At 74.5% G+C, this 49,211-nt stretch carries 44 protein-coding genes; 19 read left to right on the top strand and 25 right to left on the bottom strand.

Annotated elements, in window-relative coordinates:
• On the bottom strand, positions 1 to 2,250 hold a 2,250-nt coding region (locus ACLQ2W_RS32515), incomplete at its 3' end, for an ALF repeat-containing protein (protein ID WP_425791559.1).
• A gap of 43 nt (positions 2,251 to 2,293) precedes the next feature.
• On the opposite strand from ACLQ2W_RS32515, the gene ACLQ2W_RS32510 reads away from it, so the two are divergent.
• Genes ACLQ2W_RS32510 through hutH form a run of 6 tightly spaced genes read left to right on the top strand, consistent with a single transcriptional unit; the run spans position 2,294 to position 10,077 of the window.
• A complete protein-coding gene (locus ACLQ2W_RS32510; RefSeq protein ID WP_425791557.1) occupies positions 2,294 to 3,142 on the top strand; it encodes a MurR/RpiR family transcriptional regulator in 849 nt (282 codons plus the stop codon).
• Between the two features lie 12 nt (positions 3,143 to 3,154).
• A complete protein-coding gene (hutU, locus tag ACLQ2W_RS32505) occupies positions 3,155 to 4,804 on the top strand; it encodes a urocanate hydratase (protein ID WP_425791555.1) in 1,650 nt (549 codons plus the stop codon).
• Between the two features lie 11 nt (positions 4,805 to 4,815).
• A complete protein-coding gene (locus ACLQ2W_RS32500; protein WP_425791553.1) occupies positions 4,816 to 6,036 on the top strand; it encodes an allantoate amidohydrolase in 1,221 nt (406 codons plus the stop codon).
• The gene (locus ACLQ2W_RS32495; protein ID WP_425791561.1) at positions 6,033 to 7,379 is read left to right on the top strand and encodes a formimidoylglutamate deiminase; all 1,347 of its coding nucleotides are present in this window, start codon (positions 6,033 to 6,035) and stop codon (positions 7,377 to 7,379) included. The genes ACLQ2W_RS32500 and ACLQ2W_RS32495 overlap by 4 nt, the downstream gene beginning before the upstream one ends.
• A complete protein-coding gene (gene hutI, locus ACLQ2W_RS32490) occupies positions 7,376 to 8,542 on the top strand; it encodes an imidazolonepropionase (RefSeq protein ID WP_425791551.1) in 1,167 nt (388 codons plus the stop codon). Before ACLQ2W_RS32495 ends, hutI begins: the two co-directional genes overlap by 4 nt.
• Positions 8,539 to 10,077, top strand: a complete 1,539-nt coding sequence (gene hutH / locus ACLQ2W_RS32485; RefSeq protein ID WP_425791549.1) for a histidine ammonia-lyase — start codon at positions 8,539 to 8,541, stop codon at positions 10,075 to 10,077. The genes hutI and hutH overlap by 4 nt, the downstream gene beginning before the upstream one ends.
• A gap of 73 nt (positions 10,078 to 10,150) precedes the next feature.
• On the opposite strand, the gene ACLQ2W_RS32480 is transcribed toward hutH, so the two are convergent.
• The 12 genes from ACLQ2W_RS32480 to ACLQ2W_RS32425 form a co-directional block, all read right to left on the bottom strand.
• Positions 10,151 to 11,374, bottom strand: a complete 1,224-nt coding sequence (locus tag ACLQ2W_RS32480) for a hypothetical protein (RefSeq protein ID WP_425791547.1) — start codon at positions 11,372 to 11,374, stop codon at positions 10,151 to 10,153.
• A gap of 10 nt (positions 11,375 to 11,384) precedes the next feature.
• On the bottom strand, positions 11,385 to 12,008 hold the full coding sequence (gene rdgB / locus ACLQ2W_RS32475; RefSeq protein WP_425791545.1) for an RdgB/HAM1 family non-canonical purine NTP pyrophosphatase: 624 nt from the start codon (positions 12,006 to 12,008) through the stop codon (positions 11,385 to 11,387).
• Positions 12,005 to 12,733, bottom strand: a complete 729-nt coding sequence (gene rph, locus ACLQ2W_RS32470) for a ribonuclease PH (RefSeq protein WP_107162398.1) — start codon at positions 12,731 to 12,733, stop codon at positions 12,005 to 12,007. The genes rdgB and rph overlap by 4 nt, the downstream gene beginning before the upstream one ends.
• Before the next feature lie 54 nt (positions 12,734 to 12,787).
• The gene (locus tag ACLQ2W_RS32465; protein WP_425791543.1) at positions 12,788 to 13,930 is read right to left on the bottom strand and encodes a glycosyltransferase; all 1,143 of its coding nucleotides are present in this window, start codon (positions 13,928 to 13,930) and stop codon (positions 12,788 to 12,790) included.
• Entirely contained in the window at positions 13,927 to 15,066 is a 1,140-nt protein-coding gene (locus ACLQ2W_RS32460) for a glycosyltransferase family 4 protein (RefSeq protein ID WP_425791541.1), read from the bottom strand. Before ACLQ2W_RS32460 ends, ACLQ2W_RS32465 begins: the two co-directional genes overlap by 4 nt.
• A 90-nt stretch (positions 15,067 to 15,156) precedes the next feature.
• Complete coding sequence (locus ACLQ2W_RS32455; RefSeq protein WP_405092684.1) at positions 15,157 to 15,903, bottom strand: MBL fold metallo-hydrolase; 747 nt, start codon at positions 15,901 to 15,903, stop codon at positions 15,157 to 15,159.
• A gap of 224 nt (positions 15,904 to 16,127) precedes the next feature.
• Entirely contained in the window at positions 16,128 to 17,093 is a 966-nt protein-coding gene (locus tag ACLQ2W_RS32450; protein WP_425791539.1) for a PLP-dependent cysteine synthase family protein, read from the bottom strand.
• 10 nt (positions 17,094 to 17,103) lie between these two features.
• Positions 17,104 to 17,505 carry a MoaD/ThiS family protein gene (locus ACLQ2W_RS32445; protein ID WP_425791537.1) on the bottom strand — a complete coding sequence of 134 codons (402 nt, stop codon included), beginning with the start codon at positions 17,503 to 17,505 and terminating at the stop codon, positions 17,104 to 17,106.
• A 69-nt stretch (positions 17,506 to 17,574) separates the two neighbouring features.
• Complete coding sequence (locus ACLQ2W_RS32440; protein ID WP_107162394.1) at positions 17,575 to 18,063, bottom strand: Mov34/MPN/PAD-1 family protein; 489 nt, start codon at positions 18,061 to 18,063, stop codon at positions 17,575 to 17,577.
• A gap of 55 nt (positions 18,064 to 18,118) precedes the next feature.
• Positions 18,119 to 18,616: a DUF2017 domain-containing protein gene (locus ACLQ2W_RS32435; RefSeq protein WP_199199973.1), complete on the bottom strand. Its 498-nt coding sequence runs from the start codon at positions 18,614 to 18,616 to the stop codon at positions 18,119 to 18,121.
• Positions 18,617 to 18,736: 120 nt separating this feature from the next.
• Positions 18,737 to 19,027: an ATP-dependent Clp protease adapter ClpS gene (clpS, locus tag ACLQ2W_RS32430; protein ID WP_107162392.1), complete on the bottom strand. Its 291-nt coding sequence runs from the start codon at positions 19,025 to 19,027 to the stop codon at positions 18,737 to 18,739.
• Positions 19,028 to 19,130: 103 nt separating this feature from the next.
• Complete coding sequence (locus ACLQ2W_RS32425; RefSeq protein WP_425791534.1) at positions 19,131 to 20,711, bottom strand: hypothetical protein; 1,581 nt, start codon at positions 20,709 to 20,711, stop codon at positions 19,131 to 19,133.
• A gap of 193 nt (positions 20,712 to 20,904) precedes the next feature.
• Here ACLQ2W_RS32425 and ACLQ2W_RS32420 point away from each other — a divergent pair, with 193 nt between their 5' ends.
• From ACLQ2W_RS32420 to ACLQ2W_RS32405, 4 genes are all read left to right on the top strand, one after another.
• Positions 20,905 to 23,577: a LuxR C-terminal-related transcriptional regulator gene (locus ACLQ2W_RS32420; protein ID WP_425791532.1), complete on the top strand. Its 2,673-nt coding sequence runs from the start codon at positions 20,905 to 20,907 to the stop codon at positions 23,575 to 23,577.
• Positions 23,578 to 23,593: 16 nt separating this feature from the next.
• Entirely contained in the window at positions 23,594 to 24,880 is a 1,287-nt protein-coding gene (locus ACLQ2W_RS32415; RefSeq protein ID WP_396776320.1) for a nicotinate phosphoribosyltransferase, read from the top strand.
• A gap of 15 nt (positions 24,881 to 24,895) precedes the next feature.
• Positions 24,896 to 25,477, top strand: a complete 582-nt coding sequence (locus ACLQ2W_RS32410) for an isochorismatase family protein (RefSeq protein ID WP_425791530.1) — start codon at positions 24,896 to 24,898, stop codon at positions 25,475 to 25,477.
• Between the two features lie 62 nt (positions 25,478 to 25,539).
• On the top strand, positions 25,540 to 26,766 hold the full coding sequence (locus ACLQ2W_RS32405; protein ID WP_425791528.1) for an MFS transporter: 1,227 nt from the start codon (positions 25,540 to 25,542) through the stop codon (positions 26,764 to 26,766).
• 417 nt (positions 26,767 to 27,183) lie between these two features.
• Here the strand turns inward: ACLQ2W_RS32405 and ctaD are convergent, their stop codons facing one another.
• Together ctaD and ACLQ2W_RS32395 are read right to left on the bottom strand one after the other, a co-directional pair.
• Entirely contained in the window at positions 27,184 to 28,941 is a 1,758-nt protein-coding gene (ctaD, locus tag ACLQ2W_RS32400) for a cytochrome c oxidase subunit I (protein WP_425791526.1), read from the bottom strand.
• A gap of 129 nt (positions 28,942 to 29,070) precedes the next feature.
• Positions 29,071 to 30,177, bottom strand: a complete 1,107-nt coding sequence (locus tag ACLQ2W_RS32395; RefSeq protein ID WP_405092677.1) for an FAD-dependent monooxygenase — start codon at positions 30,175 to 30,177, stop codon at positions 29,071 to 29,073.
• Positions 30,178 to 30,399: 222 nt separating this feature from the next.
• Here ACLQ2W_RS32395 and ACLQ2W_RS32390 point away from each other — a divergent pair, with 222 nt between their 5' ends.
• Positions 30,400 to 31,542: a GH12 family glycosyl hydrolase domain-containing protein gene (locus tag ACLQ2W_RS32390; RefSeq protein ID WP_425791524.1), complete on the top strand. Its 1,143-nt coding sequence runs from the start codon at positions 30,400 to 30,402 to the stop codon at positions 31,540 to 31,542.
• A gap of 59 nt (positions 31,543 to 31,601) precedes the next feature.
• Here the strand turns inward: ACLQ2W_RS32390 and ACLQ2W_RS32385 are convergent, their stop codons facing one another.
• Positions 31,602 to 32,384: an aldo/keto reductase gene (locus ACLQ2W_RS32385; RefSeq protein WP_425791522.1), complete on the bottom strand. Its 783-nt coding sequence runs from the start codon at positions 32,382 to 32,384 to the stop codon at positions 31,602 to 31,604.
• Positions 32,385 to 32,454: 70 nt separating this feature from the next.
• On the opposite strand from ACLQ2W_RS32385, the gene ACLQ2W_RS32380 reads away from it, so the two are divergent.
• Together ACLQ2W_RS32380 and ACLQ2W_RS32375 are read left to right on the top strand one after the other, a co-directional pair.
• Positions 32,455 to 33,489, top strand: coding sequence for a DNA polymerase ligase N-terminal domain-containing protein (locus ACLQ2W_RS32380; protein ID WP_425791520.1), 1,035 nt, complete (start codon positions 32,455 to 32,457; stop codon positions 33,487 to 33,489).
• A gap of 8 nt (positions 33,490 to 33,497) precedes the next feature.
• A complete protein-coding gene (locus ACLQ2W_RS32375) occupies positions 33,498 to 34,679 on the top strand; it encodes a threonine synthase (RefSeq protein WP_425791518.1) in 1,182 nt (393 codons plus the stop codon).
• 34 nt (positions 34,680 to 34,713) lie between these two features.
• Here the strand turns inward: ACLQ2W_RS32375 and ACLQ2W_RS32370 are convergent, their stop codons facing one another.
• The 3 genes from ACLQ2W_RS32370 to ACLQ2W_RS32360 all read right to left on the bottom strand — a co-directional run bounded on the left by ACLQ2W_RS32370 (position 34,714) and on the right by ACLQ2W_RS32360 (position 36,395).
• Positions 34,714 to 35,106, bottom strand: a complete 393-nt coding sequence (locus ACLQ2W_RS32370) for a cupin domain-containing protein (protein WP_281936127.1) — start codon at positions 35,104 to 35,106, stop codon at positions 34,714 to 34,716.
• A gap of 250 nt (positions 35,107 to 35,356) precedes the next feature.
• Positions 35,357 to 35,761: a hypothetical protein gene (locus ACLQ2W_RS32365; protein ID WP_425791516.1), complete on the bottom strand. Its 405-nt coding sequence runs from the start codon at positions 35,759 to 35,761 to the stop codon at positions 35,357 to 35,359.
• A 166-nt stretch (positions 35,762 to 35,927) separates the two neighbouring features.
• Complete coding sequence (locus ACLQ2W_RS32360; protein ID WP_425791514.1) at positions 35,928 to 36,395, bottom strand: septum formation initiator; 468 nt, start codon at positions 36,393 to 36,395, stop codon at positions 35,928 to 35,930.
• Positions 36,396 to 36,498: 103 nt separating this feature from the next.
• Here ACLQ2W_RS32360 and ACLQ2W_RS32355 point away from each other — a divergent pair, with 103 nt between their 5' ends.
• Together ACLQ2W_RS32355 and ACLQ2W_RS32350 are read left to right on the top strand one after the other, a co-directional pair.
• On the top strand, positions 36,499 to 37,191 hold the full coding sequence (locus tag ACLQ2W_RS32355) for a response regulator transcription factor (protein ID WP_405092669.1): 693 nt from the start codon (positions 36,499 to 36,501) through the stop codon (positions 37,189 to 37,191).
• Positions 37,188 to 38,468 (top strand): ATP-binding protein, encoded by a 1,281-nt coding sequence (locus ACLQ2W_RS32350; RefSeq protein WP_425791512.1) that lies wholly within the window; start codon positions 37,188 to 37,190, stop codon positions 38,466 to 38,468. Before ACLQ2W_RS32355 ends, ACLQ2W_RS32350 begins: the two co-directional genes overlap by 4 nt.
• 12 nt (positions 38,469 to 38,480) lie before the next feature.
• On the opposite strand, the gene ACLQ2W_RS32345 is transcribed toward ACLQ2W_RS32350, so the two are convergent.
• The gene (locus tag ACLQ2W_RS32345) at positions 38,481 to 39,251 is read right to left on the bottom strand and encodes a maleylpyruvate isomerase family mycothiol-dependent enzyme (protein WP_425791510.1); all 771 of its coding nucleotides are present in this window, start codon (positions 39,249 to 39,251) and stop codon (positions 38,481 to 38,483) included.
• A gap of 152 nt (positions 39,252 to 39,403) precedes the next feature.
• Between ACLQ2W_RS32345 and ACLQ2W_RS32340 the strand changes: the two genes are divergently transcribed.
• The gene (locus ACLQ2W_RS32340; RefSeq protein ID WP_425791508.1) at positions 39,404 to 40,054 is read left to right on the top strand and encodes a PepSY domain-containing protein; all 651 of its coding nucleotides are present in this window, start codon (positions 39,404 to 39,406) and stop codon (positions 40,052 to 40,054) included.
• Positions 40,055 to 40,105: 51 nt separating this feature from the next.
• Here ACLQ2W_RS32340 and ACLQ2W_RS32335 read toward each other — a convergent pair whose 3' ends face one another.
• Positions 40,106 to 41,458 carry a cellulose binding domain-containing protein gene (locus tag ACLQ2W_RS32335; protein WP_425791506.1) on the bottom strand — a complete coding sequence of 451 codons (1,353 nt, stop codon included), beginning with the start codon at positions 41,456 to 41,458 and terminating at the stop codon, positions 40,106 to 40,108.
• Between the two features lie 185 nt (positions 41,459 to 41,643).
• Between ACLQ2W_RS32335 and ACLQ2W_RS32330 the strand changes: the two genes are divergently transcribed.
• The gene (locus ACLQ2W_RS32330; RefSeq protein ID WP_425791504.1) at positions 41,644 to 42,747 is read left to right on the top strand and encodes a beta family protein; all 1,104 of its coding nucleotides are present in this window, start codon (positions 41,644 to 41,646) and stop codon (positions 42,745 to 42,747) included.
• Between the two features lies 1 nt (position 42,748).
• Here ACLQ2W_RS32330 and ACLQ2W_RS32325 read toward each other — a convergent pair whose 3' ends face one another.
• Positions 42,749 to 43,030, bottom strand: coding sequence for an iron-sulfur cluster biosynthesis family protein (locus ACLQ2W_RS32325; protein WP_281936147.1), 282 nt, complete (start codon positions 43,028 to 43,030; stop codon positions 42,749 to 42,751).
• Between the two features lie 233 nt (positions 43,031 to 43,263).
• Here ACLQ2W_RS32325 and ACLQ2W_RS32320 point away from each other — a divergent pair, with 233 nt between their 5' ends.
• Positions 43,264 to 43,980, top strand: coding sequence for an MIP/aquaporin family protein (locus tag ACLQ2W_RS32320; protein WP_425791501.1), 717 nt, complete (start codon positions 43,264 to 43,266; stop codon positions 43,978 to 43,980).
• A gap of 64 nt (positions 43,981 to 44,044) precedes the next feature.
• Complete coding sequence (dacB, locus tag ACLQ2W_RS32315; protein ID WP_425791499.1) at positions 44,045 to 45,628, top strand: D-alanyl-D-alanine carboxypeptidase/D-alanyl-D-alanine endopeptidase; 1,584 nt, start codon at positions 44,045 to 44,047, stop codon at positions 45,626 to 45,628.
• A 21-nt stretch (positions 45,629 to 45,649) separates the two neighbouring features.
• Here dacB and ACLQ2W_RS32310 read toward each other — a convergent pair whose 3' ends face one another.
• The 3 genes from ACLQ2W_RS32310 to ACLQ2W_RS32300 form a co-directional block, all read right to left on the bottom strand.
• A complete protein-coding gene (locus tag ACLQ2W_RS32310; protein WP_107162369.1) occupies positions 45,650 to 45,961 on the bottom strand; it encodes a hypothetical protein in 312 nt (103 codons plus the stop codon).
• A gap of 130 nt (positions 45,962 to 46,091) precedes the next feature.
• Positions 46,092 to 46,970, bottom strand: coding sequence for a hypothetical protein (locus ACLQ2W_RS32305; protein ID WP_425791497.1), 879 nt, complete (start codon positions 46,968 to 46,970; stop codon positions 46,092 to 46,094).
• Between the two features lie 167 nt (positions 46,971 to 47,137).
• A complete protein-coding gene (locus ACLQ2W_RS32300; RefSeq protein ID WP_425791495.1) occupies positions 47,138 to 47,974 on the bottom strand; it encodes a hypothetical protein in 837 nt (278 codons plus the stop codon).
• Positions 47,975 to 49,211: the final 1,237 nt, after the last annotated feature.

The raw sequence follows: 49,211 nt of genomic DNA, 5'->3' as shown, positions 1-49,211 counted from the left end.
CTGCACCGCCGCGTCATCACCCGCCAACGCCGCCTGCGCCGCCGACCTCTCATTCCCATCCGGCAACGTGTCCACCAGATGCCAAACCCGCGCCCGATCATCCTGACCCACCGCGACCCGACGACCATCGGTCAACCAGGACCGCAGCTCCACCTCACCACCGCCGAGAACCTCCTCAGCAGCAGCGCGAGTCCACTCGCCGCCGGTGGTCAACAGGTTGATCGCGGCGCGGCGGCCACGGTCGAGCACGACCTCGGTGGACACACCCGATGCGGTCGCCTCCGTCAGCAACTGCCGCGTCGCCGGATCAACCCGATCCTCCTCCGCCGTATCCCACAACAACTTGCGGTTCCACGCAGCGACCGCGCCAGCATTAGCCTTGGCGTTCTGCTCTACGGCAAGCGCCTCCTGCGCCCCCAGCACACCCTGCTCGGTGGACTCCGCCAACCGCGCGTCATCCTCCGCACGCGCCAACCGCTCCAACTCGACAGCCTTGTTCGCCGCCTCCACCGCCGTGTTCGACGCCAACACCGCAGCCGCCGCATGCTTCGCCGACTCCACCGCCGCCTTCGCCGCATCACCCGCCGCAGCCGCAGCCGCATCAGCCGCATCAGCCGCCGCCTCCGCATGCACCCCCGCCCGCCGCGCGAACTCAAACGCCTCATCCGACGCCTTCGCCGCCGCCTGCGCCAACGCATACGCCCGATCCGCCGCCCGCGACGCCGCCGCCGCCTGCGCCTGCGCACGCGCAGCCGCATCCCGCGCCCGCTTCGCCTGCTCCGCAGACACACCAGCCTGCGAACCAGCCCGCCGAGCCTCCGCCGCCGCGACATCCGCGTTCGCACTCGCACCCTTCGCCGCGGTACTCGCCGCCTTCGCCTGGGCGAGCGCGCGATCCCGCTCGGCCTTGACCGCATCCAGCTCCCGCGCCTTGCGCGCCGCATCCCGCGCCGCCTGCGCCGCCTGCCGCGCCGCCGCCGCCTTGCCCGCATCCGTCCGGGCGTCCGCCGCAGCACGCTGCGCACGCGCGGCGGCCTGCGCAGTCAGGGACGCAGCCGTGGTCGCCTTCCGAGCCGCGTCGGACGCCACCCGCGCCGCCCGCATCGCCGCGTTCGAGGCGCTCACCGCTTCCCCCGCCGCCTCAGCCGCGCTGTCTGCGGCATCCGCTGCACGCCCAGCCGCCGCGGAGGCCTTCTTGGCAGCACCACCGGCTGCGGCCGTCTCAGCAGCGGCGGTCTGTGCCGCCTTCTTCGCCTCCTCGGCCGCCGCTGCCGCCCGGTTCGATGCCTCGGTGGCGGCCAGCGCCTCCCGCGAGGTCGTCTCACTGGCGTTCTTGGCCTGCTCCGTCAGGCTCCGGATCGATGCCAACTCGGCGTCTCGGGCCCGAGCCACGAACTGCCCGGAGGCGATGAACTCCCGTAGCTCGTCCGCCGTACCCGCCAGTGCCTGCTGTGCGGCGCTGTCGAGTACGGGGCCGCTGTTGTTCGCCCCGCCGGTCAGCATCCGCGTCGCCGCCAACCGGTCGTCGGCCTGCGCCGCCGCGAATCGCCCCTCCGCCAAGAACTTCGTCAGCTCTTCTGGCGTGCCATTCAACGCTGCCTGCGCCGCAGCACGGACAGTCGGGCCGCCTGACTCCAACAGCCGGTAGGCCCGCACACGCTCGTCCGAGGCCCAAGAGGTCTCCCAGCCCCCGTTGACGAAGGCGCGGACCGCCTCCGGTGTGCTCGCGAGAACCTCGAGCGCAGCCGCACGCATCGCCGGCCCGTCCATCGACGCCAACGCCTGGGCCGCCGCCCGCTCGTCCTCCCGCTGGGCCTCCTCGCGCAAGGAGTCACGGAAAGCCCTCAGGTCCGCGTCTGTTCCCAGCAGAGCCGCTTCCGCAGCTCGCCGGACCGATGGACCGTTCGAGAAGAGGTAGGCGACGGTCCATTCCCTGCTCGGGGGATTAGTTTCCGCCTGAGCCGGGGTGAAGGGTTGCAGGAGAGTCGCAACAAGGATGAGAACGAGGAATGTCGAGACTCTCCTGGCCAAGACCCGGGCAGGACGGCTCGATCGAAAAAGGGCAGCAGGAAGCGGCTGCTTGGTCAAGTCAACCCCCGTGGCAGCAAGACAAGGCAGGTGAACCGTATAGATAGTTGATGTCCTCCACAAGGGGCCACCACCTACACGACCGAGAGTGACTGACCGCACGGCGTGAGAGGGCTCCTCGACGGTCGTCTCCCCGCCCCCTGGGCGGAAGGCGCCGGTCATGCCTTACTTGCGGCGTGAAAGTTTTCATGCATAGAGTCGGCGGGTGAATGAAACCGGTGCGTCCAGCGCCGACCGCCTGCTCGACCTCTTCCACGGCGTGCGGCTCACCCCGACCCAGCGCCGCATCGCGCACTGCCTGGTGCGCCACGCCGGCGCGGCGGCGTACCTGTCCGCGGCCGAGGTGGCCGAGCTGGCCGGGGTCAGCCAGCCGTCGGTGACCCGGTTCGCCATGACGCTCGGGCACGACGGCTACCCCGCGCTGCGCCGCCGGCTGCGGGAACTGGCCGCCACCGGGACGACCGAGCCGGCCGCGGCCGGGAACCCGCTGCAACGGGCGGTGCACGCCGAGCGGGACAACCTCGACCGGCTCGCCGGGCAGCTCGCCGACGCCGACCGGATCGCCGAGGTGGGCAAGCTGCTGGCGGCCACCCGACCACTGCCGGTCCTCGGGTTGCGCGCCGCCGCGCCGCTGGCCGCGTACTTCGCGTACTTCGCCGCGAAGGTGCACCCGGACGTGCGGGTCCTCGACGACGGCGGCAGCCTGCTCGCCGACCGTCTCGACCAGGCCGTCGCCGCCGGCGCCACCGCGCTGCTCGCGTTCGTGCTGCCCCGCTACCCCCGGGAGACGCTTGACGCGCTGCGCGAGGCCCGCGACGCCGGGCTGACGGTGGTGGCCATCACCGACTCCCCGGTCAGCCCGGCCACCGACCACGCCGAGGTGGTGCTGCCCGCCGCGGTCGGCACCGACCTCGTCTTCGACCTGCACACCGCCCCGATGACGCTGGCCATGGTGGTGTTGCAGGCGATCTGCGACGCCGCCCCGGCCGAGACCCAGGCCCGGCTCGAGGCGTTCGAGTCGTCCGCCGCCCGCCGCCAGTTGTTCCTCGGCTGAGAGGAGTACGAGATGCACCAGCCCGTCCGCGCCGCCCGCGGCACCGTACGCACCGCGAAGGGGTGGCCGCAGGAGGCCGCGCTGCGGATGCTGATGAACAACCTCGACCCGGAGGTGGCCGAGCGCCCCGACGACCTGGTGGTCTACGGCGGCACCGGAAAGGCGGCCCGGGACTGGCCGTCCTACCACGCGTTGGTGCGGACGCTCACCGAGCTGCGCGACGACGAGACCATGCTGGTGCAGTCCGGCCGGCCGGTCGGCGTGCTGCGCACCCACGAGTGGGCGCCGCGGGTGCTGCTGGCCAACTCCAACCTGGTCGGCGACTGGGCCACCTGGCCGGAGTTCCGCCGCCTCGAATCGCTCGGCCTGACCATGTACGGGCAGATGACCGCCGGTTCGTGGATCTACATCGGCACCCAGGGCATCCTCCAGGGCACCTACGAGACGTTCGCCGCGGTCGCCGCCAAACGCTTCGGTGGATCGCTCGCCGGCACGCTGACGCTCACCGCCGGCTGCGGCGGGATGGGCGGCGCGCAGCCGCTCGCGGTCACCATGAACGGCGGCGTCTGCCTGATCGTCGACGTGGACCGGACCCGGTTGGAGCGTCGGGCGCACGACCGCTACCTGGACGAGATCGCCGACTCGTTGGACGACGCGGTGGCGCGGGCGCTGGCCGCGAAGCGGGACCGGCGGGCGCTCAGCGTCGGCGTGGTCGGCAACGCGGCCACCGTCTTCCCCGAGCTGCTGGCGCGCGGCGTCGAGATCGACATCGTGACCGACCAGACAAGCGCGCACGACCCGCTGTCGTACCTGCCGGAGGGGGTGGAACCGGCCGACGCGCGGGACTACGCGGCGGCCAAGCCGGCCGAGTTCACCGACCGGGCGCGGGCGTCGATGGCGAAGCACGTCGAGGCGATGGTGGGCTTCCTCGACGCCGGCGCGGAGGTGTTCGACTACGGCAACTCGATCCGGGGCGAGGCGAAGCTCGGCGGGTACGAGCGGGCGTTCGACTTCCCCGGCTTCGTGCCGGCGTACATCCGGCCGCTGTTCTGCGAGGGCAAGGGCCCGTTCCGGTGGGCGGCGCTCTCCGGCGACCCGCGCGACATCGCCGCCACCGACCGGGCCATCCTCGACCTGTTCCCGGAGAACGAGTCGCTCGCCCGGTGGATGCGGATGGCCGGCGAGCGGGTCGCGTTCCAGGGCCTGCCGGCCCGGATCTGCTGGCTCGGCTACGGCGAGCGGGACCGCGCCGGGGTGCGGTTCAACGAGATGGTGGCCTCCGGTGAGCTGAGCGCGCCGGTGGTGATCGGCCGGGACCACCTGGACTGCGGCAGCGTGGCCAGCCCTTACCGGGAGACCGAGGCGATGGCCGACGGCTCCGACGCGATCGCCGACTGGCCGCTGCTCAACGCGCTCGTCAACACCGCCAGCGGCGCGTCCTGGGTGTCCATCCACCACGGCGGCGGGGTCGGCATCGGCCGGTCCATCCACGCCGGCCAGGTCTGCGTCGCCGACGGCACCGCACTCGCCGGGCAGAAGATCGAGCGGGTGCTCACCAACGACCCGGCGATGGGCGTCATCCGGCACGTCGACGCCGGCTACGACGACGCCCGCGAGGTCGCGGAACGCACCGCCGTCCGCATCCCCATGGCCGAGGCGTAAGGAGGGGCCCCTTGTTAACGCATTCGGTAGAGGAAGGGCCCCTTCCTAACAGGTTCCGCGCGCTGTGGGACGAGATCGCGCCGATCGGGCGGGACGCCGGCAGCGGCGGCTACCTGCGGTACGCGCTGACCGAGCCGGAGCGCAGGCTGCGCGGCTGGTTCCGGGAGCAGGCCGACCGGCGGGGAATGCCGGTCAGCGAGGACGGCAACGGCAACCTGTTCGCCTGGTGGGGCGACCCGGCGACCGGCGGCGCGGTGCTCACCGGCAGCCACTTCGACTCGGTGCCGCACGGCGGCGGGTACGACGGGCCGCTCGGCATCGTCAGCGCGTTCCTCGCCGTGGACGAGCTGCGGGCCGCCGGGACCACCCCGGACCGGCCCGTCGTGGTGGCCGCGTTCGTGGAGGAGGAGGGCGCCCGGTTCGGCGTACCCTGCCTGGGGTCGCGGCTGCTCACCGGCGAGATCGACGTCGACCGCGCGGCCGGGCTGCGCGACCAGGCCGGGGTGAGCTTCGCCGACGCGCTCGGCGAGCGGCCGGCGGGCGCCGACCCGGCGCTGCTCGGCCGCTTCGCGGCCTTCGTGGAGCTGCACGTCGAGCAGGGCCGCGCGCTCGTCGACACGGACGCGCCGGTCGCGGTGGCGTCCGCCATCTGGCCGCACGGCCGGTGGCGGTTCGACTTCACCGGCGAGGGCAACCACGCCGGTACGACCCGGATGGCCGACCGGCGCGACCCGATGCTCACCTACGCGTTCACCGTGCTCGCGGCGAACAAGGAGGCCCGGCTGCGCGACGCGCACGCCACCGTGGGCCGGGTGTCGGTCGAGCCGAACGCCACCAACGCGATCCCGTCCCGGGTGACCGGCTGGCTGGACGCGCGGGCGGCCGAGGCGGCGACGCTGGACGGCCTGGTCGAGGCGGTACGCGCCAAGGCCACCGAGCGGGCCGGCCGGGACGGCACGGCGCTGACCTGCACGCGGGAGTCGGCGACCCCGCTCGTCGCGTTCGACGGCGGGCTGGCGGAGCGGCTGGTCGCGCTGCTCGACGCGCCGACGCTGCCGACCGGCGCCGGCCACGACGCCGGCGTGCTGGCCGCGCACCTGCCGACCGCGATGCTGTTCGTGCGGAATCCGACCGGGGTGTCGCACTCCCCGGCCGAGTCCGCCACCGACGCCGACTGCGCGGCCGGGGTGACCGCCCTGGCCCGGGTGCTGGAGGAACTGGCATGCCGCTGACCCGCTGGCTGGCCGAGTACGCCTGGCTGCCCGACCACGCCGAACCCACACCGGACGTGCTGATCGAGGCGACGGACGGGCGGCTCACCGCCGTCACGCCGCTGACCGGTGGCGGTCCGCCGACCAGCGGGGTGGCGGTGGACGCCGTCCGGCTGCCCGGCCTGACGCTGCCCGGCCTGGCCAACGCCCACTCGCACGCGTTCCACCGGGCGCTGCGCGGGCGCACCCACGCCGGCCGGGGCGACTTCTGGTCCTGGCGGAACCCGATGTACGCGGTCGCCGCCCGCCTCGACCCCGACTCCTACCTGGCGCTGGCCCGGGCCGCGTACGCGGAGATGGCGCTCGCCGGGATCACAGTCGTCGGCGAGTTCCACTACCTGCACCACGGCCCGGACGGCACCCGGTACGACGACCCGAACACGATGTCCGCCGCGCTGGTGGAGGCCGCCGCGCACGCCGGGATCCGGCTCACGCTGCTGGACGCCGCGTACCTGACGGCGGGCGTGGACGGCGCGGAGCTGGTCGGACCGCAGCGCCGGTTCGGCGACGGCGACGCGCTGCGCTGGGCGGAACGGGTCGACACGTTCCGCCCGACCGACGGGCACGTGCGGCGCGGCGCGGCGATCCACTCGGTGCGCGCGGTGCCGGCCGGGCAGCTCGCCACCGTGGCCGGCTGGGCGGACCGGCACGGGCTGCCGCTGCACGCGCACGTCTCCGAGCAGCCGGCCGAGAACGACGCCTGCCGGGCCGTGCACGGCTGCACGCCGACCCGGCTGCTGGCCGACCACGGGGTGCTCGGCCGGCACACCACCGCCGTGCACGCCACCCACCCGACCGCCGCCGACGTGACGCTGCTCGGCGACACCGGCACCGGCGTCTGCCTCTGCCCCACCACGGAACGGGACCTGGCCGACGGGATCGGCCCGGCCCGGCGGATCGCCGAGGCGGGCAGCCCGCTCAGCCTGGGCAGCGACAGCCACGCCGTGGTCGACCTGTTCGAGGAGGCCCGCGCGGTGGAGCTGGACGAACGGCTGCGTACCCGCAGACGCGGGCACTTCGCCGCCGCCGAACTGTTCGCCGCCGCCACCGTGACCGGCCACGCCGCGCTGGGCTGGGGCGACGCCGGCCGGCTCGCCGTCGGCGACCGGGCCGACCTGGTGACGGTACGGCTGGACAGCGCCCGCACCGCCGGGGTGCCGCCGGTCGGTGTGTTCTTCGCGGCCACCGCCGCCGACGTCACGCAGGTGGTGGTGGACGGCCGGACCGTGGTGGCCGACGGCCGGCACCTGACCGTGGACGTCCCCACCGAGTTGCGGGACTCGATCGCGGCGGTCACGTCATGACCGGCAGCCTGCTCGTGGACAACATCGGTGAGCTGATCACCAACGACGGCCGGGGCGGTGACCCGCTGGGCGTCCGCCGCGACGCCGCGCTGCTGGTCGAGGACGGGCGGGTGGCCTGGGTCGGTCCGGCCCGCTACGCGCCCGCCGCCGGCCGGCGCGTCGACGCCGCCGGCGCGGCGGTGCTGCCCGGCTTCGTGGACAGCCACGCCCACCTGGTCTTCGCCGGTGACCGGGCCGCCGAGTTCGCCGCCCGGATGGCCGGCGAGCCGTACACCGGCGGCGGCATCCGGACCACCGTCGGCGCGACCCGGGCGGCCTCCGACGACGACCTGCGCGCCACCGTGGGCCGGCTGCGCGCGGAGATGCGGCGGCAGGGCACCACCACCGTCGAGATCAAGAGCGGGTACGGCCTGAGCGTCGCCGACGAGGCCCGCTCGCTGCGGATCGCCGCCGAGTTCACCGAGGACACCACGTTCCTCGGCGCGCACGTGGTGCCCGCCGAGTACGCCGACCGGCCCGACGACTACGTGGGGCTGGTGTGCGGGCCGATGCTGGCCGCCGCCGCGCCGTACGCCCGCTGGATCGACGTGTTCTGCGAGCGGGGCGCGTTCGACGCCGACCACGCCCGGGCGATCCTCACCTGCGGGCAGGCGGTCGGGTTGGGCGTCCGGCTGCACGCCAACCAGCTCGGCCCCGGGCCGGGCGTCCGGCTCGGCGTGGAACTGGGCGCGGCCAGCGTCGACCACTGCACCCACCTGACCGACGCCGACGTGGACGCGCTCGCCGGCTCGGAGACGGTCGCCACGCTGCTGCCCGGCGCCGAGTTCTCCACCCGGTCGCCCTACCCGGACGCCCGCCGGCTGCTCGACGCCGGGGTGACCGTGGCGCTGGCCACCGACTGCAACCCCGGCTCGTCGTACACCTCGTCGATGCCGTTCTGCGTCGCGCTCGCCGTACGCGAGATGGGGATGACCCCGGCGGAGGCGGTGTGGGCGGCGACCGCCGGCGGGGCGGCGGCGCTGCGCCGCACCGACGTCGGGCGGCTGACCGTCGGGGCCCGGGCCGACCTGGTCGTCCTCGACGCGCCGACCCACCTGCACCTGGCCTACCGGCCGGGGGTGCCACTGATCCGTCAGGTTCTGCACAACGGAGTGCCACGATGACCACCGTCACCATCCTGTCCACCGGGGTCACCCCCGCCGACGTGCTCGCGGTCGCCCGCGGCACCGCCAAGGTCGTGCTCGACCCCGCCGCCGTCGAGGCGATGGCGACCAGCCGGTCCATCGTGGACGGCATCGAGGCCGCCGGCCGTCCGGTGTACGGCGTCTCGACCGGGTTCGGGGCGCTGGCCAACACGTTCGTCGCCCCCGAGCGGCGGGCCGAGTTGCAGGCCGCGCTGATCCGCTCGCACGCGGCCGGGGTGGGCGCGCCGATGCCCCGCGAGGTGGTGCGGGCCATGATGCTGCTGCGGGTACGCTCGCTCGCGCTCGGCCGCTCCGGCGTCCGCCCGCTCGTCGCCGAGGCGCTCGTGGACCTGCTCAACCACGAGATCACCCCGTGGGTGCCGGAGCACGGCTCGCTGGGCGCGTCCGGTGACCTGGCGCCGCTGGCGCACTGCGCGCTGGTGCTGCTCGGCGAGGGCTGGGTGCTCGGCCCGGCCGGCGAACGGCTCGACGCCGCCGAGGCGCTGCGCCGGGTCGGGCTGGCCCCGATCGAGCTGGCCGCCAAGGAGGGGCTGGCGCTGATCAACGGCACCGACGGCATGCTCGGCATGCTGCTGCTGGCCGTCTCCGACGCCCGGCACCTGTTCGCCATGGCCGACGTGACCGCCGCGCTGGCGATCGAGGCGATGCTCGGTTCGGAGCGGCCGTTCCTGCCCGAGCTGCACGCCATCCGCCCGCACCCCGGCCAGGCCGCCTCGGCCGCGAACATCCACCGGCTGCTCCAGGGCTCGGCGGTGATGGACTCGCACCGCGACGACCTGGCCCACGCGGTGCAGGACGCGTACTCGATGCGCTGCGCGCCGCAGGTGGCCGGCGCGGCCCGGGACACGCTCGACTTCGTCGAGGTGGTCGCCGGCCGGGAGCTGACCTCCGTGGTCGACAACCCGGTGGTGCTGCCGGACGGGCGGGTCGAGTCGACGGGCAACTTCCACGGCGCGCCGCTCGGCTTCGCCGCCGACTACCTGGCCATCGCCGCCGCCGAGGTGGGCGCGATCGCCGAACGGCGGGTGGACCGGCTGCTGGACGTGGCCCGTAACCGGGACCTGCCGGCGTTCCTCTCCCCCGACGCCGGGGTGAACTCCGGGCTGATGATCGCGCAGTACACCGCCGCCGGCATCGTCGCGGAGAACCGCCGGCTGGCGGCCCCCGCCTCGGTCGACTCGCTGCCCACCAGCGGCATGCAGGAGGACCACGTCTCGATGGGCTGGGCGGCCACCAAGAAGCTGCGTACCGTGCTGGACAACCTGACCAGCCTGCTCGCGGTGGAGCTGCTGGCGGCGGTACGCGGGCTCCAGCTCCGCGCGCCGCTGGAGCCGTCCCCGGCCGGCCGGGCCGCGTTGGACGCGCTCGGCGACACGATCGGCGACCCCGGTCCGGACGTCTTCCTCGCCCCGCTGATCGAGGCCGCCCGATCCGTAGTCGCCGGCCCCGACCTACGCGCCGCCATCGAGCGCGCCACCGGCCCTCTCGCCTGACGCCCGCTCTCGGTTCGCGCTGATTCACGGAAAGTGTGGCCATTCGACGTCGAATGGCCACACTTTCCGTGAATCAGCGGCCGGGCTCAGGGGGTGGGGTGGGGAGGTGGGCGACGTCCGGGTCGAGCAGGGCGGTCCAAGGGGGGCGGAACTCGGCGGCGCGGGACCGCATCTCGGTGCGCAGGTGGGACAGCCACGGGCCGCTGTCCCGCGACCCCATCCAGTCCGGCCAGGAGTCGTAACGGCGCTCGACGGAGAAACCGTCCGACGTGGTCGCCACCCGCAGGAAGATCCAGCGCCCGTGCCGGGCATCGGCCTCGGCCGCCCGGAGCTCCCCGACCAGCGTGAAGAGGTCCCGGAAACCGTCCCCGGGCCGGTCCACCGGGCAGCACTCGCCCGGAATCCGGCGCATCGCGCCGTCCAGCGCCTCCACGACCACCGAGGACCGGCCGTCCGCGCCCGGGGCCCGCAGGCGCGCCCAGTCCACCAGCGCCGCCAGTGCCCCGGTGCCGGCCGGCTCCGGGCGGGGCAGCTCGTCCGCCTCACCCATGGCCGCCCAGACCAGCCGTTCGTGCTGCGTCTCACTGAGCGTCCGGACCCGTCGGTGCGGCACCTCGGCATTCGCCGGCACGACCGGTACGACAGTGCCGGGGGTGAGACCGGCCCGCGCTGCCGAGGCGAGGGCGGCGTCCAGATCGACCGGAACGGACCGGACCCGCCCGAGCAGACCGGTGAGCGCAGCCGCGTCGACCGAGTGGCCGGCCGCGGCGGCGAGCAGTCGGTCGGCGTGGGTCGCCACGTCCACCCGTTCCGCCTCGCCGTCGACGTCGTGCCCGGCCCACTCGAAGACCACCTCCGCCAGTTCCCGGCGGGCGCGGTCGGCGTCGAGAACGGCGCCGACGGTCTGCGGGAGGCCGTCGGCGACCCGGTCCGGGTATCGGACCCGGTGCCAGTCGCCGTGCTCGTGCCAGTAGACGTAGCCGAGCTGGTCGTCGTCGGCGTGCCGGACCAGTTCCGCCCAGGGCAGCCAGGCGGGCGCGCCGGCCAGCAGGTCGATCGGGGGACTCGCGTCCACCGTGTCGCTGTACTCGTGGTCGTAGCCGAACAGCACCGCCCGGTCGTCGGCGACGAGGACCAGCCGCCCCCAGTTGCCCCCGTGGTCGTCGTGGTGGGCCCCGTCGGCGTCGATCCACCAGACGTCGTCGTGGCCGAGCGCGGCGAGAGTCGCGCCGAGCACCCCCCACCGGCCCCACAGCACGGCCGGACCGGCGAGGTCCACGGTCGTCCGCTCCGTCACGGGGACGCCGTCAGCCGGCCGCGGGGAGCACCTTGGCGACCAGCTTGGCCAGCTCCCGCAGCGCCTTGCCACGGTGGCTGACCGCGTCCTTCTCCGCCGGCGTCAGCTCGGCGTTGGTCCGCTCCTGCCCGTCGCCGAGGAAGATCGGGTCGTAGCCGAACCCGCCCTCGCCGCGCGGCGCGCGGAGCAGCCGGCCCGGCTGCCGGCCGTCGACCAGGTGCTCCTTGCCGCCGGGCAGCACCAGCGCCACCGTGCAGACGAAGGCCGCGCCCCGGTGCTCGTCCGGCACGTCGCCCACCTGGTCCAGCAGGAGCTGGAGGTTGGCCCGGTCGTCGCCGTGCCGGCCGGACCAGCGGGCGCTGAACACGCCGGGCATGCCGTTGAGCGCGTCCACCGCGATGCCCGAATCGTCGGCGATGGTCGGCAGGCCGGTGCGCCGGCAGCCCTCCCGCGCCTTGATCAGCGCGTTCTCGCCGAACGTCAGGCCGGTCTCCGGCAGCTCCGGATATTCCGGCACGTCGTCCAGGCCGACCAGGGCGACCCGGTGGGCGCCGAGCGCGCCGTCCAGGATCCGCTGCAACTCGACGAGCTTCTTGCGGTTACGGGTGGCCAGCAGCACCTTGTTGTCGGTCACAGGTTCAGCGCCTTCCGCTGTGCGTCGGCCAGTTCCAGACAACCCGCCACGCCCAGGTCGAGCAGCGCGTCGAGCTGGTCGCGGGCGAAGACACCGGCCTCGCCCGTCCCCTGCACCTCGACGAAGTCGCCGGCGCCGGTGCAGACCACGTTCATGTCCACCTCGGCGGTCACGTCCTCGGCGTAGCAGAGGTCGAGCATCGGCTCGCCGCCGATCACGCCGACGCTGACCGCGGACACCGACCGGTGCATCACCTTCTCCACCTTGCCGGTCAGCGACTTGCGCTCGGCCAGCCAGGTCACCGCGTCGTACAGCGCGACGTACGCGCCGGTGATCGCGGCGGTGCGGGTGCCGCCGTCGGCCTGGAGCACGTCGCAGTCGAGCACCACGGAGTTCTCGCCCAGCGCCTTGAGGTCGACGCAGGCGCGCAGGCTGCGACCGATCAGCCGGGAGATCTCGTGGGTGCGACCGCCGACCTTGCCTCGGACGCTCTCCCGGTCCGAGCGGGTGTTGGTGGCTCTCGGCAGCATCGCGTACTCGGCGGTCACCCAGCCCAACCCGGAACCCTTGCGCCAGCGGGGCACCCCCTCGGTGACGCTGGCCGTGCAGAGCACCCGGGTCGCGCCGAACTCGACGAGCACCGAGCCCTCCGGGTGGGTGCTCCAGCCCCGGGTCAGGGTCACCGGTCGGAGTTGGTCGGGCCGCCGCCCGTCAGGTCGCGCCATGCCTGCACCCTATGCGGTGCGCCGATCGCGCCGCCCACGGGTGCCGCCGGCCGGTCAGCGCTCCGGCGGGTCGACGCCGTGCGCGCGGAGGAAACCCGCGACCGCGGCCGGCCAGCCGAACTCCTCGGCGCGGGCCCGCGCGGCGGCACGGCGCTCCGCCGCCGGCCGGTCCAGCAGCCGGCGGACCGCGACGGCGAACGCCGCCGGGGTGCCGTACGCGGCGAGCCCGCCCGCGCCGACCACCTCCGGCAGCGCGCTCGCCGCGTTCGCCACCACCGGCGTGCCGCAGGCGAGCGCCTCCAGCCCGGCCAGGCCGAACGTCTCCACCGGCCCCGGTGCGAGCGCCACGTCCGCGCTGGCCAGCAGCGCGGCCACCGCCAGCCGGTCCGGCAGGAAACCGGTGAAGTGCACCGGCAGGCCCGCCGCCGACCGGGTCAGCGCCGGCCGCAGCGGCCCGTCACCGACCAGCACCAGGACCGCCGGTACGCCGGCACGTCGCAGCCGGGCCAGCGCGGCCACCGCCAGCGCGGGGCGCTTCTCCACGGAGAGCCGGGCGCAGTGCACCAGCAGCACCTCGGAGTCGTCGGCGTACCGTTCCCGCAGCGCCGGATCGGCCCGACGGGGGTGGAACGTGTCCAGGTCGACACCGAGCGGCACCCGCTCCACCGGCGGCCCGTCCAGCCGGACGAACTCCTCGGCGGCCCAGCCGGTGGTGCAGACGATCCGGTCGTGCCGGCGTGCCGTCTCGCGGTTCAGCCGGTCGGCGGTCCGCCGGGCCAGCCCGGCCGGCATCCCCCACTGACCGAGCAGCCCGGTCAGGCTCTCGTGCGAGACCATCGTCGAGCGCACCCCGTGCTCCCGGGCCCAGCGGCCGGTCCAGCGCAGCGTGCTGCGGTCGGAGACCTCGATCCGGTCCGGGGCCAGGTCGGTGAGGAGCCGGGCCAGCCCTCGCCGGTCCGCCAGCACCCGGTAGCCGCCGGTGCCGGGCAGTTCCGGTCCGGGCAGGGCGATCTCGCGCCCCCACGGACGCATGCGGTCCGCGGGGCGCGCGCCGGGGATCACCAACACGGGTTCGTGACCGGCGGCCAGATAGCCGGCGCCCAACTGCCGCAACGCCGTCCGCAGCCCGCCGGAGCGCGCCGTCACGAAGTTGGCGAGCCGGACGATGCGGACCGGGCGGGGACCGGCCCCGGTCACGCCGGGAGCCGCCCGGCGGCGGGCGTGCCGGCCAGCACGGCCTCGTAGTGCCCGATCAGCTCGTCACCGACCGCGTCCCAGCTGCGCCGGGCCACCGCGACGCGGGCCGCCGCGCCGTACCGGGCCCGCCGCGCCGGGTCGGCGGCCAACTCGGCCACGGCGGCGGCCAGCGCCGCGCCGTCGTCCGGCGGCACCAGCAGCCCGGTCACCCCCGACTCGACCAGGTCCACCGGACCGCCGCTGGCCGGCGCCACCACGGGTACGCCGCTCGCCGCGGCCTCCTGGAGCGTCTGCCCGAACGTCTCGTGCGGTCCGGTGTGGACGAACACGTCCAGGCTGGCGTACAGCTCGGCCAGCGCGTCGTCGTGCCGCACGCCGAGGAACCGTGCCGCCGGCAGCGCGCGTTCGAGTTGCCGGCGCACCGGTCCGTCGCCGACCACCACCACCCGCACGCCGGGCAGGGCGGTGATCGGTGCCAGCAGTTCCACCCGCTTCTCCGGGGCGAGCCGGCCGACGTAGCCGACCAGCAGTTCGCCGTCCGGGGCGAGCGTCGCGCGGAGCCGAACGCTGCGCCGTGCCGGGTGGAACCGGACCGCGTCCACGCCCCGCCGCCACAGCCAGATCCGCCGTACCCCGTGGGTGATCAGGTCCGCCGCGGCGCGGGTGGACGGCGCGAGGGTGCGCTGCGCGGAGTTGTGGATCTCCCGGATCCGCCGCCACGCGGCGGCCTCGCCCCACCCCACCCGGTACGCCCGGGCGTAGGCCGCGACGTCCGTCTGGTAGACCGCGACCGTGGGCAGGCCGTGCCGGGCGGCCACCGACGCCCCGGCCGCGCCGAGCACGAAAGGGCTGGCCAGATGGACCACGTCGGGCCGGTGCCCGAGCAGCGCGCCGGTCAGCCCGACGCGCGGCACGCCGAGGCGGAAGCCCTGGTAACGGGGCAGGGGCACGCTCGGGATGCGCACCACCGGATAGGCGTGGTGGTCGGCCCGGCGACGCCGGCCGCCGGCCGGGGCGGGCGCGACGACAAGCGGCTCGTGCCCGCGGGCGACCAGGTGCTCGGCGGCCCGGACGACCGAGTTCGCCACGCCGTTGACATCCGGCGGGAACGACTCGGTGACGATGGCGATCCGCATGGCCCGAGCGTGCGGGCCGTACGGATGCGGCAGGCGACCAGACGCTGACCGGCCGGCGAACAGTACGGCAACGCGCGGGCCGGCCGTCGCTCAGACGTCGTAGCCGGCGCCGGCCCGGACCACCTCGATCGGCCCGGCGTACGCCCCGGCCGCCGACTCCACGGTGTGCGACTCGCTGCCCCACGCGGGCACGAGGTGGGTGAGCAACAGCCGGCCCACCCCCGCCTTGGTGGCCGCCTCACCGGCCTCCCGGCCGGTCAGGTGCAGGTCCGGCGGATTGTCCATGCCGTCCAGGTAGCTGGCCTCGCAGAGGAACACGTCGGCGTCCTGGGCCAGGCGCAGCAGCGCCTCGCAGGGCGCCGTGTCGGCGGAGTAGCAGAACACCCGGCCGCCGTGCTCCAGCCGCACCCCGTACGTCTCGACCGGGTGGTTCATCCGGTCGACGGTGACGGTGAACGGGCCGATCGGGAACGTGCCCGGCTGGAGGCTGTAGAACTGGTAGACGTCCTCCACCGTGCCCTCCTCCTGCCCGTACGCGCTGGCCAGCCGGTCGGGCGCGCCGGAGGGCGCGTACATCGGCAGGGGCGGGTAGGGGCCGTCCGGGGCGTACCGGCGCACCACCACGTAGTTCACCGCGTCGAACATGTGGTCGCAGTGCAGGTGGGTGAGGAGGATGGCGTCCGGGGCGTGCAGCCCGACGTAACGCTGGAGCGTGGAGAGCGAACCCGCGCCGAAGTCGATCAGGAGCCGGAACCCGTCGGCCTCCATCAGGTAGGCGGAGCAGGGCGATTCGGGGCCCGGGAAGCTGCCCGCACAGCCGAGGACGGTCAGTCGCATCCGGTTGCCTCGATCTCACCGTGGGTAGTCGATGCGTCGGCAGCCGCCCCGTCGTTGATCTCCACCGACGCGCTCGCCACGCTGCGCAGCCTACGCGGCGGCCGGTCGGGCAAGAATCATCTACCGGAAGTTGTCATCAACGTGACACCCATACGCGTCCGGGATCCGGGAGATCGCGGCGATCCGGCCGGTGTGTCCCCACCGACCGGACCGCCACCGGGCCGTCAGGCCCAGAGTTGACCGTCCAGCGCGTCCTCGGCGTCCGCGAGCGTGCCGCCGTACGCACCGGTGGACAGGTATTTCCAGCCGCCGTCGCAGACCACGAACGCCACGTCGGCGCGGCGGCCCGCCTTCACCGCCTCGTGTGCCACGGCGAGCGCGGCGTGCAGGATCGCGCCGGTGGAGAAGCCGGCGAAGATCCCCTCCACCTCGACGAGCTGCCGGGTCCGCAGCACCGCGTCCCGGGTGCCCACCGAGAAGCGCCGGGACAGCACCCCGGCGTCGTACAGCTCGGGCACGTAACCCTCGTCGATGTTGCGCAGGCCGTAGACCAGCTCGCCGTAGCGCGGCTCGGCCGCCACGATCTGGATCCCGTCGACCTTCTCCCGCAGGTAGCGGCCGGTGCCCATGAGCGTGCCGGTGGTGCCCAGCCCGGCCACGAAGTGGGTGATGCTCGGCAGGTCGTGCAACAGCTCCGGCCCGGTCGTCTCGTAGTGCGCCCGGGCGTTCGCCTCGTTGCCGTACTGGTAGAGCATCACCCAGTCCGGGTGCTCGGCCGCGATCTGCTTGGCGGTGGCGACGGCCTGGTTCGAGCCGCCGGCGGCCGGCGAGAAGATGATCTCCGCGCCGTACATCCGGAGCAGCTGCACCCGCTCGGTGGAGACGTTCTCCGGCATCACGCAGACCAGCCGGTAGCCGCGCAGTTTCGCCACCATGGCCAGCGAGATGCCGGTGTTGCCGCTGGTCGGCTCCAGGATGGTGTCGCCGGGACGGAGCCGGCCGGCCTCCTCGGCCGCGCGGACCATGAACAGGGCCGCGCGGTCCTTGATGCTGCCGGTCGGGTTCCGGTCCTCCAGCTTGGCCCAGAGCCGCACCGGCGGCGCCCCGTCGGGCACGGTCGGGGAGAGCCGGGGCAGGCCGACCAGCGGCGTGCCCCCGGAGGCGTCGAGCAGGCTGTCGTACCGCGCCATGGCGGGCCGCCTAGCGGACGGCGACGGCGCGCGCGGACCTCGCGTGCGACGCGGTCGCTGCGGCGGCGCTCTGCGAGGCGGTCGCCGCCGCCGCGGCGCTGTGCGACGCGATCGCCGCCGCCGCGGCGAAGCCGAACGCGCCGCCGGCCACGGCCGGCAGGATGGTCACGCTGTCGCCGTCGTTGAGCTTCGCGTCCAGCGCGCCGAGGAAACGGACGTCCTCGTCGTTGACGTAGACGTTGACGAACCGGTGCAACGCGCCGGCGTCGGTGACCAGCCGGCCCCGCAGGCCGGCGTGCCGGGAGTCCAGGTCGGTGAGCAGGTCGGCGAGCGTGTCGCCACTGCCCTCGACGACCTTCGCGCCGCCGGTGTAGCTGCGCAGGATGGTGGGGATGCGAACCTCGATGGCCATGGTGTCTCGTGCTCCTCGTTCAGGGTCGTGCCAGGTGACGGACGGGAAAGGGCATGCCGGCGCTGGGGATCAGCGGCCGGAACACTCGTAGTCGACCGTCGCCGGGCTCTGCCCGAACATGTAGGACTGGACAGCGTTCGGGTCCACGGCGGCGTCCACGATCTCGACCGGCTCCTCGGTGACCACCCCGTCGACGATCCGGAAGGAACGGATCTCCTCGGTGTCGGGCTCACGGGTGGAGACGAGCAGGTAGTGCGCACCCGGCTCGCCGGCGAAGGAGACGTCCGTGCGGGACGGGTAGGCCTCCGTCGCGGTGTGCGAGTGGTAGATGACGACCGGCTCCTCGTCGCGGTCGTCCATCTCCCGCCAGACCCGCAACTGCTCCATCGAGTCGAACTCGTAGAACGTCATCGAACGGGCGGCGTTGTCCATCGGGATGTGCCGGGTCGGGGTGTCGCTGCCGGCGGGACCGGCGACCACGCCGCACGCCTCGTCCGGGTGGTCCCGGCGGGCGTGGGCCACGATCGCGTCGATGATCGACCGGTCGATGCTCAGCACGTCGACCAGCCTAGCGCCTGGCCGCCCCGGGCGGCGAGGTGGCCGCCGTCACCACTCAGTCGATGAGCGCGTTGAGCAGGGACTCCTGGAGATATCCGAGATAGGCGTAGACCGACAGTTGGAACACCCGGGACGAGGCCGGGTCGGCGGCGACCGCGTCGTCCAGCTCCTCGCCCAGGTCGGTGCCGTCCTTGATCTCCAGCCGGACGCCCATCGCCAGCCGGGCGTCGTTGAGCGCCCGCAGCCACGCCTCGGCCGCCTCGGCGTCCAGCCGCACCTCGCCGCCCGCGTCGCCGTCGGGCAACGCGGCGAGGATCGCGCCGGCCTGGTCGATCTTCGCGGTCTTCAGGTCGCCCTCGGTGTAGCGGCGGAACTCGGCGGTGCCGGCGTCGTCGTCCGGGTAGACCTCCGGGAAGAGCCGGCCGACCACCGGGTCGCCGTGGTCGAAGCCGTCGGTGAGCAGCCCGACCACCTCGGAGGCGACCTTGCGCAGCACCCGCACCTCGTCCACCGCGAAACTGGCCACGTAGCTGTCGCCCCGGCGACGGAACATGCTCACCGCGCCGTCCCCGGTCGCGACTGCGGGGCTCGCAACACCGGCTCACTCCTCGCGCTCACAGCGCCACCCCTGTTCGCGACTGCGGGGCTCGCAACACCGGCTCACTCCTCGCGCTCACGACCGGTCCACCGTCGCCCACAGCCCGTACGCGTGCAGCTGCGCCGCGTCGTGCTCCATGCGTTCCCGGGCCCCGCTGGAGACCACCGCCTTGCCCTTGTGGTGCACGTCCAGCATGAGCTGCTCCGCCTTCTCCCTGCTGTACCCGAACAGCTTCTGGAACACCCAGGTCACGTACGTCATCAGGTTGACCGGATCGTCCCAGACGATGGTCACCCATGGCCGGTCGGAGACCGGCACCTCTGTGGTGTCCGGCGTCTCGACCGGCGCAACCTGTGGAGCCGCCATGCCCCCCATCGTGCCACCGGATCCGCCGAACCGATGAACCGGAACGGCGCGGCGGTCGGGATCGCGGGCCCGGACCAGGGGCGCGCGCCCGGCGACCCCGGCCTCAGGCGAGCAGGATGCCGTGGTCGACAGCATCGGCGAGCACCCCACCCAGCGAGAGACGGATCACCTCGAAGCGACGGGACACCTCGCGGGACAGTTCGAGTTCCACCTCGCGCAGGGCGCGTTGGGCCCAGGACCGGGCGGCGTTCGGATCGTTGTTGCCCGGCGCGCGCCAGTGCTGCCAGCAGCCGCCGTTGAGCGCCACGCCGACCGGCGGGAGCGCCTCGTCGCGTGCCGCGCCGGGCAGCCCGGCCAGCGCGTCCAGGGCGCCGACGCCGGCCAACGAGGCGACCCCGGCGGTGCTGGTGACCAGGAGCACCCGGTCCAGCTCCCGGCCGTCGGGATGGTCGGCGAGGCCCCAGCGCACGGCGCGGGTGATCCGCCGGCGTACGCCTTCGGCGAGCGGCGCGCCGAAGACCCGGGCGGCGGCGTCGTCGACCATGCCGCGCACCGCCTCGTCGCACTGCGCGGTGGCGAGCAGGGACAGCGCCTCCAGCTCACGGTCGAGCAACGGCGGCAGGCCGGCGCAGCCGACCCCGAAGACGATCTCCTGGACCACCCGGAGGTGGATGTTGGCCAGTTCCAGCGCGAGGTGCTGGCGGATCCGCTGGGCGCAGGAGCGGGCCTGGCGGTCGAGCCGGTCGGCCAGCTCGGCCGGCTCGACGCCGGTCAGTACCGGCACCCGGCCGTGCGCGCCGGGTGGTTCCGGCGGCCGGGCGCTGGCCCGCCGCAGCCCCTCACCGGCGGCCCAGCCGACCAACGCCCGGCGCAGGTTCGGCAGCTCGGTGCGGCGGGCCGGGAACCACCGGGCCCGGGCGAGCGCGGGCACCGCGGCCAACAGCACTGCCCGGTGGGCCGCGATGGAGACCGCCACCGGGTCGAGCGGGCCGGCGGGGCCGGGCGGGCCGGCGGGGCCGGGCGGGCCGGCGGGGCCGGGCGACGGCACGGACGCCCCCGTGCCCTCCGCCGTCGCGCCGTCCGCCGGCACCGCCCAGCCGGTCCCGCCGGGAGTGACGACGAAGAACACCTCGACCGACGCCCGCGCCACCTCGGTCAGCAGGTGCAGCTCGGTGGCGCTGAACGCCTGGTCGGCGGCGATCACGAAGAGCAGCGCGCCGGCCCGGCCCACGGCGTCCCGCAGCACCCGGCCACCGGCCACCCCCAGCGCGGCGGTGTCCGGCGTGTCGAGCACCGCGAAGTGCCGCAGCAGCGGGTCGGGCAGGCTGAGCTCGACCCGGCGCGGCGGCCGGGCCAGCGCGGGACCGGTGGCGAGCGGGTCGGCGCCGTACGCGAGCGGGTGGCGGTAGCCCGGGACACCGGCCGCCCGGGTGGCGACCTTGGCGTGGTTGACGAGCAGGTGGCTGCCGACGGGCACGGCCAGCGTCCCGGCCGGCACCCCGAGCAGACCGGCGACCAGCTCGCGCCGACCGGCGCCGGCCGGGCCGGTCGCGACCACGGCGAGCGGCTCGTCCGGGGCCGGTGGGGTCACGCCGAGGCGGGTCGGGAGCGCGGCGCATCGCGGCGGCTCGGCCCGGTCGCCCGGATCGGGCACGTCGACCGCAGGGAGTGGACCCGGCTTCATCAGACGGCCTCCCGGTGAGGCGGCCGGGCGCGGCCCGGTCGCGGGAACTGTCCCCGGCGGGGATGTCGGAAGAGTACGGGTGTCGGCCATCCGACACCGAACACATCCGGTACTCACGAGTAATTGCCAGATTACTCAACTTCACTGCGTGACGGCGTGCGCGCGGAGGGCATTCCATCGATATGCTGCCTCGATGACCAGGTGGGAGTTCGTCGGCCGAGCGGATGAACTTCACCGGCTGTCATCCACGATCGGTGGTCCGGATGGGCGCGGCCTGCTCTTCAGCGGCGACGCCGGGGTGGGCAAGAGCCGCCTGCTGCGGGAGGGGGTGGCCGCGCTCTCCCCCGAGCGCTTCGCGATCTGGTCGGTCGCGGCCAGCGCCACCACCGCCGCGCTGCCGTTCGGCGGGCTGGTCCAGGTGCTCCCCGCCGCGCAACCGCAGGGCCTCTCCCCCGCCGGCATCCTGCGCTGGGCGGTGGATCTGCTCCAGGAACAGGCCGCGGGCCGGCCCATCGTGCTGGCCATCGACGACGCGCACCTGCTCGACCCGCCCTCGGCGGCGCTGGTGCACCTGGTCGCCCGCTCGGAGAACGCCACCGTGATCGGGACGCTGCGCAACGGCGAGCAGATCCCGTTGCCGATCCGCGCGCTCTGGACCGACGACCTGGTCGACCTGGTCGAGCTGGGCCCGCTCGGCCGCAGCGAGACCACCGGCCTGCTCGCCGCGATCCTCGGCGGCCCGGTCGACGCCGGCTCCTCCGACCGGCTGTTCCGGCTCTCCGCCGGCAACCCGCTGCTGCTGCGCGAGCTGGTGCTGGCCGCCGGCGACGAGCTCGACCGCAGGTACGGGATCTGGCGGTGGACCGGCCGGCTGGAGCTGGCGCCCAGCCTCACCGACCTGATCGACACCCGGATCGGCCGGCTGACCCCGGGCGTCCGGGCGGTGGTGGAGCTGGTCGCCTTCGGCGAGCCGCTGGGCCTGCACCTGCTGGAACGGGCGGTCGAGCCGGCGGACGTGGAGGCCGCCGAGGAACGCGGGCTCATCGCCATGGTCCGCGACGACCGGCGGCTCAACGTCCGGCTGGCCCACCCGCTCTACGGCGAGGTGATGCGCCGGCACTGCCCGGTCAGCCGCACCCGCCGGCTCCAGGCCACCCTGGCCGAGCTGCTGGAACAGGTCGGCAAGCGCCGTCGCGACGATCTGCTGCGGGTCGCGGTGTGGCGGCTCGACTCGGGTACGGCGCAGAACGTGACGCTGCTGCTCGACGCCGCGATGCAGGCGTTCGGCCGGTACGACGTGCCGCTGGCCACCCGGCTGGCCCGGGCCGCGTTGGAGGCCGGCGGCGGCACGGACGCCGCGGAACTGCTCGCCACCATCCTCATGTTCGGCGACCGGCCGGAGGAGGCGATCCGGGTGCTCGACCAGGTCGCCGGCGAGATCCACGACGACCGGCGGCGCAGCCGTTGGCTGACCGTCCGGGGCATGGTGAGCTACTGGGGGCTCAACCGGGAGTCCACCGTGGAGGAGATCGCCGCCCGCGGCGCGGAGCTGGACGATCCCGCCGACCGGGCCCGGGTCCGCGCCTTCGAGGCCATCATGCGGCTGCACCGGCTGGACGTCGACGTCGCGGTGCGGCTGGCCCAGGAGGTGCTGGACCGCCCCGCCGCGCCGATGGCGGCCCGGGAGCTGGCCCGCTGCACGCTGGCCCACCTCCAGGCCGCGCAGGGGCAGTACCGTCGCAGCGCCACCGCGATCGCCCGGGTGCAGGCCGAGGCGGCGTGCTGGCGCTCCGACATGCCCTACCTCCAGCTCGCCATGGAACTGGCCCGGGGCACCCGGCTGGCGCTCTCCGGCGACCTGGCCGGCATCGACGCGATCGTCGCCGACGAGTTCGCCGACCTGGCCGGCGCCGGCGACTTCCGGCTCGGCAGCGGCTACCTGGCCATCCTCCAGGCGTACGCGGCACGGCTGCGCGGGCGCGGCGGCGACGCGCTCCGGACCAGCCTGGGCGCCTGCGCGGTGCTCACCACCAGCCGGGTCTACGCCGGCCTGGCCCACGCCGAGCGCGCCCAGGCCGCGGCGCTGCGCGGGGACGCGGCGCACGCCGCCGAGGCGATGGCCGAGGCGGACCGCACGCACGCGCCCGGGATGGCGATCCTCTACCCGTGGCTGGAGCAGGCCCGGGGCGCCGCGCAGGCGGTGGCCGGTGACCTGCCGGGCGCCGTCAAGCACCTCTGCGCGCTGGCCGACCGGCTGCGCGAGGACGGCCTCGCCGGCCACGAGCTGCTCGTCCTGCTCGACCTGGTCCGGCTCGACCAGGCCGCCGCGCCGGTCGGCCCCACGTGCACCGACGGCGGCCGGCGCTCGGTGGCGCAGCGCCTGGCGGAGCTCTCCGAACAGATCGACGGCGTGCTGCCGCCGCTGGTCGCCCGGTTCGCGCGGGCCGCGCTCGACGGCTCCCCGGACGACCTGCTCACGGTCGCCGACGGCTTCGCCGACCGGGAGCTGGTCGTCTACGCCGCCGAGGCGACCGCGATGGCGCTGCACCGGATGCGGGACACCGGGGCCGGCGTTCCGGGGGCGGCCAGGGAACGCCTCGCCGACCTGCTGCGCCGCTGCGACGAGATCTCCACCCCGGCGTTGCGGCTGCTCCGGCCGGCGCTCAGCGACCGCGAGTGGGAGATCGCCCGCCTCGCCGCCACCGGGCTGACCAGCCGCGTGATCGCGGAACGGCTGTTCCTCTCCACCCGCACGGTGGAGAACCACCTGCAACGCGTCTACAGCAAGCTCGGCGTCACCCGCCGTAGCGAGCTGCGGGCCGCGCTGGGTTCGATGCCGGGGCACGACGGCACGGATCCGGCCTGAACTCTAGGCTGGGGCGGTGAGCACCCTTCGCCCCGCGCTGCTGACCGACCACTACGAGCTGACCATGGTCAGCGCCGCGCTTCAGGACGGCACGGCCGACCGACGCTGCGTCTTCGAGGTGTTCAGCCGGCGGCTGCCGGCCGGCCGCCGCTACGGGGTGGTCGCCGGCACCGGCCGGCTGATCGAGATGATCCGCGACTTCCGGTTCGACCCGACGGAGATCGACTTCCTGCGCCGGACGGGCGTGGTCGACGACCGGGCCGCGCAGTGGCTGGCCGACTACCGCTTCACCGGCGACGTCGACGGCTACGCCGAGGGCGAGCTGTTCTTCCCCGGCTCACCGATCCTCACCGTGTCCGGCTCGTTCGCCGAGTGCGTGGTACTGGAGACGCTGGTGCTCTCCGTGCTCAACCACGACTGCGCGATCGCCGCGGCGGCGGCCCGGATGGTCACCGCCGCCCGGGGCCGGGCGCTGATCGAGATGGGCTCCCGCCGGGCGCACGAGGAGGCCGCGGTGGCCGCCGCGCGGTCGGCGTACCTGGCCGGGTTCCGGTTCACCTCCAACCTGGCCGCCGGGCAGCGCTACGGCATCCCGACCGCCGGCACCGCCGCGCACGCGTTCACGCTGCTGCACGACGACGAGCGGACCGCGTTCGCGTCCCAGGTCGCCACGCTGGGCAAGGACACCACGCTGCTGGTCGACACGTACGACATCGCGCAGGGCATCCGCAACGCCATCGCGGTGGCCGGGCCGGAACTGCGGGCGGTCCGGATCGACTCGGGTGACCTGGCGGTGATCGCCCAGCAGTCCCGTGAGCTGCTCGACTCGCTCGGCGCCACCGAAACGAAGATCATCGTCTCCGGCGACCTGGACGAGTACGCGATCGCCTCGCTCGCCGCCGAGCCGGTCGACATGTACGGCGCCGGCACCGCGGTGGTGACCGGCTCGGGCGCGCCCACCGCCGGCCTGGTCTACAAGCTGGTCGAGGTGGAGGGGCGGCCGGTGGTCAAGCGCTCCGAGCACAAGTCCACCATCGGTGGCCGGAAGGTCGCCGTCCGCCGGCACAAGCCGACCGGCACCGCCACCGAGGAGGTCATCGTGCCGCAGGGCGTGCCGGACCGGCAGCCCAACGACCGGCTGCTCCAGCACTCGTACGTGGTGTCCGGCGAGCCGGTGACGCTGCCGACGCTGGACGAGTCCCGGGAACACCTGCGAGAGTGCCTGATCTCCATCCCGTGGGAGGGGCTCAAGCTCTCCGGCGGCGACCCGGCGGTGCCGGTGACCGTCGTACCCGCGACCTGAGAAGGGACCGACCAGATGGCGAACGCGTTGATCATCGTGGACGTGCAGAACGACTTCTGCGAGGGCGGCTCTCTCGCGGTCGGCGGCGGGGCCGGGGTGGCCGGCGGCATCTCCCGGCTGCTCGCCGCCGAGCCGGCCCGCTGGGACCACGTGGTCGCGACCAAGGACTACCACGTCGACCCGGGCGCGCACTTCGGTGACCCGCCGGACTTCGTCGACTCCTGGCCCCGGCACTGCGTGGTCGGCACGTCCGGCTCCGAGTTCCACCCCGAGCTGGAGACCGGCCGGGTGGAGGCGATCTTCCACAAGGGCGAGCACGCGGCTGCGTACTCCGGTTTCGAGGGGCACGCGCCCGACGGCGAGTGCCTGGCCGACTGGCTGCGCCGGCACGACGTGGACCGGGTCGACGTGGTCGGCATCGCCACCGACCACTGCGTCCGCGCGACCGCGCTGGACGCCGCCCGGGAGGGCTTCCGGACCACCGTGCTGCTGGAGCTGACCGCCGCCGTCGCGCCGGGGACGCTCGACGTGGCGTTGCGCGCGCTCGACGGCGCCGGCGTCGCCATGGTCGGCGAACCTGTGATCAAGGCCGCTTGACCAGGTAATCGCTTGCGACTGTCGTACCTCCGGCCCAGGATGGCGCCGGAGGTGCGGCCGTCGTGAACCTGAAGCCATACCGGGAGGCGCTGGCCCTGCCGGGTCTGCGCTCGCTGCTGCTGGTGTCCGTGCTGGCCCGCATCCCGCTGACCGCGGTCGGGGTGACGCTCACCTTCTACGTGGTGCTCGACCTGGGGCGGGGCTACGGCGCGGCCGGCCTGGTCGGCGCCGCGGCCACCGTCGGCACGGCGATCGGCGCGCCGCTGCTCGGCCGGCTCGTCGACCGCCACGGCCTGCGGCCGGTGCTGCTGCTCTGCACGATCGTCGAGGGCGTGTTCTGGGCCGCCGCGCCCACCCTCTCCTACCCGGTGCTGCTGCCCGCCGCGTTCCTGGCCGGGCTGCTCGCGCTGCCGGTCTTCTCGGTGGTCCGCCAGTCCATCGCCGCGCTGGTCCCGACGGAGCAACGACGCCCGGCGTACGCGCTGGACTCGATGTCGGTCGAGCTGTCGTTCATGGTGGGCCCCGCGGCCGCGGTGGCGTTGGCGACCACCGTCACGCCGCGCCTCACGCTCTGGGCGGTCGGCGCCGGCATCGTCGCCTCCGGCATCTGTTTCTGGCTGCTGAACCCGCCGACCCGGGGCGTCGACGAGCCGGCCGGCCCACGGCGTGCGGTGCCGCGGCGCGAGTGGCTCACCCCGCGCCTGCTCTCCGTGCTGGCGGTCAGCCTGGCCGCCACGCTGGTGCTGGGCGGCACCGACGTCGCCGTGGTGGCGGTGCTCCGGGCCGGCGGCGAGGTCGGGTGGACCGGCGTGGTGCTGGCCGTCTGGGCGGTGGCCTCGCTTGTGGGCGGCTTCGCCTACGGCGCGGTACGCCGCTCGTTCTCCCCGCTGGCGCTGGTGGCGGCGCTCAGCCTCACCACCATCCCGGTCGGGCTGGGCGGCTCGCACTGGTGGCTGCTCGGCCTGGCGCTGATCCCGACCGGCGCGCTCTGCGCGCCCACCATCGCGGCCACCGCGGACGCGGTCAGCCGGCTGGCCCCGCCCGACGTGCGCGGCCTGGCGATGGGTCTGCACGGCTCCGCCGTCACGGTCGGCATCGCCCTGGGCGCGCCGCTGGCCGGCGCGGTGATCGACGCCTCCGCCCCGGCTTGGGGCTTCGCGGTCACCGGCGCGGTCGGCGTCCTGGTGGCGCTGGTCGTGCTCCCGGTCGAGCTGCGCCACCGCCGCACCCCGCCGTCCGCCCCCGACACCCCCAAGCCCGCTCCCGAACTGGCCCCCACCACCCCCTGACCACCCACCCCCTGACCACCCACCCACCCACCCCCAGAGGCGGGCGCCCTCTTTCCCGGAAAGAGTGGGTATCCGGGCCGGAACAGGCCCGGATACCCACTCTTTCCGGGAAAGAGCGGCTACCGGTGTGCGCGTGCGCGCACCTGCGCGCAATGAGGTTGAGCTCCGCCCGGCGATCATGAGGTTGACGGGTTCCGGGCCGGCGTGTCGCGCCGCCAACCTCATGATCGCCAATGCGCTGGGCGCGCGGCCGGCGGTCTGGTCGTGCGGGCTGCTGGTGGTGCGGTGCCGGGCCCGGCGGGGTCGCCGAGGGCGAGGGGGGCACGAGGGGCGGGGAGGGGGAGGAAGGGGAGGGGGAGAAAGGGGACGGGCGCCGCGCCCCGGGAGGGGTGCGGCGCCCGTCGTGGGCTGATCGGGTCAGCGCTGGTCGAGGTTTCCGGCGGTGTCCTCCTGGTAGCTGGCGCCACCGTTGACCTCGCTGGTCAGCGGCTTGGCACCACCCTCCGGCGGGCCGGCGACGCTCTGCCCGGCGGCCAGCTCGGGGAACTTCGCGTCGAACGCGGGCCGCTCGGAGCGGATCCGCGGCATCCGGTCGAAGTTGCGCAGCGGCGGCGGGCAGGTGGTGGCCCACTCCAGCGAGTTGCCGTGGCCCCACGGGTCGTCGACCTCGACCACCGGGCCGGTCTTGTACGACTTCCAGCAGTTCCAGATGAACGGCAGGGTCGAGATGCCGGTGATGAACGCGCCGATGGTGGAGACCATGTTCAGCGTGGTGAAGCCGTCGTCGGCCTGGTAGTCGGCGTACCGGCGGGGCATGCCCTCGGCGCCCAGCCAGTGCTGCACCAGGAACGTGGTGTGGAAGCCGATCATGGTCAGCCAGAAGTGGATCTTGCCGAGCCGCTCGTCCAGCATCCGGCCGAACATCTTCGGGAACCAGAAGTAGATGCCGGCGAAGACCGCGAACACGATGGTGCCGAACAGCACGTAGTGGAAGTGCGCCACCACGAAGTACGAGTCGTGCAGGTGGAAGTCGATCGGCGGGCTGGCCAGCAGCACCCCGGTCAGGCCACCGAAGAGGAACGTGACCAGGAAGCCGATCGCCCAGAGCATCGGGGTCTCGAACGTGACCTGCCCCCGCCACATGGTGCCGATCCAGTTGAAGAACTTCATGCCGGTGGGCACCGCGATCAGGTAGCTCAGGAAGCTGAAGAACGGCAGCAGCACCTGGCCGGTGGCGAACATGTGGTGCGCCCAGACGCTCATCGACAGCGCGGCGATGGCCACGGTGGCGGCCACCAGGCCCTTGTAACCGAAGATCGGCTTCCGGGAGAAGACCGGGATGATCTCGGTGATGATGCCGAAGAACGGCAGCGCCACGATGTAGACCTCGGGGTGCCCGAAGAACCAGAACAGGTGCTGCCAGAGCATCGGCCCACCGGTCGCCGGGTCGTACACGTGGGCGCCGAGCAGGCGGTCCGCGGCGAGCGCGAACAGCGCGGCGGCCAGCAGCGGGAAGACCAGGATGGCCAGCAGGCTGGTGACCAGCATGTTCCAGGTGAAGATCGGCATCCGGAACATGGTCATGCCGGGCGCGCGCAGGGTCAGGATCGTGGTGATCAGGTTGACCGCGCCGAGGATGGTGCCCAGACCGGAGATGGCGAGGCCGACCACCCACATGTTGGCGCCGACGCCCGGCGAGTGCTCGACGCTGCTCAGCGGCGTGTAGGCCGTCCAGCCGAAGTCGGCCGCGCCGCCGGGGCTGACGAAGCCGGCGACGGCCAGCGTGCCGCCGAAGAGGTAGAGCCAGTACGCGAACGCGTTCAGCCGGGGGAACGACACGTCGGGCGCGCCGATCTGCAGCGGCACCACGTAGTTCGCGAAGGCGAACACGATCGGCGTCGCGAAGAACAGCAGCATGATCGTGCCGTGCATGGTGAAGAGCTGGTTGTACTGCTCGGGCGACAGGAACTGCAGCCCCGGTCGCGCCAGCTCGGCGCGCATGATCAGGGCCATCAGGCCACCGATCATGAAGAACGCGAACGCGGTGACCATGTACATGATCCCGATCTGCTTCGCGTCCGTGGTGCGCAGCAGCCGCGCGAGGGCCGACCCCTTGACCGGCTCGCGGACCGGCCAGGGCCGGGTCACGACCGGCTTGGGTGCGACGGTGGTCACGAGTGGCCTCCGGTTCTGGGTTGTCCCGCTCGGCGCGCTGGTCATCGGCGCAGCCGTCATCCGCAAGGAGGATAGTCCCCGGTAGGTGGCCCCGCCGCGTGGGGTGGGCGGCTACGATCTTCGGCGCTTCTACGGCGGGCCGGTGAGAAGTCGGTAGTGCTCGCCGAAGATCCGACCGCCGCGTCCGCGCAGCAACGGGTCGCGCAGCGCCGGCGGCACGTCGCGGGTGCGGTTGCGGTCCCGGGTCCGGTCCCGCACCCAGCGGGTACGCGGCCGACGCCGACTCTCGTACGCGATCAACGCGGCGTCGACGCTGCCGGCGGCCTGGAGCGACTCGGCGAGCACGACCGCGTCCTCCAACGCCATGGCGGTGCCCTGGGAGAGCGTCGGCGCGACGGCGTGAGCGGCGTCACCGACCAGCAGCACCCGGCCGTGGAACCAGCGGCCCAGCTCGACCTCCTCGGTGCGTTCGACGTGCACCGTCTCCAGCGCGGCGAGCACCTCGGGAACCGGGCCGCCGTAGCCGTCGAACAGCTCGTGCAGCCGGGCGAGCGGGTCGGCGGGCAGCGCGGTGCCGGCCTCGTCGGCGTAGCAGTAGAGCCGGCCGGCGCCGAGCGGCACCATCAGGAAGCCGGCCCGCTGGCCGAGCAGGGCGGTCCAGTCGGTGACCGGCGGGCCGTCGCGCACCACGGCGCGGTAGACCACCTGCCCGGCGGGGCGGGGCGGACCACCGAGGGCGGCCAGCGTGCGGACCGCGGAGCGGGGTCCGTCCGCGCCGACGACCAGGTCGTACTCGCCGCCGGTGCCGTCGGTGAAGCCGACGGTGACGCCGGCGGGATGGGGGTCGACGGTGCTCACCTCGGCGCCGTGGCGGACCGCGCCGCCGGCGCCGGTGAGCAGCACCCGGTGCAGCTCGGCGCGGGGCAGGGCCCGGCACTCCCCCACCCCGGCCCAGAGCGTGTCCAGGTCGACCTCGCACAGCGGCGCGCCGGCGGCGTCGAGGAAGCGCTGTCGGTGGATCACCTCACCGAGTGGTCGCAGCGGCCCGTCCAGGTCGAGTCGGCGCATCGCCCGCGCCGCGTTGCCGGGGAGGTAGAGGCCGGTCTCGGTGCGCTCGCCGGGCGGCAGCCGGTCGGTGACGTCCGGCCGGAACCCCGCCAGGCGCAGCGCCCGGGCCACGGCGAGGCCGGCGACGCCCGCGCCGACGACGAGGATGCGCAGGGGAGAACCACCCATCGTGGGGTACGCCTCCGGGAGGGGGTCGGAACGCGTTGGAGGCAAGACACTACTCGCTGCGACCGGGCCCACGGAAGTGCCGAAGGGCCCCTCCTTGCCCTTCTTAACCGGTTCAGTTGCGCATCGATTTCAAACATGTAAATGTGTCCTGGTGAACATGGGAGCGCTCCCGCACGTATCCCTCGACACCACCGGCGCCCCCGCGCCGAGCCAAGGAGCATCATGAAGCGTTCACTCAGGGCCATCGCCGCCGCCGGCCTGCTGGCCGCCGGCAGCATCGTCGCTGTCGCGCTCGGCGGCACCGCCTCCGCCGACACCCAGATCTGCGACCAGTACGGCTCCACAACCATCGGTGGTAAGTACGTGGTGCAGAACAACCGCTGGGGCACCAGCGCCCAGCAGTGCATCAACGTGACCTCGACCGGCTTCTCGATCACCCGGGCGGACGGCTCCGCGCCGACCAACGGGGCGCCGGTCTCCTACCCGTCGATCTTCGTGGGCTGCCACTACACCAACTGCTCTCCCGGCACCAACCTGCCGGTGCAGGTGAAGAACATCAGCAGCGCGCCGGCCAGCATCAGCTACAACTACGTCAGCGGCGCGATCTACGACGCCGCGTACGACATCTGGCTCGACCCGTCGCCCAAGAAGGACGGCGTGAACCAGATGGAGATCATGATCTGGCTCAACCGGCAGGGCTCGATCCAGCCCATCGGGTCCCCGGTCGGCAACACGACCATCGCGGGCCGGACCTGGGAGGTCTGGCGGGGCAGCAACGGCTCCAACAACGTCATCTCGTACGTGGCGCCGTCCGCCATCCCCAGCTTCAGCTTCGACGCGCTGGCGTTCATCAACGACACCCGCAACCGGGGCGCGATCACCAACGACTGGTACCTCACCAGCATCCAGGCCGGCTTCGAGCCGTGGCAGGGCGGGGTCGGCCTGGCCGTGAACTCGTTCTCCCAGAGCGTCAACACCGGCGGCAGCAACCCGCCGCCCACCTCGACGCCGCCCACCACCACCACGCCGCCGCCCTCGGGCAGCTCGGCCTGCACCGTGACCTACCGGTCGACGAACGTGTGGAACAACGGCTTCACCGCCGAGGTGACCGTCAAGAACACCGGCAACAGCACCATCAACGGCTGGACGCTCAACTACAACCTGCCCTCCGGGCAGAACGTGACGAGCGCGTGGAACGCCACCGTGTCGCAGAGCGGCTCGGCGGTGACCGCGCGCAACGTCGCCTACAACGGCACGCTGGCCCCCGGCGCGTCGACCAACTTCGGCTACCAGGCGACGCTGAACGGCAGCTTCTCCGCGCCGAGCAGCTTCACCCTCAACGGAACCGCCTGCGCCCGAGGCTGACCACCGGAGACAAGGAGGGGCGCGGTCCGTGCGGACCGCGCCCCTTCCGGTACGCCGGATCAGCCGCCGAGCGCGTCGATGTCGCGCATCTCCTCGGCGGTCAGCGAGAACCCGAACACGTCGGCGTTGGCCCGGATCCGCTCCGGCGTGACCGACTTCGGGATCACCACGATCTCGTGGTCGATGTGCCAGCGCAGCACCACCTGGGCCGGCGAGACGTCGTGCGCCTGGGCGATGCGCACCAGCACCGGGTCGGACAGGTCGCTGGTCTTGAACGGGCTGTAGCCCTCCAGCACGACGCCCCGGTCCCGGTGCGCGGCGTGCGTCTGCCGGTCGTACAGCGACGGGCTCCAGCGGATCTGGTTGACCGCGGGCGTCTCCTCGGTGGCCTGGATCAGCTCGTCGAGCTGCGCGGTCGAGTAGTTGCTCACCCCGACGGCGCGGGCCAGGTTCTCGTCCCGGGCGGCCAGCATCTCCCGCCAGACCGGGATGCTGTCGCCGGGCGCGGACGGCGGCCAGTGCACCAGCCACAGATCGACGTACCCGGTGCCCAGCGCCGCCAGGCTCGCCTCGAGAGTCTCCCGTTCCCGGCCCACCCGGTCCGGCGGCAGCTTCGTGGTGATGAACAGGTCCTCGCGGCGCAGCCCGCTCTCGGCGACCGCGCGCCCGACCTCCTTCTCGTTGCCGTACATCGTGGCGGTGTCGAGGTGCCGGTAGCCGGCGTCCAACGCGGCGAGCACTGCTTGGTAGCCGTCCTCGCCGGTGGCCTGCCAGGTGCCGAAGCCGAGGATCGGGATCCGGACGTCGCCGGGAAGCGGAAGGGTGGGCTGGTCGAGGTCCATGTCGACCGTTCTACCCCGCAACGCGGTCGCCATGCCGGCGCGCGCGCCGGGTATGCCGGAGAATACGGCTGTGGCGGACCGGCTGGAGGAGTACCGGCGGAAGCGGGACGCGGCGCGTACCCCGGAGCCGGTGCCCGAGCGGCCCCCGGCGCGGAAGCGGGCCGCGCGGCGCGCGCCCCGCTTCGTCATCCAGCAGCACCACGCCCGCAGCCTGCACTGGGACCTGCGGCTGGAGCACGACGGCGTGCTGGCCTCCTGGGCGGTGCCGCGCGGCCTGCCCCGCGACCCGGGCCGCAACCACCTCGCCGTGCACACCGAGGACCACCCGATGGAATACCTGACGTTCCACGGGGAGATCCCGGCCGGCGAGTACGGCGGCGGGCGGATGACCGTGCACGACACCGGCACCTACCGCGCCGAGAAGTGGCGCGACGACGAGGTGATCGTGGTGCTCGACGGCGCGCGCACCAAGGGCCGGTACGTCCTGTTCGCCACCGGCGGCCGGGGTCGGGACTGGATGGTCCGCCGCACCGACCCGGCGCCGGCGGGTTGGACGCCGATGCCCGAGCTGGTCCGCCCGATGCGCGCCACCGAGGGCGGCCGGCTGCCGCGCGACGCCGCCGCCTGGGGGTACGAGCCGCGCTGGGCGGGCGTGCGGGCGATGGCGTACGTCTCCGGCGGCCGGCTCCGGCTGCTCGACGGCGACGACACGGAGATCACCGGCGACCATCCCTGGCTGCGGGCCATGGCCGAGGAACTGGCCCCCACCGAGGTGGTGCTGGACGGGGTGCTGGTGCGCATCGACCCGGCCGGGCGGGTCAAGCCGCCCACCAAGCGGGACGGTCAGTTCCTCGCCGTCGACCTGCTCTGGCTGGAGGGCGTGTCCAGCCTCGACGTGCCGTACGCGCAACGCCGCGACCTGCTCGACGGTCTGGCGCTCACCGGCCCGCACTGGCAGACTCCGCCGTGGTTCCCGGGGGTCGGCGCGGACGCCCTGCGGGCCGCCCGAGAGCAGCGGCTCCCCGGAGTGGTGGCGAAGCGCCTCGACTCCCCGTACGAGCCGGGCCGGCGCAGCCGGCACTGGCTGAGCATCGACGCGAGCTGAGGACCACCGTGCACCTGACGCACCTGGAGTGCCCGCGCTGCGGCCTGGAACACCCGGCCGACAAGCTGCAGAACCTGTGCGACTGCGGGTCCCCGCTGCTGGCCCGCTACGACCTGGCCGCGGTGGCCGCCACCGTGACACCGGAGCAGTTCGGGCTCCGCCCGGCCGACCTGTGGCGTTACCGGGAACTGCTGCCGGTGGCCGATCCGCGGTTCGTCACCACGCTGGGCGAGGGCTGGACGCCGATGTGGCACGCCCGGGCGTACGGCCACGAGATCGGCGTGGCGGAGCTGATCGTCAAGGACGAGGGGCTCACCCCGACCGGGTCGTTCAAGGCGCGCGGCGCGGCGGTCGGCGTGAGCCGGGCGAAGGAGCTGGGCGTCGAGCGGATCGCCATGCCGACCAACGGCAACGCGGGCGCGGCCTGGGCGACGTACGCGGCCCGGGCCGGGATGGGCGCGACGATCGCCATGCCGCTGGCCGCGCCGACCATCTGCCGGCAGGAGTGCCTCGCCGCCGGCGCGGACCTGCGGCTGGTCGACGGGCTGATCAACGACGCCGGCCGGGAGATCGCCGCGCTGGTCGCCGGTTCGGGCGGGCGGATCTTCGACGCCGGCACGCTGCGCGAGCCGTACCGCCTCGAGGGCAAGAAGACCATGGGGTACGAGATCGTCGAGCAGCTCGGCTGGCAGGTGCCCGACGTCATCATCTACCCCACCGGCGGCGGCGTCGGGCTGATCGGCATCCACAAGGCGTTGCACGAGCTGCGCGAGCTGGGCTGGGTGGAGGACAAGCTGCCCCGGCTGGTGGCCGTGCAGTCCACCGGCTGCGCGCCGATCGTGCGCGCGTTCGCGGCCGGCGAGGCGCGCGCCACCCCGTGGCGGGACGCGCACACGCTCGCGTTCGGCATCACCGTGCCGGCCCCGCTCGGCGACGAGCTGGTGCTGACCGCGTTGCGGGACAGCGCCGGCACCGCGATCGCCGTGGACGACGCGGAGATCGTCGCCGACCTGCGCGACTTCGCCGCCCGGGAGGGGCTGCTGCTCTGCCCGGAGGGCGCGGCCTGCCTGACCGCCGCCCGGCACCTGCGCGCCGGCGGCTGGATCCGCCCCGGTGAGCGCGTCGTCGTCCTCAACACCGGCGCCGGCCTCAAATACCCCGGCCTGGTGCAAGGCGGGGCCCCTTCTTAACGCTTCAGGTATAGGAGGGGCCCCTTCTTAACAGTCAGGACGTCGGCGGCTCGTCCTCGCCGGCCTCCTCGGCGGCGTCCGCCTCCTCCTTCGTCTTGTGCACCGCGCCGTCGGCGTGCTCCGGCGGGCCGTAGACGGTATAGAGCACCAACGGGTTGGGCCCGGTGTTGACGAAGTTGTGCTTCGTGCCGGACGGCACGACCACCAGGTCGCCGGCGACGACCTCCTTCTTCTCGCCGGCCACCCGCGCCTCGCCGGTGCCGCTGACGAACGTGAGGATCTGGTCGATGCCCTCGTGGACCTCCTCGCCGATCTCGCCGCCCGGCGGGATGGTCATGATGACCAACTGCGTGTGCTCCCCGGTCCAGAGCACGCGGCGGAAATCGGGACTCTTCTCGGCGACGGTCGCGATCGTGAAATGCTCCATGGCCCGCTCATACCCCGTTCGTGTGCCCACCACGCCGGGACTGGCAGATGGTGGAATTCCCCACGCCGGTCAGGTTTGGACCCCCGCCGGAGGGGCATCAGCAGAAGACAAGACCGGTTGCGAGCTGGGCCGGTCGAGCCAGGTCCCCGCTGACGTACCGCCGCACGGCTGCGACGGTGGGAGACGGCCAGAGCGCGGCGACGTGACGACCGGACGGTCGTGCGGCGCCGCGCGCTCGTGTCCGGCCCGCTCAGGCGAGCACGGCCAGGTGGAACGGCCGGTCCGCGTGCCCGCTCAAGGCGTGCGTCTCGACGAAGACCGCGTTGGCGATGCCGGCCCGGGGGGCCACCGTGATGACGCCCTGCTGGGCGAGCCCGCCCCCGTTGGCGGGGCCGACGGTCCCGACGTAGGCCGCTCCGGCGACGTCCTGGTCGAAGGCCACCTGGTACATCCCGGCGGCGAGCCGGGTGGCCGAGGTGGCGCCCAGGCCGCGGACCAGCGTGCCGTTCGCGTCGACGACGGCGAACAACACCCGGGCGGTCGGCGGCAGCCCGGCCGACGAGCACGAGTCGATCTGCGCGTCGACGTGCGCGGCCTCCCGTGCGCTCGGGGTGGGCTGGCCGGTCGCTCCCCTCCTCGATCTGGGGCTGGACATGGTCGTCCTCTCTCCTGCCGGTACGCCGGCAGGAGGCGTTCGTGGTGCGCCGAGCGATCCGCGACGATCACTCCCCTGCTTCTCGAAGCTATGCCGCCCCACCGCCCACCAACCAGCGACAGCGCTGTCCGATCTTGGACAGTCAGCGGCTCTGAGCTGCGAATACTCAGTCCTCCGGGTCCCGTGTCGGCACTCCGCCCCGGCAGCGCAGCCGCACCTCGTACTCCCGGCCACCGCCCACGAAACGGACCTCGACGTGGTCGTCGGGCCCCCGGTCGGCGTCCTTCGTCAGGTACCCGGGCGCCGGGGACGACGCCACCACGCGGACGCCGCCCGGCCCGCACTCGGCGAGCACGCTGCCGCCGTCCGTCACGAAGCCCCGCTGGGCGCCGGTCGGCGTCGCGGCGCCGGACCGCGTCCCGGTCTGCGTCGCGACCGGGCTCACGCTCGTCGCGCCACCCGCCCCCGGATCGGGTACGGCGAGCGCGCGGGCGACGTCCCGCTCGGTCCGCACCCCGCCCGCGGTGCCGGTGATGCCCGCGCCGGCCAGGTCGACGGCGGCCAGCCCGACGAGCGTGGCCGCCACGGTCGTGGCCAGCCAGCCGGTGACGGCGAGGAGGGTACGGCGATCCATGCCCCGAGTCTGCCCCGCGCCGGGTCGGGGCGGTCGTAGGGCGACGCTAAGGTCCGGTTAACGGACCCCGTCGCCGGCCCGCCGAACGGCTACCCTCCCTTGCGTGGCGCGCCTGCTGCTCATCGAGGACGACCTGACCATCCGCACTCCGCTGCTGCGCGCCCTCCGGGAGTACGGGCACGCCGTCGCCGCGGCGTCGACCGCCCTGGGCGGGCTGCGTGACGCCCTGGACGACCGGCCCGACCTGGTCGTGCTCGACCTCGGGCTGCCCGATCTGGACGGCGCCGAGCTGCTGCGGATGCTGCGCGCGGTCAGCACGGTGCCGGTCGTGGTGGCGACCGCCCGCGACGACGAGGTGGAGATCGTGCGCCTGCTCGACGCCGGCGCGGACGACTACCTGGTGAAGCCGTTCACCGCCGCGCAACTGGACGCGCGGGTCCGCGCGGTGCTGCGCCGCTCGGCCGGCGGCGGCGCGACGGAGGCGGCGCTGGTGCTCGGCGGGCTCCGGATCGACAGGCGGTCCCGGCAGGTCACGCTGGACGGCACGCCGGTGGAGCTGACCCCACGCGAGTTCGACCTGCTGCACCACCTCGCCGGCCGCCCCGGGCAGGTCGTCACCAAGCGGGAGCTGCTGACCGAGGTCTGGCGGATCCCGTACGGCGGCGCCGACAAGACGGTCGACGTGCACCTGTCCTGGCTGCGCCGCAAGCTCGGCGAGAGCGCCCAGGCGCCCCGCTACCTGCACACGGTGCGCGGCGTGGGGGTACGGCTCGACGTGCCGGAGCAGGACCGGTGAGGCGCCGGCTGACCCTGCTGGTCGCGGCCGTCGGGGTGCTCGTCATGGTCGCGTTCCTGGTGCCGCTGGCCGTGCTGGTGCGCACCGTCGCCGCGGACCGCGCGACCGCCCGGGCCACCGCCGACGTGCAGCTCCTGGTCACCGTGGTCGGCACCGCCACGCCGGAGACCGTCCGGCTGACCGTGGACCAGCTCGCCGTCGACACCGGCCGTGAGGTGAGCGTTTTCCTCGCCGACGGCACGGTGCTCGGCGCGCCGGCGCCGCGTACCCCGGCGGTCACGCTGGCCGCCCGGGGGCAGAGCCTGACCGTCGAGTCCGCCGCCGGGCGGGAGGTGGTGGTCGCGGTGCAGGGCCGCCCGGAGGGGACCGGGGTGATCCGTACGCTGGTCCCCCGCGCCGAACTGACCGCCGGGGTGACCCGCGCCTGGCTGGTGTTGGCGCTGCTCGGCGCGCTGCTCGTGCTGGTCGGCCTGGTGGTCGCCGACCGGCTGGCCGGCACGCTGGTCCGGCCGATCACGGCGCTGTCCGCCGTCTCGCACCGGCTCGCCAACGCGGAGTTGGACGCGCGTGTCGAACCGGCCGGGCCGGCCGAGTTGCGCGAGGTGGCGGGCGCGTTGAACCACCTGGCCGAGCGGATCCAGATCCTGCTGCGCGAGGAGCGCGAACAGGTGGCCGACCTGTCCCACCGGCTGCGTACCCCGTTGACGGCACTGCGGCTGGAGGCCGAGTCGTTGCGCGACCCGGACGACGCGGCCCGGCTGACCGCGGCGGCGGACGGGCTGGAGCGGGCGGTGACCGGGGTGATCCAACGGGCCCGGTGGCGCAGCGGCACGGCGGCCACCGGCGGGGGCTGCGACGCGGCCACCGTGGTCGGCGAGCGGGTGACGTTCTGGTCGGTGCTCGCGGAGGACACCGGCCGGACCGTGACGCTCGACCTCGCCCCCGGCCCGCTGCCGGTGCGGCTGAGCGGTGACGAGCTGGCCGCCGCCGTGGACGCGTTGCTGGGCAACGTCTTCGCCCACACGCCCGACGGCACCCCGTTCACGGTGCGGCTCGCGGCGGAGCCGGACCGGGTGGCGCTCACCGTGGCCGACGCCGGCCCGGGGCTGCCGCCCGGCCCGGTGCGACGCGGCGCCAGCCGGGCCGGGTCGACCGGGCTCGGTCTGGACATCGCCGAGCGGGCCGCCCGCGCGAGCGGCGGTGGGCTGGAGTTGTCGGCCGCCGCCGGTGGCGGAGCCCGGGTGGTGCTCCGGCTCGGTGCCGCGCCGTCTGCCTGACGGCCCCGCGCCCTACTCCGGCTCCCACTCGACGAGCTTGTCGAACAGGCCCCGGTCGCCGTCGATCTTCAGCGCGTCCAGCGGGATGCGGCCGTAGAAGGACAGCACCAGGTCGCCGGCCGTGCCGTGGGCGGCGGCGTCGGCCGGGCCCACTCCGACAGCCGGATCGGGCAGTCGGGCGGCGGTCACCCCGTCGGCGGAGAGCGACTGACGCCAGGAGCGGCCCTCGGTGCTGTGGTAGTCGACGGCGGCGGGCCCGTGCGGCCACCCGGCCGTGGTGGTGCAGCAGGTGAACAGGAACTCCTCCACCCCGTCGAGTGCCACCTCGACCGGCAGCGGCTGCGCGGCGCCCACGGTGAGCTGGGCGTCGTAGGTGTGCACCGCGACCTCCTGGAGCTGGTGCCGGGCCACCGCGCCACAGGTCGACGGCGACTGCGACGTCCCCCACCAGGTCCAACAGCCGCGCTCCGGGCCGGCCGCCCGCAGCGCGTCCAGGAGCTGCCGCGTCGACGTGGCCAGCCAGTCCAGCAGCGCGGCACGATCCCGGGGCGCGGGCGGGCCGGCCGGCACCACCTTGGCCGGGGCGCCCGGCCCGGCGGCCACCGTGGCGGCCCAGGAGCGGCGCCCCTCGCCCAGGTGCCGGGCCAGGTCGAACAGTGTCCACTCCGGACAGGTCGGCACCTGGACGTCCAGGTCGGGCGCGGCGGCGACCGCCGCCCGGAACGCGGTCGACCGTTCGTCGATCATCCGCAGCAACTCGGGAAACTCCAGCGTCTCGGACACCCCGGCTGTCTACCACCGGGCTCCGGCGACGGACAGCGATTTTCCGGCCGACGACGACCACGCGCCTTAACCCGGCGTTGTCTGTCGGCTAGCGCGGCCCCGACCGTCCGGCGCGCAGTCTCGACGACACGAACCGAGGAAAGGTGGCAACCATGCGACGTACCTCCCTGATGCTGGCGGCGGCCGGTGGAGTCGCCGTGCTGGCGGTGACCGGCGCGGCGCTCGGCACGACCGCGGCGGACCGGTCGACCGGCCGCACCGCCCCGGCCGCCGTGACCGTCGAGGACAACCCGGCCCGGACGGGCGCGGGCGGTGAGGACAACCCGGCCCGGTCGGCGACCGGCGGCGGGGACGACCGGGCCCACCGGGGCACGGCCGACGACGACCGGGCCCCGGCGGGCACCGGCCGGGAGGACAACCCGGCCCGTCGGGGTACGGACGACGACGCGGGTCCGGCACGGGCGGCCGGCGGCACGGTGAGCCGGCAGCGCGCCGCCGAGGTGGCGTTGGCCCGCGCCGGGGGTGGCCGGGTCACCGAGATCGAGGCGGAGACCGAGCACGGCCGACCGGCGTGGAGCGTCAAGGTCACCCGCGACGGCTGGCGTCACGAGGTCAAGGTCGACCGGGCGACCGGCGCCGTGCTGGAGGCCGAACGGCAGCGGGCCGGCACGGACGACCGCGGTGGGCGGGACGACCGCGGTGGACGCGACGACCGCGGTGGACGCGACGACCGGGGTGGGCGCGACGACCACGGTTCGCACGGCGGGGACGACGACCACGGTCGCCACGGCGACGACGACTGAACACCGGCCGGGGCCGGGTGCGGAGCGGATCCGCGCCCGGCCCCGCGGTGGTCACCGCAGCGTGCAGCTCAGCTCGGTCGGCGGCTGGTTGTCGCCGGAGACGACCAGGCCCCAACTGGTGGTGCCGCCGGCCGGCAACGCACCGTTCCAGGACGCGTTCGTCGCGGTCACCCGCGCGCCGGACTGCGTCGCGCCGGCGTTCCAGGCGTTCACCAGCCGCTGCCCACCGGCGAAGGCGACCTCGGTGCGCCAGCCGGTGGCGGCGGACGTACCGGTGTTGCGGACCGTCACCTCGGCCTGGAAACCGCCGGCCCACGCGCCGGTGACCGTCCACGCCGCCGCGCACCCCGCTCCGGATGGACCCGGCGACGCGGTCGGACCCGGCGACGCGGTCGGACTCGGTGACGCCGTCGGGCTCGGTGACGCGGTCGGGCTCGGCGACCCGGTCGGCGGGGCCGTCGGACCGTCCGACGTGGTGTAGCTGACCGGCGTGTACGCGGCGGAGCAGGTGCCGCCGCACGAGGCCGGCAGCGCGAACCGGTACACCCGGCCGCCGCCCACCAGCGCGCCGGTGACGTCCCGCACCCGGATCTGGAAGTCGACGCCGCCGGCGGTGGTGGCGCCGAGCACGTACGACTGGCCCATGTCGCTGTTCATGGTGGCGGCCCGCCACACCCCGTCGGCCAGGTACTCCACCCCGTGGATGCCGTTGGGCAGGTGGGACACCGCGATGGCCGGCCAGTACCGCTGGGCGCCGCGCAGGAACGCGATCCGGAGGTCACCGGAGTAGCCGGGCGCCGGCACGAACGACCAGGAGACCTGCCGGTTGTTCCAGTGGCTCGGATAGAGGTCACCGACCGGGACGCCGCCGCGCGCGAAGCGGTTCACCGAGGCGGTGGACAGGTCCAGGTGGTTCCGGTCGTCCCGGCACCAGGCGTTGCCGTCGCCGCAGGAGTCGGCGACCACCATGGTCAGGGTGGCGCCGTTGTAGCCGTCGGCGACCCAGGAGCCGTTGCGGCAGAACGGCTGGCCCGGCGCGCCGTCGTTGGTACCGGTACACCGGTCCCCGATGGTCACCCGGACGAACCGGCCGCAGTTCAGACCGTTGTTCCACAGCCCGATCCGGTCCGCCTGGTCCGGTGGCAGCGGCCGGACCGGATAGGACGTGTAGTCGCCGGGCAGGTCGTAGACGTTGAGCGCGACGAAGTCCGGCGAGTCCAGTTCGGACTGGGGCAGGCCGCAGCCGCCGTACGGGGAGCCGAGGCCGTCGAAGTGGGTGGCGTTGCCGGTCACCGGCGCGGGCGGGTCGTCGACCGCGAGCGCGGGCAGTTGACCGGCGACGAGCAGCGCGGCCGCGGCGGCGGTCAGGGCCGCGCCGAGCCGGAGGCGGGACTGCGGGGTCATGGGGGTGGGCCTTCCGGGCGGGCCGACCCGGGCACGGGGCGGCTGAGGGTGGTCATGGTTGCCCGTCCATGCCCGGCCGTGCCCGCGGAGACCATGCCACCACCGTGCCTCCGTCGTGTCAACGGGGACGCTGACCACCCGAAAGGAGGCGGTGACGGAGAGCAATCGAGCCGCTACATTGAAGTATGGTGTCCGCACCCGGCGGCTGGCCGCCGGACCCGGTCTACCGTCCCGTGCTGGCCGGCCGACGGGGCGAGTTGGAGGCCCTGGCTCACCTCGACGACGCCGCCGCCGCGCTGCTCGCCCCGATCGTCGACGTGCCGGCGGACGAGCCGGGCCCGGTGGAGGCGCTGCGCCGGCTGCCCGCCACGCTCCTGCCGGCCGTCGACGTGTCGGCGCTCCCGGACACCCCGGAACACGACCCGGTCCGCTGGGGCGTACCCCTGATGCCGGTGATCGGGCTCGCGGAGAGTGACCGGCGGCTGGGCGCGCACGGCGCGGCGGCCCGGGCCGGGGCGGGCCGGGCGGTGGTCCGGCTGCGGGTCGGGCCGGACCGGGTCGGCCCGGACGCCGCCACCGCCGCGGCGGAACGGGTGTGGCGGTCCGCCGGGCTGGTGCCGGAGCAGTGCGACCTGCTGCTGGACGCGGGCGACGTGTGCTGCCTGGCCGACGTCCGGCTGGCCGAGCCACGGGTACGACGCGCGGCGGAGTGGGCTCGGCGGCACGCCTGGCGCACGGTCACCGTGGCGGCGGGCGGGATGCCACCGGCGCTGTCCCGGCTCCCGGTCGACGAGCCGGTCCGCCTGGACCGCTACGACTGGCTGCTCTGGCAACGCCTGGCCGACCTGCGACTGGGTTACGCCGACTACGGGGTGGGGTGCGCGGTGCGCGACGCGGACGCGCCCGGTGACCGGTTGCCGACGCTGCGGTGGGCGGACGACGGCGCGTGGTGGATCTACCGCTGGTGCCGGCGGGGCGGCCGGGGCGACGAGCGCCTCGCCGACCTGTGCCGCACGCTGGTGGCCGCCCCGCACTGGCCGGCGGCCGGGTCGGGTTTCTCCTGGGGCGACCACGAGGTGTTGCGCCGGGCCCGGCGCGGCGCGGGTGCGGGTTCGCCGGCCAACTGGATCGCTTGGAGCACGTCCCACCACCTGGCCCACGTGCTGGCCGCGCTGGTCCGACCGGACCGGGAGCAGCGCGGCGGTTCGTGGCGGCCCGGCCAGGACGCGCCGGAGTGGGGGCGCGCCGGCCGGCCGCAGCGCGGCGGGGAGGCCCGCCGCGCCGGCTGAGTCACTCCTTCTCGGTGAAACCGAACTGGACCACGCCCTCCTCGTCCACCACCGCGTCGACCGAGGTGTCGTCGAGCAGCTCGGCGGCGTCCGGGTCCAGGAAGATCCGCGCCCCCTGGTCGTCGACCACCTGGTCGCCCTGCACGGGCGCCGGGACCAGCTCGATGGAGAGCGCGCCGGCCTCGGTGTCGGCGGCGATGCGCAGCCCACCCGCGTCGGCCACGTCCTGCTGGGCGGCGAGGTCACGGATCACCAGGACGGCGTTGTCGGTCATGGTCAGCATGGCGGAACTCCTCACGGCTGGTTTCTCGGATTCGCGGGCGACTCGGCCCACGCGGTCGGCTCGCGACCCGGAAGCGGACGAAACGCTGCTTCGCCGCAATAAGGGGGGCGGTCGGACGGCCCCTCACCACCCACCGTGCCCGCTGCCGGTGGATCCGTCAAATAGAGCCGGGTGATCGGGCGTGAGCAGCGGTTTCTCCCCCGACCCGGCCGGCCGCTCCCTATGCTCGGGGCATGGACGACCCGCGCAGGTACGTCGCCGAGTTCCTCGGCTCGCTGCTGCTGATCTTCTTCGGCGTGGGCAGCGCCGTCTTCGCCCGGGTCCAGGGTGGCGTGGTGGTGGTCGCCCTGGCCTTCGGCTTCACCATGCTGGCGCTGGTGTACACGATGGGGCCGCTCTCCGGCAGCCACATCAACCCGGCGGTGACCCTGGGCGTGCTGCTCTCCGGGAAGATCTCCCCGCTGGGCGCGGTGCTGTACTGGGTCGCGCAGTTCGCCGGCGCCACCGTCGCCGCGTTCGTGATCTGGGCGCTCACCCGATGGGGTGACGTGGTCGACCAGACCGGCGCGCTCGGCACCAACGGCTACGGCGCGCACATCAACCTGGGCGGCGCCGCCGTGCTGGAGACGGTGCTGACGTTCCTCTTCGTCCTGGTGGTGCTGGTGGTGACCGGGCGGGGCGAGCACGCCGCGTTCGCCGGGGTGCCGATCGGTCTCGCCCTGGCCGCCGCGCACCTGGTCGGCCTCACACTGGACGGCACCTCGGTCAACCCGGCGCGGTCGTTCGGTCCGGCCCTGTTCCAGGGCGGCACCGCGCTGCGCCAACTCTGGGTCTTCATCGTCTTCCCGCTGCTGGGCGGCGCACTCGCCGCCCTGGTCGCACCGCTGATCCTGCGTCCGGGAGCGGGCGGACCCGGGCCGGCGGAGCGGGTGGCCACGCCGCCGACCTGAGTTCGGCAATAACCTTTCGCCCCGGGCTCTTTCCCGCAGGAAAGCACCATGGCAGCATCTGCACATGCATCGTCGTCTCTTTCCCCGGGCGCTCGCGGCGCTGGTGCTGGTCGCCACCGCGGCCACCGCCGGCACCACCACCGCCACGGCCGACGCGCCCACCCCGGCGCAGACCCGGCTGCACGCGACCATCGACGCGATCCTCGCGGACAGCCGGCTCGACGGTGCGCAGGCGGGCGTGGTCGTGGTCGACACCACCACCGGCCGCACGCTCTACGACCGCAACGGGACCCGCCGGCTCGTCCCCGCCTCCAACACCAAGCTGCTCACCTCGACGGCGGCGATGGAACTGCTCGGCCCGGGGCACCGCTTCACCACCGACGTCAGCGCCGCCGGGCCGCGCCGCGCCGGGCTGCTCTCCGGCGACCTCTACCTGCGCGGCGGCGGCGACCCGACCATGCTCGCCGCGGACTACGACCGGCTCGCCGCGCAGGTCGCCGCCGCCGGCGTACGGGTGGTGACCGGTGACCTGGTCGCCGACGACACCCGCTACGACCGCACCCGGCTCGGTCCGGACTGGACCTGGGACGACGAGCCCTACTACTACGCCGCGCAGGTGTCCGCGCTGACCGTCGCGCCGGACACCGACTACGACGCCGGCACCGTGATCGTCGACGTCGCGCCGGGCGCGCGGGCCGGCGTCCGGCCGAAGGTCTCGATGACCCCGGACAACGGCTGGCTGCACATCGACAACCGGGCCGAGACGGTCACCGGCGGCGAGACCACCGTCTCCATCGAGCGGGAGCACGGGAGCAACACCGTCGTGGTGACCGGCCAGATCGCGGTCGGCCAGGCTGCCGAGAGCGACTGGGTGACGGTCTGGGAACCGACCGGGTACGCCGCCGACGTCTTCCGGTCGGCGTTGCGCCGGCACGGCGTACGGGTCCTCGGCCGGACCGTGCTCGGCACGTCCACCCCGGACACCGCCCGGCCGCTGGCGCGGCACGACTCGATGCCGCTGGCCGACCTCATGGTGCCGTTCCTCAAGCTCTCCAACAACGGGCACGCCGAGGTGCTCACCAAGGAGCTGGGCCGGATACTCTCCGGCTCCGGCACCTGGGCCGCCGGCCTGGCCGCGATCGGCGAGTACGTCGGCGACGCCGGAATGGACACCGGCACCCTGCGCCAGCGTGACGGCTCCGGTCTGTCCCGGCGCAACCTGATCCCGCCCGCCCAGTTCGTGACGCTACTCTCCGCGGTGCGCGCCGAGCCCTGGTTCGACACCTGGTACGCCGCGCTGCCGGTGGCCGGCAACGCCGACCGGCTCGTCGGCGGGACGCTGCGCAGCCGGATGACGGGCACCGCCGCCGCGAACAACGTGCACGCCAAGACCGGCAGCCTGACCGGCGCGTCCGGCCTCTCCGGCTACGTCACCGACGCCGACGGCCGGCTGCTGGCCTTCTCGATCGTGCTCAACAACTACCTGACCTCGTCGGTCAAGGGGCTGGAGGACCAGATCGCGATCGCGCTGGCCACGTACACCGAGAAGGAGACGGCGACCGCCCGGCGGACCGTGCCGACCGCACCGGACTCACCACGGGTGCCGGAGGGTCGGGAGTGCTCCTGGGTCAAGCCGGCGTTCTGCTGACCGACCCGCGCCGCCCGGCGTTCACGCGCCGGGCCGGTACGGGCGCGGAGCGGCGGCGGGGTCGCCCCGCTCGACCAGCGCGTCGATCTCGGCCGGCGGCAGCCCGCGCAGCGTGAGCACCCGCCGGCCCCAGCGGTGCAACCGGCACGGATGCGGGCTGGCGTCGTTGCGGCAGATGGTCCCGCCCGACCAGGACCGTGGCGCGTGCACCACCACCGCCCGCACCGCGAACTGGACGTCCTCCACGGTCACGTACGGCGGCAACGGGATGTCCCGCAACACACCGCGATCGGAGGACTGGCGGGCAGGGGCGAGAGGCGTGGGACGGCTCATCGGTCGAACCTCCACAAAGGATGGACGGAAGGGGACCTCGGAAAGGTACGTCGGTCGACCCGGCGCGCGACGGACAAACTGTCCCGACAGTTCAGCCGGGCACGACCCGCATCCGGGCGGCGTACGCGGATCAGCGCAGCGCGACGGCCTGGAGGCTGACGTTGCCGCACTGCCCGAGCGACTCCTCCACGGTCCAGCTCAGCAGCAGCTTCGCACCGCGCGGCGCGCGGAACCGGACGGTGAAGTCGGTGGTCAGCGCGGTGTGCGGGTCCTCCATCCGGAGCGTGCTGACCGGCCCACCGGCGATCCGCACGTCGAGCCGCCCACGGGCCATCCAGAGCCCGGCGAAGAGATGCACGGTGCGCGACTGCCCGTCGGCGGTCACCGCGAGACGGAAACCGCTGCCCCGGTCGCAGGTGTAGACCCCGGACATGGTGCCGCTGGCCGAGGCCACCGGCGCGCCGTCCCGCCAGGCGTACGCCTCCGGGTTGTTGCTGAAGCTCTCCCGCCGGCCCCGGCCGCCCTCGTCCCGGATCGCGCCGGAACCGCCCCGCTTGCGGACCGTCCGGTCGCCGCCGAGCAGCCCCCAGTGGACCCAGTCGACGGTGCCCACGGCGGTGAGGTCGACCGAGGCGGGCACCTCGGCCCGGCTGACCGCGACCGTCGGTGGCGCCATCGTGGACGGTGAGGGACTCGGGGACGGTGAGGGGCTCGGGGACGGCGGGCGCTGCCGGGGGCGCAGGCCGGGGGTGGCGACCGCGCCGTCGGCTTCGCCCGGCAGCCCGACCCGGCCGGTCGGCGCCACCGGCAGTGCCGCGCTCTCCTCGCGCGGCGCGTCGTGCCGCTCGGTGCCGAGGTAGGCCACCAGCGCCGCCAGGCAGAGGAACGCGGCCAGGCCCTCCAACGCCATCCGCCGCCGGCGTCGCAGCCGGCGCAGCGCGGACCGGGTACGCGGGCGGCCCTCCCGATGCGAGCCGGGGCCGGTTCGCGAACGGTCCTCCTCGCCCACCACACCTCCGCTTCGTCTCACGCGGCGCCGCCGGAAGCGGCCGGAGCGTGACGGGCTTCACGGTGTCACCGGCCGGCCGTTTGCGCCATATGTGAGCCGACGGGCGTTTCCCGTTCGTTACCAAGAGGTAGCAGAACGGACCCGTCGCCGTCCAGCCAAGCGGCGGGTCAGCTTACCGTGATCGCTTCCAGCGACACCCCGTCGTTCTGCCCGCCGGTCACGGCGAGCGCCCGCCAGGTGATCAGCAGCCGCTGGCCGCGAGGTGCCCGGAAGTGGACGACATACTGGTAGAAGCGGTCGCCCTGGGCCATGGCCACCTCCCGGATGGCCGGATCACCGCCGCCGGAGAGCGAGACGTCGAGCCGGGCCCCGGCCGAGAACACACCGACGAACAGCCGGACGGTCCGCAGGTCCCCGCTGCCGGCCACGCCGAGCGTGAACGACTTGCCGGCACCGCGCTGGAAGACGCCCGTCCGGGTGCCCTCCTGCCGCGCCGTCGGCGTGCCGTCCGTCCAGCTCAGGCCGGACACCCCGGCGTTGTGCTCCAGCCGGTCGCCGCCCGGGTCCTCGATCTCGCCGGTGCCGCGCTGCTTGCGCTGGACGCTGTCCGCGCCCGCGCCGCCCCAGTGCCGCCAGTCCCGCGCGCCGAGCAGGGTGAGCGACACCGCCGGCGGCACCGGCTCCTGATCCACCCCGAGCAGCGGGTCGCCGGGCAGCGCCGGATCACCTGTCACCGGCACCACCGTCGGGGGCGCCGCCGTCGGCGCCGGTGCCGGCGTCGTCGGCCCGGCGACCGGCACGGCCCCGCCACGCTCGGGCGGTGCCGGTGACCGGGCGGAGTACGCCAGCGCCACCACCGCCGCGGTCAGCGCGGCGGTGGCCAGCACGGCCCGCCGACGCCGACGCCGGCGGCGGGCCCGGGCAGCAGCGACCCGGGTGGCCCCGGCCTCGCTCGCGGGCCGCGCCGTATCCGGGCGGAGAGCCTGCCGAAGCCGGGTCGACACGCCCCGAACCGACACCGGTCCCAGCCGGACCGACGCCCCGCGCAGCCGAGCCGACGTTGATCCCAGCCGGACCGACATCCCTTCCCGTGGGACCGACGCCCCGCGCAGTCGAGCCGACGCCCCGCGCAGCCGGATCGCGAGCGGGCCGGCCAGGCCGGCGAGCCGGGTGCGGAGGCTCTCCGGCGCGGTGTGCCGGCCGGCCAGCGCCGGCGTCCCGTCCCCGAACGGGGCCCCGTCCGCCGCCCGCAGGCCGTCCCGCGCCCGCCGGGCGGCACGGTCCCGCCGCGCCGGCGACAGAGCCGGCAGCGGACCGGCCGGCCCTGGCCCAACCGGCCCGAGCCCGCCCGCTCCCGGCCCCGGTCCGCCCGTGCCGAGCCCGCCTGGCCCCAAGCCCGGTCCAACCGGACCGAGCCCAGCCGGTCCCGAGCCCGGTCCAGTCGGACCGAGCTCGCCCGGTCCTGGCCCGCCTTGTCCCGGTCCAACCGGACCGAGCCCAGCCGGCTGGGGCCCGCTCGGCCAGTGCCCGGCCGGGGCATGCCCGACCAGCGGGGCCGGCCCGGGCGCGTGCCCGCCGGACGCGGGGCCGAGCAGCGCGGGCCCGGTCGGCGCCGGCGCTGCTGCCGGTGCGGGTGCGGGTGCCGCATCGTCGATCGGGGAGACGCCCGGGACGGCCGGTTCCCACGCGCCGTCGTCCGGCTCGCCGGCAAGGCGACGCGGGGCGGCCGGCGGTTGCGGCGTGGCGACGGGCTCGACCGGCACGGCGGGCAGCCAACCTCCGACCCGCATTCCGGACTGCGTGAGTTCCTCCTCAGCCACCGCCCCTCCCTCGGCCGCCGGAGTCGGCGACCGTCACCGCGGCTCGCCGCAGGGCAGGATGACACATGCTTCGATCTCCGAGAAGCCGTCGACACGAACCAATTTCGGCGCCACCACCTCGGGCGTGTCGGCCGGGAGGAAGGATTCCGTGAGACGCGATATACCCGTGGGTCATAAATATGACACAGCGGTATATCGCTTCGGAGGAGTCGTCCTGGACGAGGCATAACGCACCGTGACGACCGGGGCCGGACCTCCAGCCGGCCGGGCCGAGCGCGTGACGGCACCGCACCGGCCCAGCGGGGCGGGGCGGGTGGGGTGCCGACGGAGGCGGGAGGAGCGGCCGGGACGCTCCTATGGTGCGTCAAGTGGTTGGGGTGGGTTTTCGAGGCGTCGGTAGAGGTCTCGGGCGATGTAGCGC

This window comes from Micromonospora sp. DT227 (assembly GCF_049841835.1).
In the GTDB taxonomy this organism is placed as follows: Bacteria; Actinomycetota; Actinomycetes; order Mycobacteriales; family Micromonosporaceae; genus Micromonospora.
The sequence above is the reverse complement of the archived record's forward strand: the minus strand, read 5'-3'. Positions and strand labels throughout refer to the sequence as shown.

Coding starts and splice junctions, on each gene's coding strand:
- hutU (WP_425791555.1), top strand. CDS start 3,155: ATGCACCAGCCCGTCCGCGCCGCCCGCGGCACCGTACGCACCGCGAAG.
- hutI (WP_425791551.1), top strand. CDS start 7,376: ATGACCGGCAGCCTGCTCGTGGACAACATCGGTGAGCTGATCACCAAC.
- hutH (WP_425791549.1), top strand. CDS start 8,539: ATGACCACCGTCACCATCCTGTCCACCGGGGTCACCCCCGCCGACGTG.
- rph (WP_107162398.1), bottom strand. CDS start 12,733: ATGGCGCGACCTGACGGGCGGCGGCCCGACCAACTCCGACCGGTGACC.
- ACLQ2W_RS32460 (WP_425791541.1), bottom strand. CDS start 15,066: ATGCGGATCGCCATCGTCACCGAGTCGTTCCCGCCGGATGTCAACGGC.
- ACLQ2W_RS32455 (WP_405092684.1), bottom strand. CDS start 15,903: ATGCGACTGACCGTCCTCGGCTGTGCGGGCAGCTTCCCGGGCCCCGAA.
- ACLQ2W_RS32450 (WP_425791539.1), bottom strand. CDS start 17,093: ATGGCGCGGTACGACAGCCTGCTCGACGCCTCCGGGGGCACGCCGCTG.
- ACLQ2W_RS32445 (WP_425791537.1), bottom strand. CDS start 17,505: ATGGCCATCGAGGTTCGCATCCCCACCATCCTGCGCAGCTACACCGGC.
- ACLQ2W_RS32435 (WP_199199973.1), bottom strand. CDS start 18,616: ATGTTCCGTCGCCGGGGCGACAGCTACGTGGCCAGTTTCGCGGTGGAC.
- clpS (WP_107162392.1), bottom strand. CDS start 19,027: ATGGCGGCTCCACAGGTTGCGCCGGTCGAGACGCCGGACACCACAGAG.
- ACLQ2W_RS32425 (WP_425791534.1), bottom strand. CDS start 20,711: ATGAAGCCGGGTCCACTCCCTGCGGTCGACGTGCCCGATCCGGGCGAC.
- ACLQ2W_RS32420 (WP_425791532.1), top strand. CDS start 20,905: ATGACCAGGTGGGAGTTCGTCGGCCGAGCGGATGAACTTCACCGGCTG.
- ACLQ2W_RS32410 (WP_425791530.1), top strand. CDS start 24,896: ATGGCGAACGCGTTGATCATCGTGGACGTGCAGAACGACTTCTGCGAG.
- ACLQ2W_RS32395 (WP_405092677.1), bottom strand. CDS start 30,177: ATGGGTGGTTCTCCCCTGCGCATCCTCGTCGTCGGCGCGGGCGTCGCC.
- ACLQ2W_RS32390 (WP_425791524.1), top strand. CDS start 30,400: ATGAAGCGTTCACTCAGGGCCATCGCCGCCGCCGGCCTGCTGGCCGCC.
- ACLQ2W_RS32385 (WP_425791522.1), bottom strand. CDS start 32,384: ATGGACCTCGACCAGCCCACCCTTCCGCTTCCCGGCGACGTCCGGATC.
- ACLQ2W_RS32370 (WP_281936127.1), bottom strand. CDS start 35,106: ATGGAGCATTTCACGATCGCGACCGTCGCCGAGAAGAGTCCCGATTTC.
- ACLQ2W_RS32365 (WP_425791516.1), bottom strand. CDS start 35,761: ATGTCCAGCCCCAGATCGAGGAGGGGAGCGACCGGCCAGCCCACCCCG.
- ACLQ2W_RS32360 (WP_425791514.1), bottom strand. CDS start 36,395: ATGGATCGCCGTACCCTCCTCGCCGTCACCGGCTGGCTGGCCACGACC.
- ACLQ2W_RS32340 (WP_425791508.1), top strand. CDS start 39,404: ATGCGACGTACCTCCCTGATGCTGGCGGCGGCCGGTGGAGTCGCCGTG.
- ACLQ2W_RS32335 (WP_425791506.1), bottom strand. CDS start 41,458: ATGACCCCGCAGTCCCGCCTCCGGCTCGGCGCGGCCCTGACCGCCGCC.
- ACLQ2W_RS32330 (WP_425791504.1), top strand. CDS start 41,644: ATGGTGTCCGCACCCGGCGGCTGGCCGCCGGACCCGGTCTACCGTCCC.
- ACLQ2W_RS32325 (WP_281936147.1), bottom strand. CDS start 43,030: ATGCTGACCATGACCGACAACGCCGTCCTGGTGATCCGTGACCTCGCC.
- ACLQ2W_RS32320 (WP_425791501.1), top strand. CDS start 43,264: ATGGACGACCCGCGCAGGTACGTCGCCGAGTTCCTCGGCTCGCTGCTG.
- dacB (WP_425791499.1), top strand. CDS start 44,045: ATGCATCGTCGTCTCTTTCCCCGGGCGCTCGCGGCGCTGGTGCTGGTC.
- ACLQ2W_RS32310 (WP_107162369.1), bottom strand. CDS start 45,961: ATGAGCCGTCCCACGCCTCTCGCCCCTGCCCGCCAGTCCTCCGATCGC.